We start from the raw sequence: 56,599 nt of genomic DNA on the forward strand, positions 1-56,599 counted from the left end.
GTAAACCCAACCAGGCGTCACGCGCGCTGACACACCCATCCCAAAGCTGACCGAATCAGCCGACTCAAATCAGCACGTCGAGAAACAAAACAGCTCAGTGCCTGCGACGCACTCGATCCAGCACGTGATGCGTAGCCAGCCAGTGGTGCATCATGCCTTCGCCGTTGTGCTCCCGCCGATAGACTCTCGACTCGAAGATCGACAGCCCAAGCAGCACCAGCAAACCGACAGCCAGCCCGATCAGACCCGCAATAGTTTCGGCATCCATGGCAGCCTCCTTGGGTTGCAGCCATTTCCTATCTTAGGACAGCACGCGGCAGGAAAAAATAGCTGTGTTGACGAGCCGCCAAATCGGCAAGGCAGGCGCTAGACTGTTGCGCGGCAACATTTCTTGAAGGAGTTTGTGCTGATGTCACGTGCCTGGCTGGCCATTGCGATGGCCGCATTGCTTTCCGCTTGCGCCGACGATACGACGAGCAAGCATCACGGGCCACCGCCTCATGATCCCGCCGACTATCACGGCGTGCCGACCGACGACCATCCGCCGATGATGATCGAGGCGCCGTCGCCCGCGCAGTAACCCGGGCTAACGCCCAGCAGCAAAAACAGGCGCCTTAGGGCGCCTGTTGCGTTTCAAGCGGGGCGATAGAGCCTGTGATCCGCCCAAGCAGTGGCATCAGTGTGAAACCGCGAGCCGCCATGAAGATCAGCAGTGCGGCCCAAAGACCGTGGTTGCCGAATGGCCCCACGAGCGCCCAGGAGGCGGCGAGGAAGATGGCCAGCGAGACGGCCATGGCCTGCATCAATTCGTGCGTACGCGTCGCGCCGATAAAGACACCGTCGAGCAGGAAACCCCACACGGAAATGAGCGGAGAGAGTGCAGCCCAGGGCAGGAATGCCAGCGCGGCGACGCGCACGGCAGGTTGGTCGGTGAGTTTGTCGATGATCCACGCTCCGGCAAACCAATAGACGAGCGAAAATCCGAGGGCACCCAGCGTCGACCAGAACAGATTAACTTTGACCGCCTGCCGGAACGCGTCGCGATCGCGCGCCCCGATGGCTGCACCTACAAGTGCTTCGGCGGCGTGTGCAAATCCATCGAGGCCAAAGGCCATGAAGGTCTGAAAGTTGAGCAGTAGCGCATTGGCGGCGAGGACCGCATCGCCCTGGCGTGCGCCCACATGCGCGAACCAGGCGAACGAGCCGAGCAGACACATGGTCCGCAGGAAGATGTCGCGGTTGATGACAACGAGTCGCTTGAGCGCCGCGGATTCGGCGATCGAGCGCCATGCGAACGGAGCGAGTCCACGCGGCCGCAGCCGCCACAACACCGCTGCGCCGAACACGAAACCGGCTGCATCGGCCGTCGCCGTTGCCGCACCGATCCCCGCGATGCCCCAGCCGAACCCGTAGACATATGCGAGCACGGCGATCACGTTCGCTGCGTTGATGAGCACCTGCGCAGCCAGCGCGATGCGCACGCGTTGCGTGCCGAGCAGATACCCAAGCACGACATAGTTCGCCAGCGCGAAGGGCGCCGAGCCGATGCGCGCCTGGCAATAAAGCTGCGCATTGCGCTGCACCTCGTCGCTGCCGCCGATGAGCCTGAGCGCGTAGTGGATCAGCGGCGACTGCACGAGCAGAATCAACGCGCCAATACCGAACGCCAGCAGCAACGCACGCACGACATTGGCGCGCAACGCGGCATGATCGCCCGCGCCATACGCTTGCGCCACAAGCCCCGTGGTGCCCATGCGCAGGAAGCCGAAGCCCCAGAACACAAAGCTGAAGAAGAGCCCACCGAGCGCGACGCCGCCGAGATCCGCAGCGCTACCCAGATGTCCGGCGACTGCCGTATCGACGGCGCCAAGAATCGGTTGCGTGAGATTCGCGAGAACGATCGGAAAGGCGAGCATCAGCACGCGCCGATGCCAGCCGCCCCGCGTCGGCAACGCGTGGGCGCCGCTCAACTGCGTTCCTGCACGCAGACCCAGGGCGAGACCACGACGGCCCAGAGTTCGGGCTTGCGTGCGGCATAGTCAGCGGCGGTTTCGGACTGCATGCGCTCCACGTGTCCGGCGGACAACCACTGCGTCACCTGCGTGCGGTCATCGTTGGCAATGGCTTCGGCCACGCTCACCAGATCGAGGTCGCGCGCCACGGACAGCAATTTGCCTTGGGCGAAGAATCGTTCGAGGTCTTGCCAGTCGATCTTGGCGGTTTCGCCGAGCAGCTTGGCGTAGAGGGAGTTGGGGGTAGCGTCGTCGGTGGTCATGATTCTGGGACTCAAGGTGCGGCCGATACTATAAACGATAGGTCGCGCAGGGGAAGGGCGATGCGCGTACGCTTCGACCCGCAGTTCGTATTATTGAAAAAGCGAAAGTCATCATCGACAAAATCCAAATGATCTGACGAATAATCGCGAAAAGAAAACAATCAAACAATCCAGTAAATCGCAAATGCAATCGCAATCGCGCACGCCAAATCGAGTGTTTCAAAAATCCCACTCGCGCGTCTAATTAGCGACTTGCGTGCGTTTGCCCACCAAATGGCGGAGCCCGTATGAACGGGCGAAAAGGCATATTGCAGCGCGGCAGAAAGCGCTGCCACAAGCCCCTTGTCAGCGTGTTTCAATCGTCCTGTAACGCCCGCCCAGCAAGCATTTGCGAGAGTTGTCAGTGATTGCGTGAAGTGCGCTGCAATGCGCATTTTCATGCGCCAATACAGCGTAGGTCGAACGGCAATTCGTCATCGGGAATTGTTACGGGCTATAAACCGTGCGCAGAGTCACATTTTCCGTTGAATTAAGTGATTGCGCCGGGATGGGGCCGTTGATAGATTGCCATTCGGCGCATGGTAAACCGGTCCTTTGCCGATATGCGCCAAACCCCCGTTAGCCCGGCGCCATGCCGGGCTTTTTTTCTTTCGAAGATCAAACGGCATTCGCTAGTGCGACATGCCGGTTCGAAGCAAGTCGATCAGCGCGGCGGCAAATCGCGGGCCGGGTCGATCGAGCGGCCCTGATAACGCAATTCGAAATGCAGCATCACGCGATCGTTGTCGCTGCTGCCCATCTCGGCGATCTTCTGACCTTGCGCGACGGCCTGGCCTTCCTTCACGAAGAGCGCCTGATTGTGCGCGTAGGCAGTGAGGTAATCGCCCTCATGCTTGATGATGAGCAAATTGCCGTAGCCGCGCAGGCCATTGCCCGCATAGACGACGGTGCCGGGCGCGGCGGCGACGATCGGCGAGCCGGCGCTGTTGACGATGTCGATGCCCTTCGAGTCGCGGCCGTCGAAGTTGCGGATCACCTGGCCGGCTGTCGGCCAGACGAGCGAGATAGGCGCAGCCGGCGCGGCCGACGCAGTCGCGTTATCGGCGGCGCTATCGCGCGGCGTCGACGCGGACGCAGCAGCCGAAGCAGACGAGCGCGGCGCTGTGCGTTGTGCACCCGCAGTCGACCCCGGGGGCGGCGAGACGCGCAGCACCTGATCGACTTCGATCGCATCCGGGTTCGCCAGATTGTTCCAGCGCACGATATTCGACACCGACTGCCGATTGCTGCGCGCGATCTTGCTGAGCGTGTCGCCGCGTTCCACGCGATAGAAACCGGGACCGACCGGCGCCGATCCACATGCGGCGAGCAGTGCGACGAGCGCTGCACAGGCGAAACGTCGGAATCCTTGTCCGAATCGTGCCGTGGATCCCGCTGTCAATCCTTCAGTTAGTCCCTGAGTGAGTCCTTTTGCCAACGTTGAACCTCGCTAGACGCTGCCGGCGGCAAGCCCGACGAGGGGCGCCGCGACGGCAAAACGTCCGATTTTAGCGGGTTTGCGGCCACGCTTGCGCTTTCACCCGACGAATTGGCTGACCCGACGCAGGGTATTGGCACCTGCGCGGCGCCGGCCCGCGAGCGCCTCAGCCGAGCGCCTCGACGCGCAACTGGAGCGTGGCGGACTCGGTCGCGCCCGGCGCCAGCCAGCGCAGACCGAGTCCGTTGTGGATCGCATCGGGCAGGCCGAGCCACGGCTCGATGCAATAGAAGTCGGAGTCGGCCGCCTCGGTCCAGGTCGTCACGGCGTACCACGGCAGCGAATCCGGGCGATCGAGATCGATCGTCACGGCGCGCTTGAGCCCCGGCGTGACGAGTCGCACGGGCATCGTCGATGGCGTCCCCTCCAGCACGTGGAAGCGATCGATGATGCCCGCATCGTCGAGACGGTACTGCGTCACGCCGGGCTCAGGTGCGCTGATCGAACCATCGGGCAACTGATGGCGGCGTTGCGCGGGCGGCATCTCGAGCGTGCTCTGCGCGCGCTGAGCGTGCGGCAGCTCGAAATAGAAGTGATGACCCGCGTACCACGGCAGCGGGACATCGCCGGTATTGGTGGCCGTCAGCGTGACGTCGAGCGCATGATCGCCAGCGAGCCGGTAAGTCGCCTCGAAACGGAACGCAAACGGATAGCCCGCACGCGTGGCCGGCGAATCGGTGAGCGTCATGCGCACACCGCGCCCATCCGCATCGACCTCGGTGGCGAAGGGGAGATCGCGCGCGAAACCGTGCATCGATAGTTCGCGAACCACGCCTTGCGCGTCACGCCAGCGGCCAATCTGGCCATCGACGAAATGACGCCCGAGAAACGGGAAGAGCAGCGGATTGCCGCCGCGCACGCGCGCTGGCTGATCCCAGTTCGCATTCTCGGGCCAGCGGATCACTGGCTCGCCCCCCACATGCCACGAGAGCAAACGGCCGCCGGCCCACGGCGCAAAACGCAGCGTCGAAGCGCCGCTGCTGAGTTCGAGGATGTCGTGCGGAGGACGTGATTCCATGTCGAGGCGTCAGGAAAAAGTTGAGGGAAACGTGCGCTGGAGCGCTTGCGGATTGTGCGCCGCTTTCTAATGCGTGAAAACCCTCGTCGGGAAATCGTGGGGTATTGCGGCAAAGACGGAGCGCCCATAATCCATAACGACTGTGCGATTGCGCACAAAGATTTCGCACCAGGAAGTGACGAAGTAACGTTGCAATGAAGAAGGAGGGCGCAAGAATGGATCTCGCAATGGCTATGGGAATGGGGCTTTTCAGCCTGTTCATTGGAAGTAGCGCGTACTTCTTCTACAAAATGGCGCGCTAGCGGCGCGTGGCTTTCCCGGCCGGCGCCATGCGGGCCATTTAGCTTTCTACAGGCTTTCGCCGGTATTCACACCGGTTTCCTTCCGATCTCCCCCTGCTTCCGAAAAGGGCCGCCAGAGCGCGGCCGTCCGCATTTTTCCTTGCGTTCATCACTACACCCGTCTCGCTTATCGCAGCCTTATTTTGTTGCGATGCGGTAACTTTTCCGACAAATGCGGCTCGGCGCTTGGCGCTGCTATTCGGGCCAGGCATAATCGGGGCGCTTTGCCGCGCCGTCCGCGCGATGGTCCGGCGTCCTGTCCAACCCTTCCGAGGATCCCCCGCGTGAGTCTCTCGTTCCTGTTGTTTCTGAGCGTGCTGCAAGGCGTCACAGAACTCTTTCCCGTCAGCAGTCTCGGCCACACGCTGCTCGTGCCCGCGCTCTTCGGCATGCATATCGACAAGCATGCGCCGCAACTGCTGCCGTTCCTCGTCGCGCTGCACCTTGGCACCGCCGTCGCGCTGCTCTGGTATTTCCGCGCGCGCTGGGTCGCGCTGATCAGCGGCTTCTTCGCCTCGCTCGGTGGACGCAAGAACGACGACGGTCACATGATGTGGGCGCTCATCATCGGCACGATCCCGACGGGCATTGTTGGCCTCGTGCTCGAAAAGCGCATCGAAGCGATTTTTCACGACCTGCGTATCGTGGCGGCCGCGCTGATGGTCAATGGCGTGCTGCTGTGGTTCGGCGACCGCCTGCAACAGGCGCGCGTGCATCGTGGTCCCGAGAAGCTCTCGTTCCGCCAGGCGTTTCTCGTCGGTCTTGCGCAGATCGGCGCGCTGATTCCGGGCTTCTCGCGTAGCGGCCTGACGATGATCGCGGGCAATGCCGCGGGTCTCACGACGGAAAAAGCCGCCGAGTTTTCGTTCCTGCTCGGCACGCCGATCATCTTCGCGGCGGGCGTGCTCGAACTGCCGAAGCTGTTCCATGCGCGCGATCAACTCACGACGGCGCTCGTCGGTGGCGTGCTGACTGGCATCGCGGCGTGGCTCAGCGTGAAGTTCCTGATGCGCTATTTCGAGGGCCGTGGCCGTCTGGCTTCGTTCGGTCTGTATTGCGTGATCGCGGGCGCGATCTTCCTCGGCTGGTTCGTGATGCATCCGCAACCGGTTTGAGCCCGTTGACGCTCGCGTGTGGGACCGCCCACGGCGCAGGGACGATCGCGGTATAATCCACGCCCGTCGTTGCCCGCGCACCTCGCGCGGCGCCCAACACGCAGATTTTCCACGCGACAGTAGCTCAGCTGGATAGAGCATCGGCCTTCTAAGCCGAGGGTCGGGGGTTCGAGCCCCTCCTGTCGCGCCAATGAATTCAAGCGCTTAGCCCGGTTTTTAAAACCGGGCTTTTTGCTTTCTGGAGTCCGTGTAGGTGTGGTGTAGGTTATTCCGATCAACGTGGAGCCATGCGGCAGCACGCTCACCCAGCCTTTTTGGTAGTGCTCTTGCCAGCCTCTCGGTTAGCTGTTCGATTGCGTGAAAGAGGCTAGCGGAGCGTTTCAAGGCCACGCAGCCGTGGAGCAGTTCGTCTTTTGCGTGGCCGGTGGCGTTCTCAACACGGCCGACCTCCGCGCGGGTGATTGCGGCAAGACGGCGCAACGCGTCCTTTGGTAGGCCGTCGCGTTTAAACGACTCAACCGGCGTAGCTTTCGGAGTCGGACCGGGTGAGGGTGCCCCGCCGCGACGGAGGTCCGCCAGCGCGTTCATTCCTTAACATCATCTTTAACATCCAGAGCGCGCAAAGCCTAGCCGGGTGTGGCTTTCAGCCTTAGCGTGCCCCCATTTTCTGATTAACAGAATTCCAGAAAGGGGATTATTTTCTGCGCGTGCGGGATCGGTCGGTCCTCTGCGCTTAGGGCCGAAAACTTTTGACGCCCCCCCACCCCGGGCGCGGATGCCCTTCGAGCGTGGTGATCGCCTTGCAATGCCGTTCACCGCGCCTCGCGAATGGGTGTCGTGCGCTCGCTTCGCCATCTTCTCTAATCGTGTTTCTTCGGGGCGCACCTTTTTCTTCGCCTGAACCATCATGACGACATCATTCATGGGGCGAAGCAGCGTACGACTGTCTGTCCTGGGCCTCCTCTCCGCTGTCGGCGTCCATCGGGAAGTTGGAATGTTTATGCCAGTCGCATGCACCACAACTGAGAAGGCAACCGCCGTCTGGCGAAATGTCGATGTCGAAGTAGGTTCGAAAGTTTCTTAAACGACAGGAAACCCTCGTTCCTGACGGGAAATGGAAACTCACCGCGCGTACTTCCTCCAAACATTTTTCCCTCTTCGACCCGGCCGTCCGGCAGATCGACAAGGTACACTGGATGTCGCCTGATATTTTTCAGTGCGCGCACATTTCAATGGATTTGATCGTCAATCTTGCGCTGACAAATGATTTTTAGATTGCAAACAGTGACATCCGTCGAAAATAAAAACTATGGCTAACGAATCATACGCAGTACACAAGTTGTCCGAAGATAGTGGTCGAGATTTTCTTAGAGGCCTTCTGCTCACTGGTCGTTGCATTCCTTTTCTCGGTGCTGGTTTCACGATGGGAGAAAGGGCGTACAAAGGCGCTGTGCCGAGCGGAAAGGATTTCGAAGTGATGATGCGAAATGCAATTTCGACTGCGCCTATTTCAGACAAACCGAGTGAAGACTCGTTAAAAAAATACGATTTTCAGCAACTTGCGGATGAGTATTTTAGGGAGCCAATTGTTGATATTGATGGAATAAAAACAACACTCCGCAATCACTTCACCAATGTTTCAATCTCAAGTGAGGCAAAGAAAGCGTTTCTAAAATGGGATTGGGAATACTTTTACACGCTTAACATCGATGACGCGATCGAGCGAGAAATCAGCGCTATAAAAGTACTTCCGTTCAACGATTTTTCCCAACACAAGACCACTCAATTTGTATATAAATTGCACGGTGATGCTGCGGACGCGGTGACTGCGGCCTCACGCGAAGCATTTCGCTTGGTCTTCGGTAGCGTTGATTATATAAAAAGCTTGATTACGAATCATGCGTTATTAAGCGCCTTGACGAACGATTTGGCGGAACGTCATCTGCTATTCGTGGGTTGTAGTCTCAGCGATGAGCTAGATATTCTATTCTCTCTCAGCGGGCATCAAATCGCTAACAATGGCTTGCCGGCTACAAGTCGCGTCTATGTTACAGGATCGGAACCCATTGATTACGAAGATAGGAAAAAGCTGAGGCGCTATGGAATCACAGACGTACTTGTTGTAGATTACGCCGACTTCTATGCATTTGTTGGAAGCGTTCAAAACCCTAGCTCCCTTTCTAAATCTCCGCTCAGCACATACGCTTATTCTGAGAGTACCCGCAAGGTGGCTGGAAATAAGGAATTTTTACAATATCTGCTGCAAATCTCGTGGCGAGCTCACAATGATCCGGGGACGAATGCTATCCCCCGAGAGAACCTAACGAAAATCGAGCCTCTTCTCTCCGAGCCGATTGTTGTTCTTTATGGACGTCGCTTCTCCGGGCGCACCAGCATGCTGTTTTCGATTTTGAGAGCGCATACCAATAGGCGACGCTTTGCTGTTCTTTCTAGCGCCGCAGCCTCGGACGCTGTCATGAACGACATCGTCCGTACTAAAGATGCTCTTATTGCTATTGATTCGGATGCCGTCTCCTATCAGCAGCTACAAATGTTGGTAAGAAAACTAGATCAAGTTCGAGACAATAATACAACCTTACTTGTTGCCATGAATCGTGGCTGGCTGACTGCGCTTGGACCTCAAATAGCACAATTGGCCATCGAAGTGGAGGAGAAAATGTCATTCGCAGAGGCGAATAAAATTAATGCACGCCTTGATGAATTCGGATTTAGCAAAAGTTGGGAAAAATCCGAAAAACATTTAGATAACATATTTTCGCTGTCCGAATCGCCGGTGGTGAGGAAGCTATTCAAGGAGAGGTCGCGCCTTCACGAAAATATTGAGAGACTTCAGCGGCAATGGTCTCAAACAAATGTAGGGCATTTAGAGTTTTCGTTGTTGTTTTATCTCGGAACTCGGCAAAGAATATATTCGCGTTACTTTCGAGAGCTCGCCAAGGATATGGGTCTTTCGCATCTTTCGAATACCCATTTCGAAGACTTTGCTCGCCAGTGGCAGCCATTCGTTGAACTGGAAGATTCGGACGCTAGTTCGATGCGGTCAGAGAGATCGGCAAACGTCATTGTTGCCAACGCAAGCGCGTGGATTCACTATGCGCTACATCTAATTGCGAAAAAGCTTGGCCCAACCGAAACGGCCGCTCAGATTGTCCGAACGTTCAGGGTAATGAACAACATCGAAGAAAAGGCTTTTGAGTTGCTCTTGTTTGATAACTTAAATTTGATATTTGAGGAAGATTTATCTTTCAGGAGCGCCGCTATCCGGGAAATTTACGAAAGCCTCGCCACGTATTTGGCGAATGATCCGGATTACTGGCTTCAGCGCGCGAAAAGCATATATTATTTGTCAAATAATGTTGACGATCTTCTCGTTGGTGCAGAATACTGCGAAAAATCGATTGTCAAAAAAGCCGTGAAAACCAACACGAATGCAAAATTGACCAAGGCAAATTTGCTCGGGAAAATATGCAAAGTCAAAAAAGAGCCTGAAGATTCCGATATAATCGCCGCAATTGATGCTTACATTACGGCGATCGAAAGCCGGGCGGAAAATCCCGTCTATATCGATGATTTGCTGAGGAAGAGTAAAACTGGGAAGGGGTATATGAGTTTAGTCTGTCGATTGGCAAGAAAGCGGGCATCACTTTTGCCGCAGAAGCATGACATCGTATTGATTGAAACCTACGTTTCCGGTCGTTATTGATTGCGTGTTGTTTACGTGGGCACAGGTGATATAAAGGTGACGTCCTCCAATGTCATAAAAAATTGCACATAATTAGTCAGGAGTCGCGTGGAATGCGGTGCCAAGCAGCCGATTAGTTGCCATGGGCTGCGGTTAGCGACTCCTGATGGCCGAACTGAGCCCGGCAATCTGACATCGTCTAACCAATCGAGTCCAACTTTCTACAGCCTACGTCAAGAGCTAATCGCTTCGCGGGCGGCCGCCAACTTGTGCGGCGCCACTGTCGCTCCGCGCTCATGCGCTGCGATGATACGGTGCGCCCAGTCACGCGTGCCTCCCGTCGCCATGGCGTGCAGCAGGCTTGGGCCGACTTTCAGTGCAGCGAGCTGTTGACGGCCATGCTCGCGCGTCGACTCAGATTTGCCAGGTGCCGTAAGCGCTGGGGCACGGGGCGGGACTGGCAGCACCTCGCCGTCTTCGAGCACCTTCGCGAGCGCTGAAGCAAAGCGCGGTTTGAGCTGCGCGTGTGGCAATGAGAGCAGGTCGAACTCGCCAACCTTCACTGCCGCCCAGTAGACTTCCGGGCGCGACCACTTGTCGGTGCCGCGCTGGCGGGCCGTCATCTGATTGACTGCCTCGCGCAGTGCCTCGTCAATGTCGAGATGCGGCATACAAAGTTCGAGGAACTCGCCCCAGCTCGGCGGCCACTTCAGACGTTCTGCGCCAGCGAGGCCGCGTCGCACGTCGGAAAACTTCAACCCGTTGGAGCGAATCTTGTCGGCCCATACGCGCTTCATGTTTTCGATGCCGCTGTCGCGACCATCAACCACATGTCCGCTGCGAAAACCGTCGAGCAGGCGGTTGCCGAACATGCCGTGCAGTTGGCCAAAGAGCCACTCCATCGGGTCAGGCAATGCGCTTGAATTCAGTGTCGACGGTGAAGGGTTCATTGTCATAGCTAGTGACTCCAAGGCCGATAGATGCCGCTGCAGCGGCGCGGGATGCCTCGCGATGGTTAACCGGGCCAAAGCCCGGCGAATGGTTGGCTTTCGGCGCGTTGCGCGATTGCTCGCGTACAAAGGTCTCGCGGAAAGCCACCCGGCCGCGCTCGGTGGCCATTTCGACAGCTTGCGCGAAAGACAGTCCGGCCTTTTCAGCCTCGCGTTTGATGCCATTCCACGCGGTGGGTGTGAGCGGTGACTTTTTCGCCTTGCGGATCATTAGCCAATCGGTTGCGTGTTCGCGGTCGACGCCTTCGTCAACGAGTTGCTCAATGGTCACGAGTCGGTTGCGAGAACCTCCACCTTTGGGCGACTGCGCGCTATCTGATGGTTCTTTGGTGGATCTCTGATGGTTCATGGTGGTTAGGCTTGCACCCATGCCACCCGTCTCGCGCATCGGTGCTACCCGTCCGGCGCACCCTTGCGACCCGTCTCGCGCAACGGTGCTAGGGGTGGCATCGGCGCTAGGGGTGGCATCCATGCGACCCGTCGTGTGCTCCAGTTGACATGAGTTTGTGCTTACACGCGCGCCCTTCCGGCGCGAGTTGTTGCGCTCGTAATGCTGAAAAATTTTGGGGAGAACGGGGAGAGCGCGAAGCTTGTCGACGTTCAGTTGGTAGTTTCTCGACATGCCTGGTGCGCCGCCGAATTCGTTTCCGACAACAGCCACATAGCCGCCGTCAATCAGGCCGTGAAGGACGCGGCGCGCCTGACTTTCGCTGACGCGCATCTTGGCCGCAAGAAATGAGATGCTCGGGTACAAGCTGCCGCCATCGTCGTTTCCCCAATCGGCGAGAAAGAGCATCGCCATGAGTTCGCTTCCGCCGCCCGGGAAGCGGTCGCCAACCAGCGTCAATACGCGACTGCTCATTTGGCCTCCAGATGGTCAAAAAGGCCCGGCTGGCGGTACTCGCTCAGTTCGTACAAGGCGACGCCGTTATGCGTATATCCGTCCGAATCTACTGCGCTCACGCGCGAGGAAGTGATCGCGTGACCGAGCGCGATGAGTTCCTTGACCCGCATCGCGGGATGGGAGATGCCGCGCGCACGCAATGCGTAGGTGCTCATCGGGCCTACGCGCAGCGCTTCGATAACGCGGATGCGCTGCGCTGCCGCGCTCATGTTCGAGGCCGCCATTACAGCACCTCGCCATTCAGCAGCGATTGGAGGTCGGCCACGCGCCACGCAAGGCGTCCATTGATTCGAATGGGGCGGATGGGGCCGTTTTCGAGGCAGGCCCACTTGCGCAGGGTTTGAGGCTTGCGGTTGATTGCTGCTGCGGCCTCATCGGTCGGCAGGACTTCGGGCAGGCCAGTGCGCGCCAGCAGGGAACTGATTGCTTGCATTATCAACGCTCAATTTGGCCTCGCATGGCGGGTCACTGGGCGTCGATAACGTGCTGAGGGATTCGTTACCAACGCTGAGTGATTCCGCCACGCTCGGCTTTGTTTCTCAGCGTTGACATTGTTGAGTGGGGTGATAGTGGGGGCGCAACAGTGGGGAAGTAGGGTATTTTTCCCCTACCTACCTGCGTAGGTATCGTGATTCGCTGTGCGGATTCTGGCGTCTGCAACCCCTTTGCTCCATGCGTCTAGGAATGGGTCATTCCCTACCCCGAATAGGTCTGGATAGCTCGCCTTGCACTTCTCCTGGATAGCCTTCTTGCCTCCCTTCGGAATGGACAGGCGCGGGTAGCCCAACCTGTCCGCCGCTGCCTCTATCGCTCGAATCTGTCTCTCGCGCTTCGATAGGCCAGCATCGTCCGCCGCCGCGCGCTTGGGCTCATCCGCACTAAATGTAGGCGTAACGTGAACACCCGCCAGCGGCGGGCTATCGGTTTGAGGCTCGCGAAGTTGCTCCAATGCAGTTTCCACCGCAACTGGGCGCACGAGCATTCGCGAAATGGAACGCTCCAGCGCCTCACTGAGCCGCCGCTCGTCTTCCAGCTCCTGGTGCTTGGCTTCTAACGCTTCGCGCGCCTGCATCGCAATAGTCAGACGTCCGACGTGAGCAAGGCACGTCTCCATGTCACCACTTTTGTGAAGTTCCCGAATCCGATTGAGTCTATCGCGACTCATTTTCGCCGCAGGGGCGTCGCGACGTTCTAAGTCTTCGACAAATTGGTCTATATTCGGCAGATTCGTACCTTCGGATAACGGGTCTGCGGCTCCCCATAAGAGAAGCTTGATGGCAAGCGTTTGGTTGACTGGGTCTCGGTATAGGAAACCGTCTTCTGTTTTGCGGCGTTCCGCCGTCCGGTGGCCTCTCCACTGCGGCTCTTTTTCCACTGCTCGCGCCCTTCGTGCGTCGCCTTCAATTCAGATGCCCCCGTCAGGCCGGTGAAGGTGTCCGGCTTTTCGCTCCGTCGAGCTAGACGGCGACAAAACATCGCGGCCACGCGCACGCATCACGCGCCGCCGCTGGAATTCGTCAGTTCGCCGCCCGCAATCCCGGCTGGCTGGCGGTGGCGTCAAACTCAATTCCCGCTTGAGCGAGCATCCACGCCTCGATTTTGTCATGCCACATGCGCAGCAGGTCGAGCGGACGGCGGCGGTAATGCTTCTCCGCTAGCGCGCTCGGCTTGTGGCCTTGAATCTGCGCCACGACGCCCACCGGACACTCCACCCACTCGGACAGCGTGCCGAATGAGCGCCGCAGGCCGTGGAGGCTTACATGGGGCAACCCGGCCATCTGCTGTGCCTTGGTGTGCGCGATGCGCGGCTCCGCCAGCTTGCCATCTGCCGCCGTCTTACTGGAGAAAACCCAATCAGACGGTTTCCATGCGTTGCCCTCGGCCTCCATGCGTGCCATCGTGCGCACGTTCGGCGGCGTGTGGTTCAGGCGCTTCAATTCGCGCAGCAGGGACGCGAGGTAGGGCGTAAGCGGGATAACGCGCCCCGTCTCAGTCTCCACCTTGTCGGAGACGTGGAGGCTGCGCCACTGGAAGTCCACGTCATCCCAGCGAAGCCCGGCCAGTTCCTCGCGGCGCGCGCCCGTAATCAGCAGGCCTTGGAGGTACGCGCTGATTACTGGATTGCCAATCCGTCGCATGGCGGCGAACCATGTTGCAAGCTGCTCACGCTGGAGGCAGTCATCTTTCGCTTTCGGGCGTGGTACGGCATCGCGCACGGCGCGCGCTGCGTATGCGCCTTCTGGCACAAGGCCGCGATAGTCCGGGCGCTCACTGCACCAGCGGATGAACGCGCGCAGTTTGCGATAGCTCTGCTCCGCGTTCGTGGGGCGGCTCGCCGCCTCATCGTGTAGCCATGAGGCGACGCGCTCGGCGTCTAGGTCGGACAGCCTGAGCGACATGAGTGGGGCGAGAGGCCCGGCGACGGTCACGCCGGAACCGCGCTTCTTTTCCTGTCCGCCAGCCTGAGCAAGACGCTCGTGGTCGAGCATGTGGCGTTCACTCCACTTCGAGCGGTGAGCGTCCAGATAGTCGAACCACGCTTCGCGCACGGTCGCATCCTTGCGGCGTGCTTCCAGCTTGCGCGCCTCATGGGCGGCGCGCTGCTCGGCCTTTTCCTCTCGCGGGTCAATGTCCCGGTCCATCAACGCCTTGAGGCGTGCAGCCTCTTGCCGGGCTCCAACGCGCTCAATTTTCTCGCCGGTTTCGCGGTCTGTCGTCACGTACCGTTCAAGGGGCCATGCTTCTGGCGCACCGATGGTAATGCGCACCGTCTTGCCGAACAGACGCCCCTCGAACACATACGCCTTGCCGCCAGATGCGGTCACACGCAGTCCGAGGCCCTGCTGTTTCTTGTCCCAGTAGATGCTCTGCTGGCGGCCCGGCTCGCAGGCATAACCAGCGACGCGCTCGGGCGTGAAGTTCTCTTTTTTCACAGGTGGCTCCCACACAATTTGCCTACACGGAATTTCGTGTAGGCACTGTGTAGGCAAATTCAATGAAAAATGGTCAATCTTGGTCAACAGAAATGGCCGAAGGTTTGAGGCAAAAATCACCGTAGGATGGGCATTTGCGGCGACTACATGAAGATCCATCAACACTAAGAATTACGTACTTGTTCGGCCTTCTAAGCCGAGGGTCTGGGGTTCGAGCCCCTCCTGTCGCGCCAAACGAAAAAAGCCCGCATTTCGCGGGCTTTTTGCCATCTATCGCGCGACAAACGCACGCCTAACCCCAGCATCTCACGCAGCCATCTTCATCTGCAAAACCCACGCATCGCGCAACCGCGCGAGTCGCTCGCGGAACGTAAATGGCTGCTCGATCCCAACGAACCGCAGAGCGGGTGCACCCCCGCGCCCGATCACCAGCGTCCCGTAATCGAAGAGCCCGCCCAGCGGCCCTTGGCGCACATGCACGCGTCGCACGTCGCCAAGATCGAACGTCACACTACGCGGGCTGAAAATCCCGAACGTGGCGATTAGCCGTCTGCGCGTCAACGCCAACTGCGTCGTCAACAAGAGCGCGATGACGATGCCAAACATCAGCAACCCGCCGCCAAACAGCAACAAGGCCGACAGGGCGGCATCGCCAAGGCAGCCCACGAGCACGCCCGACACCATCAGCACGATGCCGAGCGTGAGCCACGGCCCCATCGCCCACATGCTCAAATGGCCCTCATAAACGACCCGCTCGCCGGGTGGCAGTGTCGATTCCACGCGCCTCATACTTGACCTCCATCAAATATTGCTTAGTCAACTAAATTAAGCGTAGGTGATGATCGAGGTCAACGTGTGTGGTCAAACGTCACGTTCGAGGCCGACTTCAAACACAGCCGTGCCAAAAAATAGGGCAGCACGAAGGCTGCCCAAGAAGGGGGCTGGACGGAACTCCATCCAGCCGTCGATGGCCGTGTCGGCTTACAGCTTCACGTCGAGTGCGTTGGTCAGATCGCCCATCGCCTGGCCGCCGTTGCTCTTGAGCGCGGCGTCACGTGCGGTGAGACCCGACAGCGTCGGCAGCGCGAAGCGGCGCGTGATCAGGCGCAGGATCGAGGTCGTGTCGTACTGGGTGTGGTCGACGTAGCCCTTCTTCGCGAACGGCGAAATCACGAGCGCCGGAATGCGTGAGCCCGGACCCCAGCGGTCGCCCTTGGGCGGTGCGACGTGATCCCAGAAGCCGCCGTTTTCGTCGTACGTCACGACGACCACCATGTTGTTCCACTGCGGGCTCTTTTGCAGATGCGAGATGACGTCCGCGATGTGCTGGTCGCCGCTCGCCACATCCGTGTAGCCCGCGTGTTCGTTCAGATTGCCTTGCGGCTTGTAGAACGACACCGCCGGCAGCGTGCCCGCGTCGATCGCCTTGATGAATTCGCTGCCGTCCATGCCGCCGTCGAGCAGGTGAGCCGTGCGCGCGGCCGTGCCCGGCGCGTAGTTCGTGAAGTAGTTGAACGGCTGATGATGCGGCTGGAAGTTCGGCGCTGTCATGTTCGCGCCGTAGATCACATTCGTCGTGCTGTTCTGCACCGCGCTCACGGCCGCGCCCCATGCGCCGCCATACCAGGCCCACGTGACGCCCGCGTTCGACAGCAGGTCGCCGATGTTCTGCGTCGTCTGCGCCGGCAGCGTGGTTGCGGCGCTCGGGTCGGCGAGGGTCTGGTCGCCGCCGGAAACCGGCGCGTTGCCGCTCGGCTGGTACGGCGGCTGCATCGTGTTGACGGCGTAGAAGTCGGGCGTGAGGTTGCCCGACTTCACGAACTTCGGCACGCCGGTGAGAGCGGAAGCCGGCGAGTTCGAGGCGAGCGTGAGCGAGACGCCATCGCTGTTGACCGACGAGATCGAGCCCGAAGCCACGCTCTTGTCCGCGTTCGCATAGAACGGCGTGCACGCGCAGATCAGCCACTGGTGATTCAGGAACGAGCCGCCGAAGGCGCCCATGAAGAAGTTGTCGGCGAGCGTGTATTGCTGGGCGATCTTCCAGAGCGGCAGTTTGTCGGCGCTGGTCGTGTAGTGGCCCATCACAAGGCCGCCCGAATCGCCGTAGGCGGCGAACATGTCGTTCTTGCCGCCGTGGATCTGCATCTGGTTCTCGTAGAAACGGTGATACAGGTCGCGCGTCGTCGTCGAGAGGGGCACGTTATAGCCCTTCGGATCGTCGATCGCGAACGGCGCGTTGGCCATGTTCGCGGTCATCGCGGCCGTGACGGCGGGCGTGATGCCCGTCTGCGTCAGGCCGTTCCAGACCGTGGGCAGCGTGGCGAGCACCGAGCCGTCGCGGTCGAGCTGCTGGGCGCTCGCGGTCGTCACGTTTTGCAGGCCGTTGGCGCCGGGGAAGCTGCCGTAGAGGTTATCGAAGCTGCGGTTCTCGGCGTAGATCACGACGATATTTTTCACCGACGACAGGCCGGGTTTGTTGTCGCTGCCGCCGCATGCCGCGACGGCCAGGGCTGCCGCCGCGGCGGCGATCGGCGTCGCATAGAACCATTTTTTGTTGAACATTTTTTCTCTCTCGCGTTGGGGTCCCCGGGACCGGCGCGGGAGCGGCGCCGGCCGTTTGGGCGACGCGCAGTGTCTCAACGCAATTTGACAGCCATGTGTAATTAATTACATTTAGCTTTTTATATCCCTGTGATTGCATGACGACGTGATTACGATGCGTCATCTGTTCGTCACGTCCTTGACATACGCTTTCGCGACTTCGATGCGTGAAAGGCGCGCATCGGCAATTGCGGCGAGAGGGCGTGTTGTCATGCCCGCGAGTGCGCGCCGCCATGTTCCGGGGATCTTCATGTTGCGTAGATTGGCGCGTCGTTCGACGCGGATGCAGGCAAACGCGCGTTCGGCGCGGCGGATGTTGGCGGCGGTCATGCTCGCGGCGCTGGCGGCGTGCGATGGCGGCACGTCTGCGTCTCACACAGACGGAGCAAGCGGTGCGAGCCGGCACGACGCCAATGCGAACAGCAGCAACGGCGCGAAGCTGATGAAGATCTCGACGAACGCTGGCGTTGCGACGCCTGGCGTAGCGACGCCCGGCGTATCGACGCCCGGCGGTCAATCTCGCGCCGAGGTCTACGCGCAGGTGCGCCGCATGACGGCGCTCGGCAAGCAGATGTTCTTCGATCCCTCGCTCTCGGGCTTGGGCAAGATGTCGTGCGCGAGCTGCCACAGTCCCGATCGCGCCTTCACGCCCACCAATGCGCTCGACGTGCAGATCGGCGGCGCCGATATGCGTCGTCAGGGTATGCGTGCGGTGCCCACGCTCAAATATCTGCAAGCGGTCCCGGCGTTCTCGGAGCACTATCACGACTCCGACGACGAAGGCGACGAGAGCATCGATGCCGGTCCGACCGGCGGCCTCACCTGGGACGGTCGTGTCGATCACGGTGCCGACCAGGCGCGCATTCCGTTGCTATCGTCGTTCGAGATGGCGAGCACGCCGCGCAAGGTGACGGACGCGGTGCGCGCCGCGCCCTATGCGAACGCATTCCGCGCGGCCTTCGGCGAGCAGATCTTCGACGACGAGGACGCGACCTTCAAGGCGGTATTGCAGTCGCTGGAAACGTTCGAGCAGGCGCCCGACGTGTTCTATCCGTATTCGAGCAAGTACGACGCGTATCTCGCGGGCAAGGCCACGCTGACGGCGGCGGAATTGCGCGGCCTGCAGCTTTTCAACGACGAGAAGAAGGGCAATTGCGCGAGCTGTCACATCAGCCAGCGCGCGAAGGATGGTTCGCCGCCGCAGTTCAGCGACTTCGGCCTGATTGCCGTGGGTGTGCCGCGTAATCGCGCACTGGCCGTGAACCACGACCCGCGTTTCTTCGATCTGGGTGCGTGTGGGCCGGAGCGCACCGACCTCGGCCATCGCGACGAGTTCTGCGGGCTCTTCCGCACGCCGACGCTGCGCAACGTCGCGCTCAAGAAGACCTTCTTTCACAACGGCATCTACCACTCGCTGGAAGACGTGATGCACTTCTACGCGCGTCGCGATACGAATCCGGGAGAGTTCTATCCGGTGGTGAAGGGCCGGGTGAAGAAGTTCGACGATCTGCCACGCCAGTACTGGACGAATCTGAATACGGATGCACCGTTCGATCGCAAGCCGGGCGATGCGCCGGTGTACACCGAAGCCGAAATCAAGGATGTGATCGTATTCCTCGGCACGCTCACCGATGGCTGGCAGCCCTCGGTGCATTGAATCCCGTTGAATTGGCCAGCGCGCGTCCACGCGCGTGCCGGTTCAATTGCCCGCGATCAGCAGACACGTAGCGGTAAGGAGCACGAACGAAATGAGCAGGCACAGCGTGCCGCCGCGCATGACGGTCTCGGGCCAGCCCGGGGTATTGTCGATGCGGATCGAGAGTTGCGGGGCCGACGATTCGGCTTGGGGCGTGTGCGTATGATGAGCGATCAGCGACATCAGGCCGATGCAGAGCAGGGCCAGCATGACAGCGAAAACTCTGAGGGCAATAGCGTAGGTCATGGCGGAAAATTCCGATAAGCACGTAAGCTGACGACAGGGAAACTTTATGATTTCGCTGTCAGGCGCTCCATCGGACCAGTCCTAAAAGCCCACGGCCCTGGCTGGGAGCGAGCGCCGCCGCGCCGGGCAGATGCCCAAGGAAAAAATAGGGCGCGTGCTATTCTTTTCGCCTGGCTTTGTGAGATAGCAGGCCATAGCCCACCAAGGAGAACGTTCGATGTCGAAATTGCCCCGTGTTCTGTCAGGCCTTGCGGCCCTGTGCGTGCTTTCGGTCGGGCCGGCTGCCCACGCCGCCAATCTGGGCTTTCTCACCGACACGCCGGCTGCGTGGATGAAGCAGGCCGACTACAACTCGCTCGGCCACGCGGTGCGCGATGCCGTCGCCACCAAACAGGACGGCGAGACCGTCAACTGGAACAACGACGGGTTGCGCAATAGCGTGAAGATCGACGCCACCATCACGCTCACCAAAACCGAGAAGGACGGCGACAAGACCTGCCGCGACTCGAACGTCGTGGTCAACGCCAAGGGCCAGTCGATGACGGTGCGCCCGCAGTTCTGCCGTGTCGGCGATGGCGAGTGGGTCTATCAAAAGAAGCATTGAGGTCGCGGTGAACGGCAAGATCGTTTCGTGCGGCATCGTGCTGCTCGATGAGGAGGGCCGTGTGCTGCTCGCGCATGCGACCGGCACCGGCCACTGGGACATTCCGAAGGGGCAGGGCGAGCCCGGCGAGACCGAAGCACAGAGCGCGCTGCGTGAGATGGTCGAAGAGACGGGTATCGCCATCGACGCGGCGCGCCTCGTCGATCTCGGGCGTTTCGCGTATCGGCGCGACAAGGACCTGCATCTGTTCGCCACGCGCGCGCTCGACAGCGAACGCGATCTGTCGCGTTGCGTGTGCGTGTCGATGTTTCCGCGCCGCTACGACGGCGTGATGATTCCCGAAATGGACGCGTGGCGCTGGACCGCGCCCGCCGATGTCGATCAGTACGCAAGCCGCAGCCTTGCGCGCCTGTTCGCCACCACGCTTTCGCTGGCGGCCCTGCACGAGCGCGTCTAGCCCTTCTTCCAGTTAGCCCCGCGCGACGCGCATAAAAAAGCCCGCACTCGAAAGCGCGGGCTTTTTTGCTGCTGAAACCAGTTGGGAGCTTACTTGCCCCAGCTGTCGCGCAGACCGACGATGCGGTTGAACACCGGTGCGCCCGGCTTCGAGTCGTAGCGGTCGGCGACGAAATAGCCATGACGCTCGAACTGATAGCGGTCTTCCGGCGCTGCGTTGCGCGCGCCCGGTTCGACATACGCCTGGACGACGCGCTTCGAGTTCGGGTTCAGCGCTTCGAGGAAGTCGCGACCGCCCGCGTCGGGTTGCTCTTCGCGGAACAGGCGATCGTAGAGACGCACTTCGGCAGGCACGGCGTTGTCCGCGCTGACATAGTGAATCGTGCCCTTGACCTTGTAGTTGCTCGCGCCTTCGGTGCCCGACTTGCTGTCCGGGAAGTAGTTGCAATGCACGGCGACGATGTTGCCGTCGGCGTCCTTCTCCGCGCCCGTGCATTCGACGACAAAGCCGTACTTCAGGCGCACCTTGTTACCCGGGAACAGGCGGAAATAGCCCTTCGGCGGCGTTTCCTGGAAGTCTTCGCGTTCGATCCACAGTTCGCGCGAGAACGTGAATTCGCGATTGCCGCGTTCCGGATGATGCGGATGCACCGGTGCGCTGCACACTTCCGACTGGCCTTCCGGATAGTTGTCGATGATGAGCTTGAGCGGATCGAGCACGGCGGTCGCGCGCGGCGCCTTGTCGTCGAGATCGTCGCGCAGCGCGCCTTCGAACACGCTCATGTCGATCCACGAATCGACCTTGGTCACGCCGATGCGCTCGCAGAAGAGCTGGATCGCTTCGGGCGTGAAGCCGCGGCGGCGCACGCCGACGATCGTGGGCATGCGCGGATCGTCCCAGCCGTCCACGTGGTTTTCGGTCACGAGTTGCAGCAGCTTGCGCTTGCTGGTGATCGCGTACGTGAGGTTCAGGCGCGAGAATTCGATCTGTTGCGGCAGCGGACGCGCGAACACGCCAGCGTCAGCCAGTTCGTTGAGCACCCAGTCGTACAGCGGGCGATGGTCTTCGAACTCCAGCGTGCACAGCGAGTGCGTGATGCCTTCGAGCGCGTCCGAGATGCAGTGCGTGTAGTCGTACATCGGATACACGCACCACTTGTCGCCCGTGCGGTAGTGATGGGCGAAGCGGATGCGGTAGATGACCGGGTCGCGCAGATTGAAGTTCGGCGCGGCCATGTCGATCTTCGCGCGCAGCACGTGCGCGCCTTCCTCGAACTCGCCCGCCTTCATGCGGCGGAACAGATCGAGGTTTTCTTCGACCGAACGATCGCGGAACGGCGAATTCTTGCCCGCTTCCGTGGCCGAGCCGCGGTTCGCGCGCATCTCTTCCGGCGACTGGCTGTCCACATACGCCTTGCCGCGCTGGATCAGCAGTTCGGCGAATTCATAGAGCTTGTCGTAGTAGTCGCTCGCGAAGAAGAGATATTCCTTCTCTTCTTTCTTCCATTCGAAGCCGAGCCAGGTGACCGCGTCGATGATCGAATTGACGTACTCGACGCTTTCCTTTTCCGGATTCGTGTCGTCGAAGCGCAGATGGCAGACGCCGTCGTAGCGCTGCGCAACGCCGAAGTTCAGGCAGATGCTCTTTGCGTGGCCGATGTGCAGATAGCCGTTCGGCTCTGGCGGGAAGCGCGTTTCCACGCGCTGCGCCCACTTGCCCGAGCGGTTGTCGTCGTCGATGATGTTGCGGATGAAATTGGATGCCGCAGGCGCGTCCGTGCGGTCGGCGTCTTTACGTTCGGTATTCATGCGAAAAGGGAAGTCGTTCGAGGGCGCGGTGCAAGTGGCCAACCTGTCGGAAGTGTTGAGTTTTCAACGCTGCCGAAGCCCAACCGCGCGCCGGTGGTGTCTTCCATTCTACCTGACGCGACCTTTCCCGCCATTCCTGGCGCGGCGGCGTTGCGTCAACCACACTCCGTACGAGGAAAAATAACGATGAGCGAGCCGCGCGTGCTGGTCCTGCCGGGCTATATGAACTCGGGGCCGGGACACTGGCAGACCCACTGGGAGGCCGCGCACGCGGGCTTCGAACGGGTGGAGATGCCCGACTGGATGCAGCCGGATTGCGACGCCTGGTGCGCCGCGCTGGACGCGGCGCTGGCGTCGCAGCCGGCCGATGAGGCCAGCGTCCTGCTGGCGGCGCACAGCCTTGGCTGCCTGACGGTGGCGCACTGGGCCGCACGCCACGCGAGCGCTGCGACGCGCGCGAAAGTGGCGGGCGCGCTGCTGGTGGCGCTGCCTGATCCGCACGGACCCGAATTTCCGTGCGACGCGCACGGCTTCGATCCGGTGCCGCTCGCCGCGCTGCCGTTCGCGAGCATCGTCGTAGCAAGCATCGACGATCCGTACGGCGGCGTGGCGTTCTCGCAGCGTTGCGCGCAGGCGTGGGGCAGTCGCTGGATGGAGATCGGCGCGCGCGGGCACATCAACGCGCAAAGCGGCCTCGGAAACTGGCCGCAGGGCTTCGAGTGGCTGATGTCGATGGAAAAGGGCGCCGCAGTCTGAGCGCGCACCAAACTTCACACCTCAGACCACGCCCTTATCGCGCAATGCCGCCACGCGCTCGCCGTCATAACCGAGCACGTCGCGCAGTACGGCCTCCGTATGCTCGCCGAGCGTCGGCGGATGGCCGGCCACGGCGGGCGGCGTCTCGCTCATGCGGATGGGGTTGCGCACGAGGCGCGCCGTGCCGCCCGACGGATGCGGCACATCCACCTGCAACCCGCGCGCGATCACCTGCTCGTTCTCGAACACCTCGGCGAGATTGTTGATCGGCCCGCACGGCACGCCCGCGCCTTCCAGCGCGCTGATCCAGTCGGCCTTGCTGCGCGCGCGGATGAGGTCGGCCACGATCGGCACCAGCGTATCGCGATGGCGCACGCGCTCGGGATTGCTCGCGAAACGCACGTCGGCGGCCAGTTCCGGACGGCCCGCCACTTCGACGAACTTGCGGAACTGCCCGTCGTTGCCCACCGCGAGGATGATCCAGCTGTCGCTCGTCTGGAACGCCTGATAGGGCACGATGTTCGGGTGGGCGTTGCCCCAGCGCGCGGGCGGCGTGCCGCTCGCGAGGTAATTCGAATTCATGTTGGCGAGCATGGCCACCTGGACGTCGAGCAGCGCCATGTCGATGTACTGGCCCGCTCCCGTGCGGTCGCGATGCGCGAGCGCCGTGAGCACGGCGATGGTCGCGTACATCCCGGTCATCAGGTCGGCGATCGCCACGCCCGCCTTTTGCGGGCCGCCGCCGGGCAGGGCGTCGCGCTCGCCCGTGATGCTCATGAAGCCGCCCATACCCTGCACGATGAAGTCGTAGCCCGCGCGCGACGCATACGGTCCGGTCTGACCGAAGCCCGTCACCGAGCAATAGACGATGTCGGGCTTGACCTCGCGCAGCGACGCGTAATCGAGCCCGTATTTCTTGAGCTGCCCCGCCTTGTAGTTCTCCAGCACGACGTCGCTCTGCGCGGCCAGCTCGCGCACGATGCGCTGCCCCTCGGGCGTGGCGATATCGACGGTCACCGAACGCTTGTTGCGGTTCGCGGCGAGGTAGTACGCGGCTTCGGCCGTATCTTCGCCGTCGGGCGTCTTCAGGTACGGCGGCCCCCAGTGGCGCGTGTCGTCGCCGGCGCCGGGGCGCTCGATCTTGATCACGTCGGCGCCGAAGTCGGAGAGAGTCTGTGCGCACCAGGGTCCGGCGAGGACGCGGGTGAGATCGAGTACGCGAATATGGCTCAGAGCGCCCATGCGGTGTCTTCCTATGTCGTTCTAGTCAAGGCGCGCCGACGCGGCCGTTCAGGGCATCTTAAGCCATCCAGAATGAGGTGTGTCAAATTTCGGTACAAGGTTTCGCATAGCGGAACATGAGGCAAGGCCTCACCGATGCCGATCGTCTCGCACCGCGGTTGTCGCAAGCATGCAAACCACGCCGAGCGGGCCGCCGCGAGCGAGCGTCGATCCCGTATAATCGGTCGATTCAGCATCACAGAAACCGCGCGTTTCCGTGATCAAACAAGATTCAGCACAGACGCCCCGAAGGTAAATACAGCACGCCATGAAAGCCTCCGAAATCCGCGAGAAATTCCTCAAGTTCTTCGAATCGAAGGGCCACACGATCGTGCGCTCGTCGAGCCTCGTGCCGGGCAACGACCCGACCTTGCTCTTTACCAACTCGGGCATGGTGCAGTTCAAGGACGTGTTCCTCGGCGCCGAATCGCGCCCGTACTCGCGCGCGACCACGGCGCAGCGCAGCGTGCGCGCGGGCGGCAAGCACAACGACCTCGAAAACGTCGGCTACACTGCGCGTCACCACACGTTCTTCGAGATGCTCGGCAACTTCTCGTTCGGCGACTACTTCAAGCGCGACGCGATCCACTATTGCTGGGAACTGCTGACCAAGGTCTACGCGCTGCCGGCGGAAAAGCTCACGGTCACGGTCTACCAGGAAGACGACGAAGCCTTCGACATCTGGGCGAAGGAAATCGGCGTGCCGGTCGAGCGCATCATCCGCATCGGCGACAACAAGGGCGCGCGCTACGCGTCGGACAACTTCTGGCAGATGGCCGACACCGGCCCCTGCGGCCCGTGCTCGGAAGTGTTCTACGATCACGGCCCGGAAATCTGGGGCGGCCCCCCGGGATCGCCTGAAGAAGACGGCGACCGCTTCATCGAGATCTGGAATCTCGTGTTCATGCAGTTCAACCGCGACGCCCAGGGCAACATGACGCCGCTGCCCAAGCAGTGCGTCGACACCGGCATGGGTCTCGAGCGCCTCGCCGCCGTGCTCCAGCACGTGCACAGCAACTACGAGATCGACCTGTTCCAGAACCTGATCAAGGCCGCCGCGCGCGAAACCGGCATCACGGATCTCGGCAACAACTCGCTGAAGGTGATCGCCGACCACATCCGCGCCTGCTCGTTCCTGATCGTCGACGGCGTGATCCCGGGCAACGAAGGCCGCGGCTACGTGCTGCGCCGTATCGTGCGCCGCGCGATCCGCCACGGCTACAAGCTCGGCAAGAAGGGTGCGTTCTTCAACAAGCTGGTGAACGATCTGGTCGCGGAAATGGGCGTGGCCTATCCGGAACTGGCCGAAGCGCAACAACGCGTGACCGACGTGCTGCGTCAGGAAGAAGAGCGCTTCTTCGAGACCATCGAGCACGGCATGTCGATCCTCGACGGCGCGCTGGCCGATCTGGACGCCAAGGGCGGCAAGACGCTCGACGGCGAACTCGCGTTCAAGCTGCACGACACCTACGGCTTCCCGCTCGACCTGACGGCTGACGTCTGCCGCGAGCGCAACGTCACGGTCGACGAAGCGGCCTTCGACGAAGCGATGGCGCGCCAGCGCGAACAGGCTCGCGCAGCGGGCAAGTTCAAGATGACGCAGGGCCTCGAATACTCGGGCGCGAAGACCACGTTCCACGGCTACGAAGAGATCGTCTTCGACGACGCCAAGGTGGTCGCGCTCTACGTCGACGGCGCCTCGGTCAATGAAGTGAAGACGGGCCAGGACGCCGTGGTCGTGCTCGACCACACGCCGTTCTACGCAGAGTCGGGCGGTCAGGCCGGCGACCAGGGCGTGATCGCGAACGCAAGCATCCGCTTCGCCGTCGCCGACACGCTCAAGGTCCAGGCCGACGTGTTCGGCCACCACGGCACGCTGGAGCAAGGCACGCTGAAGGTCGGCGACGTCGTGAAGGCGGAAATCGACGCGATTCGCCGCGCCCGCACGGCGCGCAATCACTCGGCCACCCACCTGATGCACAAGGCGCTGCGTGAAGTGCTGGGCGGCCACGTGCAGCAGAAGGGCTCGCTCGTCGATGCGGACAAGACCCGCTTCGACTTCGCCCACAACGCGCCGATGACGGACGATGAAATCCGCCGCGTCGAGCAGATCGTCAACGCGGAAGTGCTCGCGAACGCGCCCGGCGTCGTGCAGGTGATGTCGTACGACGACGCGGTGAAGGGCGGCGCGATGGCGCTGTTCGGCGAGAAGTACGGCGACGAAGTGCGCGTGATGGACCTCGGTTTCTCGCGCGAACTCTGCGGCGGCACGCACGTGCATCGCAGCGGCGACATCGGCCTCTTCAAGATCGTGATGGAGGGCGGCGTGGCCGCAGGCATCCGTCGCGTGGAAGCGATCACGGGCGACAACGCCGTGCGCTTCGTGCAGGACCTCGACGCGCGCGTGAATGCAGCGGCGGCGGCGCTCAAGGCGCAGCCGTCGGAACTGACCCAGCGCATCGTGCAGGTGCAGGACCAGGTGAAGGCGCTGGAGAAGGAACTGGGCGCGCTCAAGTCGAAGCTGGCATCGAGCCAGGGCGATGAGCTCGCGGGTCAGGCCATCGAAGTCAACGGCGTGCACGTGCTTGCCGCCACGCTCGAAGGCGCGGATTCCAAGACGCTGCGCGAAACCGTCGACAAGCTCAAGGACAAGCTCAAGAGCGCGGCGATCGTGCTGGCGGCCGTCGAAGGCGGCAAGGTCAGCCTGATCGCGGGTGTGACCGCCGAGGCCAGCAAGAAGGTCAAGGCCGGCGAACTCGTGAACTTCGTCGCCCAGCAGGTGGGCGGCAAGGGCGGTGGCCGTCCGGACATGGCGCAGGCAGGCGGCACGGAACCGGCGAACCTGCCGGCCGCGCTCGCAGGCGTGAAGGGCTGGGTCGAAGCGAAGCTGTAAATCCAGCGGTCGAACGACCGTTGAGATGAAGAAGGGCTGCCTGTGAGGGCGGCCCTTTTTTTGCGCCTGCGTTAGACGTGTGCGGCCTTGGTGGCTTCGATCTGCGCAGGCGTTTCGCCGCGCGCATGGTCGAGCAACGCCGATTTGAGCGCGTCGAGCGCGGGCGAAAAATGTCCACGCCGCCACACGAGCAGCGTGTCGATACGGCCGAGCGCGCCGAGCGAATGAATCGTGATGTCGTCGGCGCTGCGTTGCAGATCGAGCACCGAGCGCGGCGCGACCGCCACGCCCGCGCCCGCCGCCACGCAGGCAACGATCGCGTGATACGAGCCCAGCTCCAGCACGCGCGTGGGCCGGATGCCGTGCTCCAGATACCACGCCTCCACGTAACTGCGGTACGCGCATCCACGCTCGAACGCCACCAGCGTCGAGAGCGCGACATCGCCTGGCTGGCGGATCGGCCGGTGCCCGCGTGGCGTGATCATCACCAGTTCTTCCCGGTAGACGGGCACGCATTCGAATACTTCCGGGTCGGGTTGCCCGGCGAGCGGCGTCGCGATCAATGCGGCGTCGACTTCGAATTCGCGCAGGCGCTCGACGAGGCAGCCGGTCGTGCCCGTCTCCAGCTCCAGCGTGACGTCGGGCCAGTTCTGGTGATAGCGCGCGAGCACGCCGGGAAGGCGGCTCGCGGCGACGCTTTCCATCGTACCCAGCCGTAATCGCCCAGATGGACGCCCGGCCTTGAGCGCGTGGCGCGCCTCATCGGCGAGCGCGAGCAGGCGTTCGGCATAGGGCAGCAGCGTCTCACCGGCGGGCGTGAGCACGAGGCGGCGGCCATCGCGCGTGAACAGCGGCGTGCCAAGCTGTTCTTCGAGTTGCTTGATGCGCGTGGTGACGTTCGACTGCACGCGGTTGAGCTTGGCGGCGGCCCGCGTCACGCCGTTTTCGCGGACCACGGCCCGAAAGATCGCCAGCGCGGCCAGATCCATGATTCTCTCCTTGGGATGGATTCATTCATGATAATTCATTTTTCGTGAACGTTTGTGGCGCCTAAGATGATCGCAACGGTGTCGTGCGCGATGCCGATTCTGAGGTTTTCTGGGGTTTGGCCCCGCATCAGCCCGCCGATCATGAACGACATCGCTTCGACTCCTGACGCTGCCCATCCATCGCATGCGCAGCCCATCCATCGTCCCCACGAGGCGCGCCGCGCCGCGCTCGCCTGCATGCTCACGCTGGCGGCGGCGCTCGGCATCGGGCGCTTCGCTTTCACGCCACTGCTGCCCTTGATGCTGCACGGCGGCGGCCTCGACCTGCGCCACGGCAGTTGGCTCGCGTCGCTCAACTACGCGGGTTACTTCGCGGGCGCGATGGGCTGCGCGGCGTTGCGTTTCGCCCCTGCGCGCATCGTGCGCGCCGGGCTGGCCGCGACCGCGCTCCTGACCATCGTGATGGGTCTCACGCAGACCTTCTGGCTCTGGGCGATCGTGCGCTTCGTGGCGGGCGCGGTGAGTGCAGCGACCTTCGTGTTCGCCTCGCAATGGGGCCTTCGACGCCTCACGCAACTCGGCGCGCACGCATGGAGCGGCGTGATCTACACGGGGCCGGGTGTCGGTATTGTCGCGACAGGGCTGCTGGTGAGCGCGGCGGGCGGCTTCGGTGCGCGGGTAGGGTGGATCGGCTTCGGACTGGTGTGCGCCGTGATCGCGTTGATCGTGTGGCCGGTGTTCGTGGAATCACCGCCTGTCGCTCATGCGGCAAACGCCGCGCCGACCGCGCATGCATCAGCCGCGCAAAGCGCGGGCTCAGCCAGTCGGGCCGACGCCTTCTGGCTCGTCCTGCTCTATGGCGTGCCGGGCTTCGGCTACATCATCACGGCGACCTTCCTGCCGGTCATCGCGCGCCACGCGCTGCCGGGTTCGATCTGGCCCGACCTGTTCTGGCCGATGTTCGGCGCGGCGCTGATCGTCGGTGCGCTTGGCGCGGCGCGATTGCCGCTGCATTGGGACAACCGCTTGCTGCTCGCTGCCTGCTATGTGCTTCAGGCGCTCGGCATCGCCTCGGGGATCGTTTGGCCGAATGCCGCCGGTTTCTCGCTGGGCAGTGTGTTGATCGGCCTGCCGTTCACGGCGATCACGTTATTCGCGATGCGCGAGGCGCGCATCCTGCGCGGCGATCACGCGGCCGCGTTGATGGGCTACGCGACGGGCGCTTATGGGATCGGGCAGATTCTCGGGCCGCTGGTGGCGGCGCCACTCGCGGCTTCGAGTGGGTCTTTCTCGCCGTCGTTATGGCTTGCGGCGCTGTCGCTGGTTGTGGGCGCGCTGGGACTCGTGTGGCGCACGCTGCGCGGCGGCAAATGAGCGTTCCAGACAAGCCGTCCTCAGCGGGACGGCTTGCAAGCGCAACGCCGGATGCGATCAGCGGAAGTAGTAATGCATGCCGACCGTGAAGCTGTTGTTGTTCCAGCTCGATTTCAGCGAATTGGAGTGATCGCCGGTCCACTCCGCCGCCACGCCGAGATTGCGCGTGACGGCATATTCCACACCCAGGCCCCAATGCGGGCGCGTGGAGGGCCAATCGACCGTGAAGCCCACGCGTGCGTACGGCATGAGCTGACCGATCGGCATGCCGATTTTCGCGTCGACGCCGCCGTCCTTGAACGTGGCGGAGCCGTGATGCAGATCGGCGAATGCTTCGGCGCCGATCATCAGCGAACCGACATCGAAACCGTAGCCGAGCGTGAAGCCCGGGAACACGGTCGTGTGCGTCGGTTTGTTATAGGCGCCCGAAGCATTCGAGATGTTCGCGCCCACCTTGAAGCCGCCATAGAGCCCTGAAAACAGGCTGCCGCTGGAGAGCGAGACAGGCGCGGCCACGGGAGCCGGCGTATCGAGGGTATCGGCGTGTGCGAGCGATGCGCCAGCCGACAGGGAAATAATAAGAAGACCTAACAGTTTTTTCGAAAGCATTCTGCGATAACCTAAACAAACAAATACAGGCGAAATTTGCCTCGCTCGATAACGCTAGATATTGCCCATCGGTGCACATTCGAGACGTCAACAAGTGTCAGGTCGCAACGGGCCATGACATGACGCCGTCTTTCGCATCCCGCCCCCTATCCATGCGCTCCTGCACGCCATCGCCGATAGCGCACTAAAATAGCCGCTTCGCGCCTTCCAGCGACTTCCCACGATCCATGAGCGACTATCAGTTTTGCCCGCGCTGCGCCTCGCGTCTCGTCGAGCGCGCCGACCCCGCCCACGAGGGCGCCCGTGTGCGTCTGGCGTGCCCCGACACCGACTGCGCGTACGTGCACTGGAACAACCCGCTGCCGGTGGTAGCGGCGATCGTCGAATACGAGGGGCGCATCCTGCTCGCGCGCAATGCGGCGTGGCCCGAGGGCATGTTCGCGCTCATCACCGGGTTCCTCGAAAACGGCGAGACGCCGGAAGAGGGCATCGCCCGCGAGGTGCTGGAAGAGACCTCGCTGCATGCGCAGAGCGTGGAGCTGATCGGCGTCTATGAATTCATCCGCAAGAACGAGCTGATCATCGCGTACCACGTGAAGGCGACGGGTACCGTCGCGCTCTCGCCCGAACTGCTCGAATACCGTCTCATCGAGCCCGCGAAGCTGCGCCCCTGGCGCGCGGGCACCGGCCAGGCGCTCGGCGAATGGATGCGCCGTCGCGGTCTGCCGTTCGAATTCGTCGAGCGCCCCGGCGATTGAGCGCGCCTGCGCCGGTTTTTACCTTGCCCCTGTTCTGAACCTCGCTACCCCGATCCGATGAACCGACCCGTCGCCATTGCCCGCCCCGATTACCGCCACTTCCTCGCCATCACCACGCGCTGGATGGACAACGACGTGTACGGCCACGTCAACAACGTCGTCTACTACAGCTACTTCGACACCGTGGTGAACGAGTATCTGATCCGCGCCGGCGCGCTCGATGTCGAGCAGGGCGAGACGATCGGCCTCGTGGTCGAGACGCAGTGCAATTACTTCGCGCCGCTCGTGTTTCCCGAGCGCGTCGAGGCAGGGCTGCGGGTGGCGCGTCTCGGCTCGTCGAGCGTGCGCTACGAGGTGGGTCTCTTTCGCGAAGGCGAGAGCACGCCCGCGGCGCAAGGGCATTTCGTGCACGTCTACGTCGATCGCGCGACGCGCCGCCCTGTGAGCGCGCTGCCCGAAGCGTTGCGCGCGGCGCTCGCGCCGCTCGTCGTCGAAAGCTGACGCGTTTCGCTGTAGCGGCCGTGCAGGCTCTCGTCATCGACACGCTCAACGGCGCGAGCTACGGCCTGCTGCTGTTCATGCTGTCCGCTGGTCTCACGCTGATCTTCAGCATGCTCGGCGTGCTCAACTTCGCGCATGCGAGCTTCTACATGGTCGGCGCGTATCTGGGCGTGACGCTCGCGGGCACGCTCGGCTTCGGCTGGGCGCTGGTGCTTGCGCCGCTGTCGGCCGGCTGCGCGGGCGCGGTATTCGAGACGACCTTGTTGCGCCGCGCCCGCCCGGGTGGTCCGCTCAATGCGCTCCTGCTGACCTTCGGCGCGGCGTGGGCGATCGGCGAACTCGTGAAGCTCGCCTGGGGACTCCAGCCGCTTTCCGCGCCCGTGCCGGTGTGGCTCGATGGCGCGCTCTTCACCTATGGCGGGGCGGCGTTCTCTCGCTATCGCGCGTTCGCGATGGGCGTTGCGGTGGCGATGTTCGCGCTGATCCATGTGGCGCTGCGGCTCTCGCGCACGGGCCTGATCGTGCGCGCGGCGCTCACGCATGCGCAGGCCGTCGAGGCGCTCGGTCACAACGTGCCGCGCGTGCAGACACTGGTTTTTGCGCTCGGCACGGCGCTCGCCGCGCTGGCGGGCGCCGTGGCTGCGCCGCTCTTCGTGGTCGAGCCGGCGATGGCCGAATCGGTCGGTTCGATCGTTTTCGTGGTGGTGGTGACGGGCGGACTCGGTTCGCTGGGCGGCGCACTCGTCGCCTCGCTCGCGGTGGGCTGGTTGCAGACCTTCGCGGTGGCGAGCGACGTCTCCTTCGGCGCGCTGGCCGAGCGGCTTGGTGTGACGCTCGCGCCGGCATGGGGTGCGCTCACGCTCGCGCAGATCGCGCCGCTGCTGCCGTATTTGTTGCTGGTCGCGATCCTCGCAGTGCGCCCGCAGGGGCTCTTCGGCCAACGCGGCGAGGACGCCTGACGCGCCATGACCGTCGACCGATCGACCCGGGATTCGACTTCAGCCGAGCGCGCGCGCACGTCGTGGAGGCTTGCGCCCTGGCTCGCGCTGGCGGCGCTGCTTGCCATCCCGCCGCTCGCATCGGCATGGCTTGCGCCTTCGGGTATCCCGCAGGGCTGGCTGCTCGCCTGTCTCGCGCAGGCCGCCACGATGATCGTTTTTGCGCTTTCCTACAACCTGCTGCTCGGCGAGACCGGGCTGCTCTCGTTTGGCCACGCCGCGCCCGCGGGACTCGGCGCACTCGCGGCGGCCCAGGTCTTCAATCACGGTGCGCTGCCGTTGCCGCTCCTGCCGTTCGTGGGCGGCGCGGCGGGCGCGGCCGTCGGCGTGCTGACCGCCCTGGTCGCCGCGCGCCGCTCGGGCACCGCGTTCGCGATGATCACGCTGGGCCTGGGCGAACTGGTCGCTGCGGCCGCGTGGGCCTTGCCCGACTGGTTCGGCGGGGAGGCGGGCGTCGCCATCGATCGCGCGAGCGGCCCGGTCGTGGCGGGCTGGACCTTCGGGCCGGATCGTCAGGCCTACTGCGTGATCGCGCTCTGGTGCCTCGTGGCGAGCGCCGCGATCTACGCGCTCTCGCGTGCGCCCTACGTGCGGCTAGCCAACGCCGTGCGCGACAACCCGGTGCGCGCCGCCGCGCTCGGCGCTACGCCCGCGCGTGTGCGGGCCGCGATGATCGTGCTGGGCGCGGCGTTCGCGGGCGTGGCGGGCACGCTCGCGCTCATCAACGTGGAGCTGGCCGCCGCCGAGAGCGTGGGCATGACGCGCTCGGCCGCCGTGCTGATCGCGACGGTGACGGGCGGGGCGTCGTCGTTCTTCGGCCCGGTGCTCGGGGCGCTCGTGTGGGTGGCGTTCAGCGTCGGCGTGGCGAGCGTGTCGCGCGCGTGGATGCTCTATGTCGGGATCTTCTTCATCGCGGTCGTGCTGGCGGCGCCCGACGGACTGGCGGGTCTCATGGCGCATCAACGCAGGGCGTTGGCGCGGCATGGCTGGCGGCGCTGCCGCGCGTACTGGACGATGGCGGCGCTCGCAATGGCATGCGGCACCTGCGCGCTCGTGCTGGCGGTGCAGTGGGCCTACGCGTTGCGCTTTGGCGCCGACGATGACAACGCGTGGCCCACCATGTTGTCGCCGGGCGCGAAGGCGGGGCTCGCCGCGTTGATCGTGGTACTCGCGATCGCCGCGGCCTGGCTCACGCAACGTGCACGGCAGGCGGCGCGTTCGCTTGAAGACGCCCGCAAGGAGCGCGCATGACGACGCCCGCGCTCCGCTTGAGCGGCATCGAGAAGCGCTTTGGCGCGACGCAAATCCTGCGCGGCGTCGATCTCGACGTCCACGCGGGCGAGCGTCACGCACTGATCGGCCCGAACGGCGCAGGCAAGTCCACGCTCTTCAGCCTGATCGCCGGCGAGCGCCGCGCAAGCGCAGGTCGTATCGCCTTGCGCGGCGAGGACGTGACGCGTCTTGCGCCCGCTGCGCTCGCGCGCCGCGGCTTGGCGCGCAGCTTCCAGACGACGAGCGTGTTCGCGGGCCTCACCGTGCGCGACAACCTGCGTTGCGCGGTGCTGGCGTCGATGAGCGGTGGTGCGGGCGTCGTCGCGCGCTGGTTCGGCTCGGCGCGCGCCGACCGGCGCGCGGCCGAACTGCTCGACGCGCTGGATCTCGCTCACGCGGCCGATCATCTCGCCTCGACATTGAGCTACGCGCAGCAACGCGCGCTCGACCTTGGTCTCGCGCTCGCGGGCGGCGCGCATACGCTCTTGCTCGACGAGCCCACGGCGGGCATGAACCGCGCCGAGGCCGCGCGCGCCATCGACTTGATCCGCGCGATGACGGCGGGCAAGACCGTGCTGCTGATCGAACACGATATGGACGCGGTGTTCGGCCTTGCGGATCGCGTTTCCGTGCTGGCGCAAGGGCGCGTAATCGCGACGGGCACGCCCGAGGCAATCCGCGCCGATGCCGTCGTGCGCGAGGCGTATTTCGGCGTGCAGCCTGGTCCTTCACATGATTGAGTCCCGCACGATGGCGCCGCTCCTCGAAGTCGCGAACCTGCGCGCATGGTACGGCGCGAGCCAGGCGCTGCACGGCGTCGATCTGCGCATCGGCGCTGGCGAAGTGGTGGCGCTTGCGGGCCGCAACGGCTCGGGGCGCTCGACCTTCGCCAGGGCGCTGATGTCGATGGTCGCCGCCGAGGGCGAGCGGCGCTTCGCGGGAACCGATCTCGCGCCGCTGCGCACCTTCGAAATCGCGCGACTCGGCCTGGGCTATGTAGCCGAGCAGCGCGACATCTTCCCGACCTTGAGCGTCGACGACAACCTGCGTCTGGGCATGACGAAGCGCGTCGAAGGGGCGCGTTTCACGCTCGACGACGCCCGCACGCTATTTCCGATCCTGCATGAACGCCGTACTGCGCGCGCGGGTGTGCTCTCGGGCGGCGAGCAGCAAATGCTCGCGCTCGCCCGCGCGCTGCTGGGCGCGCCCACGCTTCTGATCGTCGACGAGCCCGTCGAGGGGCTTTCCGCGCCGATGGCCGAGCGCGTGGCGGCGTGCCTGCGCATGTTGCGCGAGCGCGGCGTGGCGGTGCTGCTGATCGAGCAGCGTCTTGCGCTTGCGCCGCAGCTCGCCGATCGCATCGCGGTGATGGGACACGGGCGCATCGTGTTCGACGGCACGCCAGCGGCGCTCGCGCAGCGCGAAGACATCGTGCGCGACTGGTTGGGCGTGGGCTGAACGCGTCGTTTAACAGCGCGGCCTCGCGACCCGCGTCAACGCGGTCATCGGCCCGATGCGCGCGAGGGTGTCGAGCTGATGGGCGTCGCGCACGAACAGCGAACCGGCGAAGCCCAGCGCATTGAGCGAGATGCCTTCGACGCGCTCCGCCGTGCGCGGCACCACCAGCATCCAGCGGCGCGTGACGAGCAGGTTGTAGGGGGCGCCTTGATGCGCGACACCGTCCACGTCGATTGCGCCGATGCCTGCCGCGTGCAGCAGCCTGCGATACGTTTGCAGCAGGGCGGGCGCCGCATCGCCCGTGGTGAGATCGAGTGGTGCGAACGCATGCGCGAACGGCAGCCCGCGCACGCAACCGACACCATCCTGTACGTGCACTGCGCCGAACAGCGCTTCGACGGGCGCGGCTGGCCCCGTTGCATCGAGCGGCAAGGGTACGGCCTGGAGATGTTTGTGCGGTTGACTCGCGCCCGCTTCCTCGCCGCCGTTATAAAACCCCAGCGCACCGCCGCTGCCCTGCGCACCCAACGCAACGAGCAGCGCCTCGAAGTCGGCCTGATCGAGCAACGCGGTTTGTGGCACGAAGCGGCGCGTCACGATCAGCAGATGATCCTCGATCACGTTGTACTTGTTGAGCAGCGCCACATGCGTCGGCGAGAGTTCGCCCACGCAGAGATCCGGCTCGTACGGCAGGAAGGGATTGCTGCGCGCAGCGTTCGATCCACCCGATCCGCTGGCCGTGGGCGCATCGGTGCGTCGCGCCGCTTCCTTGCGCGCGAGGCTCGACACCTGGCGTACTGCGAAGCGCACGCCGCTTTCGTGCAGATGCGAAAGCGCGGTCTCGATGGGTTGCAACGCGCCGCACTGCAAGGCATAGCGCGTCTGCGCACGCAGCGCGGGCCAGAGCGTCTGAGCGGTCAGGAACGCCATCGGCATCAGGCCTTGTAGCCGATCGCGCGCAGCAGATCGCGGCGCCAGCTCACGTCGTCCGGGGTCTCGACGCCAAGCGGCGGTTGCCCGTCCACCACGCCGACGATGCCGCGCCCCTGGTCGGTTTCCGCGATCAGCACCTGGGTCGGGTTGGCCGTCGCGCAGAAAATGCGGCAGACCTCGGGCACGGCCTTCACGGCATTGAGCACATTGACGGGGAAAAAGCCGTCACCGAGAAAGACGATGAAGCTATGGCCCGCCGCAATGCGCAGGGCGTTGTCCGTGGCCATTTCGACGAGCGCGTCCTGGGTGCCCGAGCGCCGCACGAGCCGCTTGCCCGATGCCTCGCAGAACGCGAGACCGAAGGCGAGACCCGGCACGGCGCCGAACAGCGCCTCGTGCAGATCCTCGACGGTTTTGATGAAGTGCGACTGGCCGAGAATGAAGTTGGTGTTCTCGGGCTTGACGATCTCTACCGTGGACAGTTGCATGGCGGACCTCGTACTGACGTCTCGAAGGCTGCCGCGCGAACGCGCGCGGCGGCGTGGTTCAAGACTAGTACGAAGCGACGAGGGGTCCAAGGCGCGGCTGCGGCGCCATGCAAAACGGCCGGCGCCCCTGGAGGCAGCCGGCCGTTCGTGCAGCAAACATCAGGTCGAAATCAGACCGCTCAGGCCGCTTTCTTCGCGCGCTTGCCCTCGACATCGGGCAGCAGCACGGTGAGGATGCCGATCAACGGCAGGAACGAGCAAACCTTGTAGACGAAGCCGATGCTGGTGGCATCCGCGAGCTGGCCGAGCACGGCCGCGCCAATCCCGCCCAGACCGAACGCGAAGCCGAAGAACAGGCCCGCGACCATGCCCACCTTGCCCGGAATCAGTTCCTGCGCATACACGAGGATCGCCGAGAACGCCGATGCCAGCACCACGCCGATGATCACGGTCAGCACGCCGGTCCAGAACAGGTTCGCATAGGGCAGCAGCAGCGTGAACGGCGCCACGCCCAGGATCGAGCCCCAGATCACGTACTTGCGGCCGATGCGGTCGCCGACCGGCCCGCCGATGATCGTGCCCGCCGCCACCGCAGCAAGGAACACGAACAGATGGACCTGCGCCGACTGCACGGACAGATGGAAGCGGTCGATCAGATAGAACGTGAAGTAGCTGTTGATGCTGGCGAGGTAGAAGTATTTCGAGAACACCAGCAGCACCAGGATGCCGATCGCCGTGATCACGCGGGTGCGCGAGAGCGTGGCGTGCGGAACGTCGGCGCGCTTTTTCTTCAGGTTCGGGTGCGCCTTGTACCAGCGGCCGATCTGCGTGAGCACGAACATCGCCACGAGCGCCGCCACCGAGAACCACGCGATGCTGCGCTGACCGTGCGGAATGATGATCGCGGCGGCGAGCAGCGGCCCGAGCGACGAACCCGCATTGCCGCCCACCTGAAAGAGCGACTGCGCAAGCCCATGCTTGCCGCCCGAGGCCATGCGCGCGACGCGCGAGGACTCCGGATGGAACACCGACGAGCCGCAGCCGACCAGCGCGGCGGCTACCAGCAGCACGCCGAAGCTCGGCGCCACCGACATCAGCAGCAGGCCGCAGAGCGTGAAGCCCATGCCCACGGGCAGCGAGTACGGCATCGGCTTCTTGTCGGTATAGATGCCGACCAGCGGTTGCAGCATCGACGCCGTGATCTGGTAGGTGAGCGTAATCAGGCCGATCTGCGTAAACGACAGCGCGAAGTTGTCCTTGAGCATCGGATAGATGGCCAGGATCAGCGACTGGATCATGTCGTTGAGCAGATGCGAGAAGCTGATCGCGCCGAGCACGGAGTACACGGTGCGCTGCGCGCCGGAAGCGGCAGGGGTAGCCGGCGCGGACGCGGGGGCGGCGCCGGGCACGGCGCGCTTGTCGAGACTGGTTTCCATGGTGTCGATAATCAGGAGAGCCTCACGCGGGCGTTGCGTCGCGTAACAACCGCGGCGCCGACGATGGCGTGAATTTGTCATGTATAGGAGTTATGAAGCGCAGTGTAATGTGTCTCACGCGAATCGTCAGGACAAGCTTTGTCGAGAATCGGACATCGATCGTGACGTGATCTGAGCGTTTTGGCGCGACGCCTTGTCGCAGCGGCGGGTTGGGCGTTTTTGCGCCGGTTCGCGCGATTTCACAGGCTTTCGTTGCGAAAGCGCCGAGCTTTTTTGACCGGGAATTTTGGCCGGGTATAAATCGGACCATGCGCGCGCGAGGTGATGACCCTGCGCGCGTCGAAGCTACGGGGCCGGAAGATGGACAGCGCCAGCGCGCCGCTAAAGATTGCGCGACGCCGTGCCGTTGACCGGAGTTGAGGCGCTACGCATGGCGCATCGATCACCATCGGATCGATGAGGGCGTGGCGTCATACAACAAGCAGCGCTTTGCATGGGACCGGAGGCCGCGCCACAAGCGCCAACGCCGGTCACCAGGAGACCGACAAACGATGAGAGCAATGAAAGAGGCCAGCCCGCGCGCGAATTTCGTGCCGGCAGTGGAAGGTGGTGCAGGTGGCGTTGGCACGGCACCGGGTGGCGCGCCGCGCGCGAGGCGGCGAGGCAAGTCAGCCGATAGCGGCAAGCTGTCGGTCAAGGCGATGCTGCGGATCGCCTTTGCGGTGGTGCTGATCGGCACGCTTGCGATGGGCGCGTTTTCGCTCGCGCAGATCAGCCGCTTGAACGATTCAACGCAGTCGATCTACGAACAGGGCCACGTTGCGAGCCGCGCTGCCGAGGAAGCGCGCGGCCACGTGCTGCGGGCGAGCCGCGCGCAGAAGATGTTGCTCACGGCCACCACGGCCAAAGAACGCGACGAACTCGGCGACGGCATCGACAAGGACCTCGCCGCACTCGGGACCGAGATGCAGGCGCTCGATCAGTACGCCGCGCAGTCGGGCGGCGATGCCCCGGCGCAGCAAAAGCAGTTCGCGGCGGCGGCGCAAACCTGGAGCGGCCATCTGCGCGACTTCGTCACGCTCGTGAAGGCGCAGCCGCTCGATCTCTCGCAGATGAGCTGGCAGGTCGGCACCCAGGACGTCTCGCTGCTCGTCGAGACCGGCAAGCTCGAAACCCTCGTCGACCAGATCGTCGCGCAGCGCGGCGCGGCCGCCAAGGCGACCATCGGGGCGTCGGCATTCATCTACAAGTCGTCGTTCGTGATGATCGCGGTGGCGACCGTTGCGCTCTTCGTGCTCGCGTTTGTCGTGAGCGAATGGGTCGTGCGACGCCTCGCGCATCAACTCGGCGGCGAGCCCGCGCATGCCAAGGCCATCGCCGCGCGCATCGCCTCGGGCGACCTTGCGCAACCCGTGACCGTGCATGCCCGCGACGCCTCCAGCATGCTCGGCGCGCTGCGCGACATGCAGAACGGCCTCTCGACCACGGTGTCGGAAATCGCCGCGAGCGCCGAGGCCATCGCCAGCGCATCGAGCCAGATCTCGACCGGCAATCTCGATCTCTCGCACCGCACCGAAGAGCAGGCTGTCGCGCTCGAACGCACCGCGAGCAGCATGGAGCAACTGACCTCGACGGTGCGCCTGAACGCGGAGAACGCGCAGCAGGCCAGCACGCTGGCGGACAACGCCTCGCAGATCGCCGAGAAGGGCGGCGCCGTGGTGGGCCGCGTGGTCGCGACGATGAACCAGATCAACGAAAGCGCGAAGAGCATCGCCGACATCATCGGCGTGATCGAGGGCATCGCGTTCCAGACCAATATTCTCGCGCTCAATGCGGCCGTCGAAGCGGCGCGCGCGGGTGAGGAAGGGCGCGGGTTCTCGGTGGTCGCGGGCGAAGTGCGCAATCTCGCGCAGCGTAGCGCGGCGGCGGCCAAGGAAATCAAGTCGCTGATCACGGCCTCGGTCGAGCGGGTGGAGAACGGCTCGACGCTCGCGACCGACGCGGGCCATACGATGGAAGAGGTCGTGAAGGCGGTGAAGCGCGTGAACGACATCATCGGCGAGATTTCGGCGGCATCGAGCGAGCAGCGCGCGGGCATCGAGGAAATCAGCCGCGCGGTCTCGCAGATGGACTCGGGCACGCAGCAGAATGCGGCGCTGGTGGAAGAGGCGACGGCCGCGGCGCAGTCGCTCGACGATCAGGCGAAGGTGCTTAAGCGGCTGGTGGGGAAGTTTCAGCTGGCTTGAGACACTGCGCGGCGTCAACATGGCATTGCGCAGTCGCTTGACCCTTCCGAGCCAAACGCAGTATTATCAGACTTCAAAACTACGTACGAGCGGGTGCGAAAAACGTAGCGCCGCCCGGGAAACTGGGTCCCACCTGGAGTGGGAGTTCTGCTGAAAGGCAGATAGAGAACCCCGCAAACGACGGCCACCGAAAGGTGGCCGTTGGTCTTTCTGGCACCTTATCCGCCAATCTTCCTGCCTTGGTACGTCGTGCGTAAAAGCGTATCGAATCTCACTTTTGCAGCAGTCGCTTGCCGTTTGGTCAGACCGCTATCCAGCAGATAGGCGGACTGTATGCGCAGGAACATGCGACGCTTGCGCTGCCTGTCCTTTTCGATCTCGAAGAAAACCGCATATTGGGAGAGGCTCCCGTCTGCATTCACCGTGTCGAGCGTGACGAAGTTCGGCTGCCTTCGATCGGCGATGGTTATCCGGCGTGTGTGCAGGCTTTGGGCGATGGCACGAAGAAATTGACGCGACAGTGCGTAACGCTGTGCGTCGAGAACGCGCTGCTCCCGGCCATCGTCGTAGATTTCGTGGCGCGGAATGTCGCAAAGCGCGCGCGTATCGCGTCGGATGCTGTGGGAAAAGCAATGGCAGGAGAACACAACCACCACCGTGAGGACAGTGCCGAGACCCGGATCAATTCTGAACGCAAAGGGATCAAGGTGGTTCAAGTCCCATGGCGTGCCGTGATAGGTAACGGGACCGAAGCAATGTGCAGACTCCGGTAGAGACTCCTCGACTTCTATTGCGAGCTGCGACATTTCTAGAGATGAATTGCAAAGCGGGGCTACTCATTCTAGGTTGACACCGCCGTGCAAATCGCAGATCGCTTTGATCTCGCTCGTACTCTTCGAATATTTCCTCCAGCCTTTGGACTTATAAAGAAACGCCGCTTTTTCAAGCGGCGTTTTTCATTTCAAAGCCCCATCGCAAGCACTACTTCGCATCCCGCTCGATGATCCACTCATGCGCGGGATCGTTATGGAAATGCCACTCGCGCGTGGGGCCGGCCATCACGTTCAGATAATACGAGTCATAGCCATACGGCACGACCACGGGGTGATAGCCGCGCGGTACCATCACGACATCGTGATCCTCCACGGCCATGGTTTCGTCCAGATCGCGCGCGTCGGTATAGACGCGCTGGAACGCGAAACCCTGCTGCGGATTGAGCCGATGGTAATAGGTCTCTTCGAGCGCGCTTTCCTGCGGCAGCCGATCGGCATCGTGCTTGTGCGGCGGATAGCTCGACGAATGCCCCGAGGGCGTACGCACCTCGACCACCAGCAACGATTCGGCCGGCTCGGTCTGCGGAAGAATATCGCAGACGTAGCGCGTATTCGCGCCCTTGCCGCGCGCGGAGCGCTTCATCTGCGCGGGGTCGATCACGCGCACCGGCAGCGTGCCTTGCGCGGGCGCGCTCGCCACGCCTACTTCGGCGTCGCGCAAGGCGCGCACGGTCGCCTTCACGCCGGGCGGCACATAAAGCGCATGGGGCGCGGCATCCTCGAACACGCTGTCGCGCGAGCCGAGGCTCGAATAACGCTCGCCGTTCACCTCGATATCCACCGCACCCGAAAGCACGACGATGCAGCTTTCGCGATTCGTCTCATAGATATGCACGACTTCGTCGGTGCCGAGCCGATACGCGGCGAAGCCGACATAACGCCAGCCCGCCGTGGAAGGCGTGACGCGCGCGATCGTCTGGCCTTCGCGCGAGGCTTTGACCAGCAGGCTCATGCTGCCTCCTTTGTTTCGGTGTCCGTTGCATCGACGAGCGTGCGCAGCGTGCGATAGCCCTTTTGCGCGTATTCGTAGGACGGCGCGATCACGGGGTCCTGTTCGGCTTCGACCACAAGCCAGCCGCGATAGCCGTGCCGCATGAGCCGCGCGATGATGGACGGAAAATCGACCGCGCCATCGCCAGGAACGGTGAAGGCGCCCGCGAGCACGGCGTCGAGAAAGCTCCAGTTGCGATTGCGCGCGAGCTTCACGACGGCGGGGCGCACGTCCTTGCAATGCACGTGACAGACGCGCGCGATGTGCTTGTCGAGTTCCTTGATGGGGTCGCCGCCCGCGAAGGTGATATGGCCCGCGTCGAACAGCAGGCCCACGGCGTCGCTCGTGCGCGCCATCAGTTTGTCGACGTCGGCGGGCGTTTCCACATACGCGCCCATGTGATGGTGATAGGCGAGACGCACGCCGCGCGACAACGTGTGCTGCGCAAAGCGCTCCACGCGCGCGGCGTACTCGTCCCACTGCTGGTCGCTAAAGAAACGCGGACGCTGATAGAGCGGGCGCGGCGCGCCCTGGATCGAATCGGCGACCTCGCCATAGACCATGACTGTCGCGCCGTTTTGCGCAAGCAGGTCGAGATGCGGCTCCACGGCGGCGATCTCTTCCTCGACGCTGCGTTTGGCGAGCATGCCCGAATACCAGCCCGACACCAGCGAGAGGTCGTATTGCGCGAGCAGTGCCTTGAGCGCCTGCGGCTCGCGCGGAAACTTGTTGCCGAGCTCGAACCCCTCATAGCCGATCTCGCGCCCTTCGGTGAGTGCGGTGGAAAGCGGCGTTTCGCCGCCGAGCGAGGGCAGGTCGTCGTTCATCCACGACAGCGGATTGATGCCAATACGTACGTCAAATGCGCTCATGTGCGTGCCTCGATCTGGGGATCGTGAATTGCGTCATGCGTTGAAAGTGGGATTGCCTTCGGCATCGTCTTGCCCGGCCTCGTTCTTTACGTCGACCTGCGGCGCACGCCCGCTGCGTTGCGCGAGCTTGTCGTCGTAGCGCTCGCGCGCCTCGCGCACGGCCGCGCGCGGCGAGACCTCGGGCACCGCCACTTCCCACCACCAGCCGCCGTCCTCGGTCGTGCGGGCCGGGTCGGTGTCGATGCTGATGAGGTAGGTGCGCGAAGCCGCGCGTGCGCGTTGCAGCGCCGCTTCGAGTTCCGCGACGTTGGCGACGTGCTCGGCCTGCGCGCCCAGCGAGCGGGCATGCGAGGCGAAGTCGATGCGCGGCGCGCCCAACGGACCTTGCGCGCAATCCTCGAACAGGTTGTTGAACGGAGCATTGCCGCAGGCCTGCTGCAATCGGTTGATGCAGCCATAACCGCGATTGTCGAGCACGACAATGATGAGCTTCGCGCCTAGCATCACGGACGTGGCGATCTCGCTGTTCATCATCAGATAGCTGCCGTCGCCGACCATCACGATCACTTCGCGTTCGGGCCGCGCGAGCTTGGCGCCGAGTCCCCCCGCGATCTCGTAGCCCATGCACGAGTAACCGTATTCGACGTGATACGCGCCGGGCTGGCCCGCGCGCCAGAGCTTGTGCAACTCGGCGGGCAGCGTGCCGGCTGCGCAGACGACGATATCTTCGGTGTACGAACGGCTGGAGGAGCGCTGCACGGCGCCGATCACATCGGCGTCGTAGGGCAGGCAGTTGCGTTCCTGCGGGGCGTGTGTAACCCGCTCGACGCTCGCGCGCCAGTCGCTGGCGAGTTGCAGCGCGTTGGCGCTCCAGTCGGCTTCGGCGCGCCAGTTCACCAGCGCTTCGTCCAGCGCGGCGAGCGCGAGTTTCGCGTCGGCCTGCACGGCCACGCTGTCGAGCTTGAGCGTGTCGAACCCGTTGGCATTGATGCTGACGACGCGCGCGTTCGCGAACAGCGAGTTCGAGCCGGTCGTGAAGTCTTGCAGGCGCGTGCCGACCGCGAGCACGCAGTCGGCGTCGCGCGCCAGGGCGTTGGCCGCGGGCGAACCCGTCACGCCGATCGCACCCGCGTTGAGCGGATCGTCCCAGGCGAGCGTGCCCTTGCCGGCCTGTGTTTCCGCGACTGGAATACCGTGCGCGGCGGCGAACGCCTGCAATTGGGGCGCTGCGCGCGAGTACAGCACGCCGCCGCCCGCGACGATCAGCGGACGTTTGGCGCGATGCAATTGCGCGATGGCCGCGTCGATTTCGCTCTGCACCGGGGCAGGCGCGTGGAAGGTGACGAGGCGCGGCGTAAAGAAGCTCGCCGGATAGTCCCACGCCATCGCCTGCACGTCCTGCGGCAGCGCGAGCGTGACCGGGCCACAGAGCGCCGCATCGGTCAGCACGCGCAGCGCGCGCGGCAGGGCGGTGAGCAACTGGGCGGGATGGACGATGCGGTCGAAGTAGCGCGAAACGGGCTTGAGCGTATCGTTGGCGGACAGTCCGCCATCCTGCAGATCTTCGATTTGCTGAAGCACCGGGTCCGGTTCGCGCGAGACGAAGATGTCGCCGGGCAGCAGCAGAACCGGCAGGCGGTTCACATGCGCGAGCGCGGCAGCGGTGACGAGATTGGTTGCGCCTGGGCCGATCGAAGTCGTGACCGCCATCATGCGCCGGCGAAAATGCGCCTTCGCATAAGCGATCGCGCTATGCGCCATCGCCTGCTCGTTGTGCGCGCGCAGCGTCGGCAACTCATGGCGATACTGATAGAGCGCTTCGCCAATACCCGCCACGTTGCCGTGCCCGAAGATCGCGAACACGCCGCCGAACAGCGGCTCGGTACGGCCCGAACCGTCCTCGCAGGCTACGCGCTGGGCCGCGAGATAGCGCACCAGCGCCTGGGCCGCGGTAAGACGCACGGTCGCGCCCTGTGCGCTTTGTCCATACGGCGCATGTTCCTGAGCCGCACCGGCGATGGGAGCAATGCGTTGATTCATGCCGCTTTCTCCTCATGCGCGATGGGCGCGTGCGACTGGCCTTGCGCATCGCCGCGCGCCGCGCGCCAGGCCGCGATCAGCGTCTCGAAGGCACGCCGCACGCGGGCGATCACTTCCTTGTCGTCGATCTCGCCCTTGAGCCAGGCGAGGCTCGGCTCGTAGAAGATCGTGCGGCCGACGGTAAAGCCACGGCAGGTTTCCGAAGCCGCCGCCGCCGCGAAGCCGCTCATGAGCTGGTCCATCGGCGCGGACAGGCCGAGCAGCACGACACCACGGCAATGCGGATCGCGCTCGGCGATCAGCGCGTCGATGGCGCGCCACTGCGCCGCGTCCGTCGGCTCGAGCTTCCACCATTCGGGGTAGAGGCCGATGTTGTAGAGCCGCTTGAGCGCGCGATAGACCGTGTCGGGCGCATTCGGCTTGCCGTCGAGTTTGGGCGGAATCACTTCGAGCAGCAGTTCGTGGCCGCTCGCCTGCACGGCGTCGTAGAGCGCGCGCAACTGCGCTTCCTGTTCGAGGCGCTGCTCGATGGGCTCGTCGGGATGGAACTGCACTAGGCACTTGACCGTATGCCCGATGGGCCAGGCGGCCAGCGTCGTGCCGATCGAGCGGCCATGATCGAACACGAGCGGCACGGAACCCGGCAACTCCACCGGGCGGCCGATCCACCAGTCGCGCCCGGTCGCGGCGTTGAGCGCGTCCTGGCCGTAGCGGTCGTCGATCAGCACGCCGATCTTGCCTTGCAGGCCGAGCGCGCTTTCCGTCTGCGCGACGGCTTCCACGAAGAGGTTCTTCAGATACGAGATGCGTGCCTCGCTCGCGCCCGTCTGCTGCGTGAGATCGAAGAACTGGTTGCGATGATCGAAAGCGAAGCCGAGCACTTCGTCGTACTGCTTGCGCGCGGGCGTGACGCGATGCAGGCGCGCGAGCGTTGCGTCGCGGTCGGGGCGGCGCATGCGCACGGGGTCCGCTTTCGCTTCGGCGAGGAAGTAATCGAGTTCGGCGGGCGTGGGCATGGCAGGCGCACAACCGTGGCGCGAGACCACCAGCGCGCCGCAGGCGTTGGCCGAGCGCGCACAGTCTTCGAGCGGCGCATCGCGCAGCCAGCCCGAGAGAAAGCCCGAGGCGAACGCGTCGCCCGCGCCCAGCACGTTGAGCACTTCGACTTCGACGCCGCGCTGCATCGGCAAGTCGTCGAGCGAGGCGGGCACCGCGCCTTCGACGATCTGGCAGCCAAGCGGCCCGCGCTTGACCAGCAGTGTCGCGGCCGTGACTTCGCGCACGCGTTCAAGCGCGGCGACAAGATCGTCCTTGCCGCCCGCGATGCGGAATTCTTCCTCCGTGCCGATCACGAGATCGAACTGCGGCAGGATGCGCTGCAAATGCTCGCTCACGCCGGCGCTGGCGACAAAGCGCGTCTCGCCGTCGGCCTTGCCCGTGAGGCCCCAGAGCACCGGGCGATAGTCGATGTCGAGCACGGTGCGCACGTTGTTGCGGCGCGCGTACTCCAGCGCTTGCAGGCTCGTGCGGTTGACCTGTTCGGTGGAGAAGTGCGTGCCGGTGATGAGCAGCGCCTTCGACGAGGCGATGAACGCTTCGTCGAAATCGGCCGGATCGACCGCCATGTCCGCGCAGTTCTCGCGATAGAAGATCAGCGGGAAGGTGTCGCGATCCTTGATGCCCAGCAGCACGAGCGCGGTGAGGCGTTCGTGATCGACGCGCACGTGGCTCGTGTCGCAGCCTTCTTTCGTGAGCGTTTCGACGAGAAAGCGGCCCATGTGGTCGTCGCCCACGCGCGTGAGCATGGCCGACTTCAGGCCCAGACGCGCGCAGCCGAACGCGATGTTCGCCGACGAGCCGCCCAGATACTTGGCAAACGTGGAGACGTCTTCGAGCCGCGCGCCGACCTGCTGCGCGTAGAGATCGACGCCGAGGCGCCCCAGACAGACGATGTCCCGGCTGCGCTCCGGCGCGAAGCGGCTCGGGGTGGTGCGGGTGATGGCCATGTGCATTCCTGATGTGTTCTGTTCGCGTTTGCGCGGGGGCTGCGGTGGCTCAGATGGTCGCGCCGTCGAGTTCGGCGATCATCTTCTGCATTTCCGCGCCGCCCGCCATCATGTCGAGGACCTCGTTCTTCGTGATCGTGTCCTTCGTGTAGGTGCCGAGCGAGCGGCCGCGATTGAGCAGCGTGAACGAATCGCCGATCGGGTAGGCGTGATGCACGTTGTGGGTGATGAAGATCACCGAGATGCCCTTGGCGCGCGCGGCGTGGATCAGCTTGAGCACGTTGAAGCTCTGCTTCACGCCCAGCGCGGCGGTAGGCTCGTCGAGAATCAGCACGCGCGCGCCGAAGTGAATGGCCCGTGCGATAGCGAGACACTGGCGCTCGCCGCCCGACATCGTGCCGATCGCCTGATGCGGATCGCGCACATGGATGCCCATTTCGGCCAGACGATCCTTGGCGATGGTTGCGCTCGAATCGAGATCCATCACGTTGATGAAACCGAACAGCTTCTTCTGCGGCTCGCGGCCCATGAAGAAGTTGCGCGCGACCGATAGCAGCGGCACCAGCGCGAGATCCTGATAGACGGTCGCGATGCCCAGATCGAGCGCGTCTTTGGGCGACTCGAAATGCACCGGCTTGCCATCCACGAAATACTGGCCGGTGGTGGGTGCATGGACGCCTGCGAGCGTCTTGATGAGCGTGGACTTGCCCGCGCCGTTGTCGCCGAGCAGGCAGTGCACCTCGCCGCGCTTGAGGCGCAGCGTGACGCCGTTGAGTGCGATGACCTTGCCGAAATGCTTGCTGACGTTGTCGAGCGCGAGAATGATGTCGTCGTTCGCGGTCGTATTCGCGGTCGTTTGAGTGGTGTCCGACATGGTGGCCTCCGTCTTACGATTGCGCGACGCGGCGGCGCACATAGTGGTTGAAGAGCACGGCGACCAGCAACATGCCGCCGAGGAACACGCGGAACCAGTCCGAATCGATGTTGGTGTACGTGATGCCGATCTGCACGACGCCGAAGATGAGCGCGCCGAACGCCGCGCCGATCACCGAACCGTAGCCGCCCGTGAGCAGCGAGCCGCCGATCACCGCGGCGATGATGGCCTCGAATTCCTTCTGCAAGCCGCGGTCGGCAGCCGCCGAGCCGATGTCGCAGACCTGCAGCACAGCAAAGAGGCACGAGCAGAACGCGGTCAGCATGAAGAGCGAAATCTTGACGCGCTTGACCGGCACGCCCACGTTCTTGGCGGCGTTGGCGTCGCCGCCCACGGCGAAGATCCAGTTGCCGTAGCGGGTTCTGGCGAGCGTGAAGGCGCCGATGATGACGAGCGCGATCCACCAGAGAATCACCTTCGGCACGCCCGGCACGAGTGGCTGGCCGCTATCGAGCATCTTGCCGATGCCAACGTGGGCGAGCGCCACGAACAGGCCCTTGAACGCCGTGCCGTGAAACAGCAGGTTGGTCAGGTAATCGGCTTTGGCGACGTCGCCTACGCCGGAGACGATGGTGCGGTCGGCGAACATGATCGAGAGCGCGAGCGTCAGGCCGCGCAGGATGAACAGAAACGCGAGCGTGACGATGAACGAGGGCAGCCGCGTGCGCACCACGAGGTAGCCGTTGAGCGCGCCGAGCGCGGTGCAGCCCGCGAACGCAAACAGGATCGAGAGCAGGATCGGCCAGTGGAAGTACATCGTCGGGATGGCGACCATCATGCCCGCGAAGCCGATCATCGAGCCGATGGAGAGGTCGAATTCGCCGGCGATCATCAACAGACACGCGCCAACGGCAAGGATGCCTAAATAAGCCGCGACTTGTGACCAGTTCATCACGCCGTCGAGGTCGAACATGCCGGAGCCGCCTGCGCCGATCGCGAAGACGGCGAACACGAGCACGGTTCCCGAAATCGCGGCGAACTCGGGACGGCCGAGCAGATGGCCGAACCACGATTCATGACGCACACGTTCGTCGCTCGCGGGCGCGGCGCTCGGCGGCTGCGGTGCGCCGCTGTCGTCCTGTGCGTGGGAGGGGAAGTGTTTGCCGGCTACACCCATGATGTCTCCTTAGTGGGTCGCGCATAGCGCTTGAGCGCCTCGCGCGATCCCATGCAAAGCTTGAATCGCGAGGCCAGTTATCGCGAGTGCGTGACTGGCTCGGTGAATTGACACGCGGCGGGGCAAGCGAAGGGCGAGGCAGATTCGCGTGATGCGTGCCGCCGCCGCGCGTGGCTGACGAAGCTACGGATGAAAGAGCGTACGAAACAGCGGGATCAGTGCAATCAGCGGTACTGACCCGCGTACTTCACGACCTTGTCCAGATTCTCCTTGGTGATGAAGCCCGGGCCCGAGCGGATATTCTTCGGGCCGTAGGACGGTTGCAGGCCATAGGTATCGAGGCGCTGCTTGAACTTGGGATTCGCTTCGAGGATCTGGCGAATCTTCGCGGGATCGGTGGTGTGATCCTTCTTCACGATCGCCAGCACGGCCACCGGAATGTAGCCCTGCAGGTAGGGTTGCTGATCGATGGCGAACTGGATCGTGCCCGCGCGAATCGCCTTGGCGATCTCATCCGAGAAGTCGAAGGTGCAGAAGTAGATCTTGTTCGCGAGGCCCATCTGCTGGACCGCCTTGAGCGTGGCCGCAGCCGGGACCGGGCCGAGCGTGAGGATCGCGCCCGTGTTCGGATGGTTGCGCAGGTAGGCGCTGACCTTCGACTGGATTTCCGTCGGGTCCTGGCCCGAGTCGATCGTCGAGGTCTTGTAGTCGACACCAATCGCATCGGCGAAACCGCGGCAGCGATCGAACGACACCGTGTTGGTGGCGATGTGGTTCACGCACAGGAACGACTTCACGCCCGCGGCCTTGGCCTTTTCGCCAGCGGCGTGGCCCGCCACGTATTCGGGCTGGCCCACGTGCATGATCGCGCCCAGTTGTTCGCTTTGCTCTTCGGTGCCGGAGTTGATCGTGACGAGCGGGATTTTCTTGGCCGTGACCTTGGAGATGGAGCTCTTGAGGACGTCGAAGTCGGCGATGGTGGTGATGACACCGTCGTAGTTGCGCGCGGCGGCTTGCTCGATCAGACGCGCCATGTCGGCGATGTCGCCGTTGGGCGGATTGCGGTAGTCGGTTTCGACGTTGAAGTCTTCGTCGGCCTGCTTGATGGCGTTCTTGATCACGTTCCACCACGAGTCCGAATCGGGCGCGTGGCTGATCAGCACGAAGTGCGCGTCGGCAGCCTGGGCGGTCTGCGCGCCCACTACGCTCAAGCCGGTCAAACCCGCTGCCAGCGTGAACGCCGCAGCCAGCTTTCGGAGCATGGTCTTGCCCTTGCGTTGCGTCATTGTCTCCACCTTTCTCGGTCTGTTCGTTCGTTTTTGAGATGAGCGTCGCGCTCCATTCCTGCGCCGCTCATCGACAAGATTAGGCGATCGTCCAGGCGCTTGCAACAGAAATTTCATTGCAAATAAAAATGGAAAATCTGTTCCATTCGATTGAAGCGGTGCCTATAATCGGCTCCGTTAGCCAGGCGCGGATCGCCCGCCCAGTAAGGGTTTGCGGCAGTGCGGCAATTGGCAGGGGAAAGTAGGGAAAACGATCATGGCGGATGAAACCAGCGACGCTGTAGCGGGCGTGGACGAATTGATGCAGCGCATCGCACACGAGTACGAGGCGCTGCCGCGTCAACTGAAAAGCATCGCGACGTATATCGAACAGAACCGCGCGAGCGTGATGATGGACCGCACGAGCGACATTGCCGCGAGCTGCGGCGTGCACCCGTCCGCGGTGGTGCGCTTTGCGCAGCGCTTTGGCTTTTCGGGCTTCTCGGATCTGCAGGCGGTGTTTCGCCAGGCGTACGCGGGGCAGGGTGTGTCGGCGACGAGTTACCAGCAGCGCATACGCCAGCTGATCGACGCGAAGGACGGCGAGGCCAGCCCGGCGCTGGGCGGCACGGTCGCGCGCGAATTCATCGGCGCGTGCCGCAGCGGCCTCGACGAACTGGAAGCGGGCCTCGACGACGCGCAGTTCGACGCCGCCGTGCAGATGCTCGAACACGCGGACAACATCTATGTGATCGGCGTGCGCCGCTCGTTTCCGGTGGCGAGCTACATCGTGTATGCGCTGCAACATACGCGCAAGCGCGTACATCTGGTCTCGGGTCTCGGCGGCATGTATCACGAGCAGATCCGCAGCGTGAAGAAGGGCGACGTGGTGGTCGCCATCAGCTTCGCGCCCTACGGCAAGGAGACGCAATACTGCCTGCGCACCGCGCAGCAACATCAGGCGAAGACGCTGGTGATCACCGACAGCCAGCTGTCGCCGCTCGCGCGTCACGCCGATGCGCAACTCTATGTGAAGGAGGGGAGCGCGTTCGCGTTCCGCTCGCTGACCAGCACGTTTTGCCTGTGCCAGGCGCTGTTCGTGGCGCTTGCGTACCGGCTCGAACTCAACGTAGAAGAATCGACCGACCCTGGAGGATACGATGACTGATGGAAAGACGCTGAACGTCGCGGTTTTCGGCGCGGGCCGCATTGGCCGCATCCACGCGGCGAATCTCGCGCGCCAGCCCGGCGTGCGTCTGAAGTACGTGATCGACGTGAACCGCGAGGCCGCCGCCGCGCTCGCCACGCAGCATGGCGCGCAGGTGAGCGATGTGGATAGCGCATTTGGCGATGCGCAGATCGACGCCACGGTGATCTGCTCCTCGACCGATACGCATTCCGAACTAATCCTGAAGTCGGCCGCGGCGGGCAAGCATATCTTCTGCGAGAAGCCCGTCGATCTCGCCATCGGCCGTGCGCGCGAGTGCGCCGAGGCCGTCGCGCGTGCGGGCGTGGTCGCCATGATCGGTTTTCAACGCCGCTACGATCCGACCTTCGCCGCGCTCAAGACGCGGCTGGACGCGGGCGAGATCGGCACGCCGGAAATGCTGATCGTGACGAGTCGCGATCCGGGCGCGCCGCCCGTCGAGTACATCAAGCACTCGGGCGGCATCTTCAAGGACATGCTGATTCACGACTTCGATATCTTCCGCTGGATTCTGGACGACGAAGCCGAGAGCGTGCATGCCACGGGCAGTTGCCTGTCCGATCCGGCGATCGCTGATGCGGGCGATATCGACTCGACGGCGGTGACGATCCGCACCAAGCGCGGTCGTCTTTGCCAGATCAACACGGCGCGGCGCGCGGCGTATGGCTACGACCAGCGCTTCGAGATTCTCGGCAGCGAAGGCATGCTGCAAGCCGGCAACATGAAGCCGACCGAGGTGGTGGCGTGGTCAAAGACCTCGGTGGCGCAGGACGTGCCGGAAGCGTTCTTCCTCGAACGTTATCGCGCGGCCTATGCGCGTGAAATGGCGCATTTTCACGAGGCCGTGACGCAGGGCGTGCCGGTGCGTACGAGTGTCGCGGATGGACTGAAGGCGCTCGAACTGGCCGAAGCGGCGGCACTGTCGTGGCGCGAAGGACGCGTGGTCAAGCTGGGCAGCTAAAAGGAACGCTGGCGTCGCTTCTCATGAAGCGGCGCTCGATCTATGTCAAGGATTCCGAATCAATATCGAAGGAGACGGACCATGCAAGCAAGCGATCGTGCCCGGCCATTGCGCGTGGGTGTGGCGGGACTGGGGCGGCTCGGACGGCGGCACGCGCAGAATCTCGCGTTTCGTGTGCCGGGCGCCACGCTGGCGGCGGCGTGCAGCCCGCTGGAAGACGACCTCACGTGGGCGCGCACCGCACTGCCTGACGCGCGTCTGTATAGCGACTACGCGCAACTGCTCGCCGACGACTCGCTCGACGCCGTGTGGCTCGTGACGCCCTCGGCGCTGCACGCACAGCAGATCGTCGACGCGTTGCGCGCGGGCAAGCACGTGTTCTGCGAAAAGCCGCTGTCGCTCGATGTGGCCGAATGCGAGCGCGTGGTCGAAGAGTCGCGGCGTTTTCCTGGGCAACAGGTGACCATCGGCTTCATGCGCCGTTTCGATCCGAGCTATCACGACGCCTTCGAAAGACTGCGCGCGGGCGCCATCGGCCGGCCTTTTCTCGTGCGTTCGCAGACCTGCGATCTCAACGATCCCGATGGCTTCTTCGTGCGCTTCGCGCCGGGCTCGGGCGGCATTTTCCTCGACTGCACCGTGCACGATATCGACGTCGCGCGCTGGCTGCTCGGCAAGCCGCGCGCCACGCGGGTCTACGCGGCGGGCGCGGTCGCGCTGCACGAAGGCCTGCGCGAATTCGGCGACGTCGATAACGGCGTGGCGATCTGCGAGTTCGAAGGCGGCAAGCTCGCAATGTTCTATGCGTCGCGCACCATGGCGCACGGCAACGATACGTCGAGCGAGGTGATCGGCACGGCCGGCGCGCTGGCGATTGGCCGCGTGCCGCGCAACAACCGCGTGGAGATCTACGACGCGCATGGCGCGCGCAGCGAATGCACGCCGACCTTTTTCGACCGTTTCGAGGAAGCGTTCCTGATCGAGGCGCAGGCCTTCGTCGCGGCGGTGCGTGCGCGCCTGAACGGGGCGGCCACCGACGCGGGCGAAGGCGCGACGCTGGAGGATGCGCTGGAGGCGACACGCATCGGCTACGCGCTGCGGCAATCGCTGCACACGGGGCAGGCGGTCACGCTCTGAGGCTGGGCGGGGTGAGGTGCCGGGCGTGACAGGGCGCGCCTGCGGTAAAATCGCTGTTATCTGACGCACCGAGCAGACGCACAGCGCCAACAACGTGACGGAAACTCACCTCACGCCAAGGCGCGCCACAGAAGGATCCCACCCCGATGCAGATTGAGGTTCACAAGGAAGTGGATGCGCGCGGGCTGAGCTGCCCGCTGCCCATCCTGCGCGCCAAGAAGGCGCTCGCCGACATGGAAAGCGGCCAGATTCTCAAGGTCCTCGCGACCGATCCCGGTTCGCAGCGCGATTTCGCCGCGTTCGCGAAGCAGACCGGCAACGAGATCGTGGAGAGCACGCAGCAGGAAAAGACGTTCGTGTTCCTGATGCGCCGCCGCTGAAAGCTGCCGCAACGCCCGCGCTCAGCGCATAAAAAAGCCCGCAATCTTGCGATTGCGGGCTTTTTCATTACTGACGGTGAAATGAAGGCGAAAACTTAGCCTTCGAGCACCGGGTTGCGCGTGCGCAGGTATTCGGCGAAGTCGTCGGCCACTTCCGGGTGACGCAGCGCGAATTCCACGGTCGCCTTCAGGTAACCGAGCTTGCTGCCGCAGTCGAAACGCGTGCCGTGATACTTGTACGCCAGCACCTGCTCGTCGGCGAGCAGAGACTGGATCGCGTCGGTGAGCTGGAGCTCGCCGCCCGCGCCCGGCTTGAGCGCGCGCAGATGGTCGAAAATACGCGGCTTGAGCACGTAGCGGCCCACCACGCCCAGGTTCGACGGCGCGACTTCGGGCGCCGGCTTTTCGACGATGCCCGAGAGCTTGACGATCGAGTCTTCCCACTCCTTGCCGTCGACGATGCCGTACGAGCGCGTTTCCGAGGGCGGAATCTCTTCCACGCCCAGCACCGAGCTATGGTAGTGGTCGAACACGTCGACCATCTGCTTCATCACCGGCGGCGTGCCGTACAGCAGGTCGTCCGCGAGGATCACGGCGAACGGGTTGTCGCCCACCAGCTTTTCGGCGCACAGCACGGCATGGCCCAGACCCAGCGCTTCCGGCTGGCGCACGTAGAAGCAGTCCACGTTGTTCGGCTTGATGCTGCGAACCAGCTCGAGCAGCTTGGCCTTGCCGCGTGCTTCGAGTTCCGCTTCGATCTCATACGACTTGTCGAAATGGTCCTCGATCGCGCGCTTGCTGCGGCCGGTCACGAAAATCATTTCCGTGATGCCCGCGGCGACGGCTTCTTCCACCGCGTACTGGATCAGCGGTTTGTCGACGACCGGCAGCATTTCCTTCGGGCTGGCTTTCGTCGCCGGAAGGAAGCGCGTGCCGAGGCCCGCCACCGGGAATACCGCTTTGGTAACTTTTAGCATGTCTGTTGTCCTGGTCCTGGGGTCCGGCGCCGCGCGCGCCGCCAGACCTCACCTTAGCCGATTCAGGCAGGCAGCCGCGCGAGTTGCGCAGTCAGCTTGCCCAGTGTTGCCTGGAATTCTGCCAGTCGTTTCTGCTCTTGTTCAACCACAGCAGGGGGCGCTTTTGCTACAAAACTGTCATTTCCCAGCTTGGCATTGCACTTCGTCACTTCATTGCTCAATCGTGCGATCTCTTTCGAGAGCCGTTCGCGTTCGGCTGCCACGTCGATCTCGACCTTCAGCACGAGCTTGTCCGTCCCTACGATAGCAACCGGCGCGCCTGCCGAGGCGGCGTCGAGCGTGGCTTCGTCGGCGATCACCTGGACTTCCGAGAGCTTCGCCAGCGCCTTGGCATAGGGCGCGAACGATGCGAGGCGCTCGGCGTTGCCCGTCACCAGCAGCGGCACCTTGGTTGCGGGCGAGAGGTTCATCTCGCCGCGCAGGTTGCGGCAGGCATCGATCACGGCCTTCAGATCCGTCGCCCATTGCTCGGCGGCTTCGTCGACTTTCTTCTGCTCGGCGACCGGGTACGGCTGCACCATGATCGACGCTTCGCCTTCGGCCTTGCCTCGCGGATACGCGTCGGTCAGCGGCGCCACCTTCTGCCACAGCGCTTCGGTGATGAACGGAATCACCGGATGCGCGAGGCGCAGGACGGTCTCCAGCACGCGCAGCAGCGTGCGGCGCGTGGCGCGCTGCTGCTCCGGCGTGCCGGTCTGGATCTGTACCTTCGCCAGTTCCAGATACCAGTCACAGTATTCATCCCAGACGAACTTGTAAATGGCATTGGCCACATTGTCGAAGCGATAGTCGGCGAAACCCTTGGCGACTTCGGCTTCCACGCGCTGGAGCAGCGACACGATCCAGCGGTCGGCCTGCGAGAAGTCGGTGTAGCCGCCCGGGCCGCAATCGCCCGGCTGGCAGTCACCCGGCTTCGAGAAGCCGCAGTCGTGGCCTTCGCAGTTCATCAGCACGAACCGGGTGGCGTTCCAGAGCTTGTTGCAGAAGTTGCGATAGCCCTCGCAGCGCGCCAGGTCGAAGTTGACGTTGCGCCCGAGCGTGGCCATCGACGCCATCGTGAAGCGCAGCGCGTCGGTGCCGAAGGCGGCGATGCCCTCCGGGAATTCCTTGCGCGTCTTCTTTTCGATGGTGGCGGCCTGCTTCGGGTTCATCAGGCCCGTGGTGCGCTTGCCGACCAGCGTTTCCAGGTCGATGCCGTCCACGATGTCGATCGGGTCGAGCGTGTTGCCCTTGCTCTTCGACATCTTCTGGCCTTCGGCGTCGCGCACGAGGCCGTGCACGTAGACCGTTTCGAACGGCACCTTGCCGGTGAAGTGCGTGGTCATCATGACCATGCGCGCCACCCAGAAGAAGATGATGTCGAAGCCCGTGACCAGCACGGAGGAGGGCAGGAACGCCTTCAGTTCCGGCGTCTCTTCAGGCCAGCCGAGCGACGAGAACGGCACGAGCGCCGACGAGAACCACGTGTCGAGCACGTCTTCGTCGCGCTTGAGCGCGCCGGTGTAGCCCTTTGCGTCGGCTTGCGCGCGCGCTTCTTCCTCGTTCTTCGCGACGAAGATCTCGCCGTTTTCGCCGTACC

General features: G+C 63.6%; 52 protein-coding genes and 1 tRNA gene (1 of these 53 cut by a window edge). 21 read left to right on the forward strand and 32 right to left on the reverse strand.

Annotated elements, in window-relative coordinates; genetic code table 11:
- Positions 1–94 precede the first annotated feature (94 nt).
- The gene (locus U5782_RS06930) at positions 95–268 is read right to left on the reverse strand and encodes a hypothetical protein (protein ID WP_322043098.1); all 174 of its coding nucleotides are present in this window, start codon (positions 266–268) and stop codon (positions 95–97) included.
- Between the two features lie 141 nt (positions 269–409).
- Between U5782_RS06930 and U5782_RS06935 the strand changes: the two genes are divergently transcribed.
- Complete coding sequence (locus U5782_RS06935) at positions 410–580, forward strand: hypothetical protein (RefSeq protein WP_322043099.1); 171 nt, start codon at positions 410–412, stop codon at positions 578–580.
- 34 nt (positions 581–614) lie between these two features.
- On the opposite strand, the gene U5782_RS06940 is transcribed toward U5782_RS06935, so the two are convergent.
- From U5782_RS06940 to U5782_RS06960, 5 genes are all read right to left on the reverse strand, one after another.
- Positions 615–1,916 (reverse strand): MATE family efflux transporter, encoded by a 1,302-nt coding sequence (locus tag U5782_RS06940; RefSeq protein WP_322043553.1) that lies wholly within the window; start codon positions 1,914–1,916, stop codon positions 615–617.
- Positions 1,917–1,966: 50 nt separating this feature from the next.
- Positions 1,967–2,275, reverse strand: a complete 309-nt coding sequence (locus U5782_RS06945; protein WP_322043100.1) for a DUF2288 domain-containing protein — start codon at positions 2,273–2,275, stop codon at positions 1,967–1,969.
- A gap of 161 nt (positions 2,276–2,436) precedes the next feature.
- Positions 2,437–2,715 (reverse strand): hypothetical protein, encoded by a 279-nt coding sequence (locus U5782_RS06950; protein WP_322043101.1) that lies wholly within the window; start codon positions 2,713–2,715, stop codon positions 2,437–2,439.
- A gap of 263 nt (positions 2,716–2,978) precedes the next feature.
- A complete protein-coding gene (locus tag U5782_RS06955; RefSeq protein WP_322043102.1) occupies positions 2,979–3,716 on the reverse strand; it encodes a peptidoglycan DD-metalloendopeptidase family protein in 738 nt (245 codons plus the stop codon).
- A gap of 202 nt (positions 3,717–3,918) precedes the next feature.
- Positions 3,919–4,830: an aldose epimerase gene (locus tag U5782_RS06960; protein WP_322043103.1), complete on the reverse strand. Its 912-nt coding sequence runs from the start codon at positions 4,828–4,830 to the stop codon at positions 3,919–3,921.
- A 625-nt stretch (positions 4,831–5,455) separates the two neighbouring features.
- On the opposite strand from U5782_RS06960, the gene U5782_RS06965 reads away from it, so the two are divergent.
- From U5782_RS06965 to U5782_RS06975, 3 genes are all read left to right on the forward strand, one after another.
- A complete protein-coding gene (locus tag U5782_RS06965; RefSeq protein WP_322043104.1) occupies positions 5,456–6,286 on the forward strand; it encodes an undecaprenyl-diphosphate phosphatase in 831 nt (276 codons plus the stop codon).
- A gap of 113 nt (positions 6,287–6,399) precedes the next feature.
- A tRNA-Arg gene (locus U5782_RS06970) sits at positions 6,400–6,476 on the forward strand.
- A gap of 1,119 nt (positions 6,477–7,595) precedes the next feature.
- Positions 7,596–10,010 (forward strand): SIR2 family protein, encoded by a 2,415-nt coding sequence (locus U5782_RS06975; RefSeq protein ID WP_322043105.1) that lies wholly within the window; start codon positions 7,596–7,598, stop codon positions 10,008–10,010.
- 212 nt (positions 10,011–10,222) lie between these two features.
- Here U5782_RS06975 and U5782_RS06980 read toward each other — a convergent pair whose 3' ends face one another.
- The 8 genes from U5782_RS06980 to U5782_RS07015 all read right to left on the reverse strand — a co-directional run bounded on the left by U5782_RS06980 (position 10,223) and on the right by U5782_RS07015 (position 17,398).
- Positions 10,223–10,945: a hypothetical protein gene (locus tag U5782_RS06980; protein ID WP_322043106.1), complete on the reverse strand. Its 723-nt coding sequence runs from the start codon at positions 10,943–10,945 to the stop codon at positions 10,223–10,225.
- Positions 10,896–11,861: a helix-turn-helix domain-containing protein gene (locus U5782_RS06985; protein ID WP_322043107.1), complete on the reverse strand. Its 966-nt coding sequence runs from the start codon at positions 11,859–11,861 to the stop codon at positions 10,896–10,898. Before U5782_RS06985 ends, U5782_RS06980 begins: the two co-directional genes overlap by 50 nt.
- Positions 11,858–12,127 (reverse strand): helix-turn-helix domain-containing protein, encoded by a 270-nt coding sequence (locus tag U5782_RS06990; RefSeq protein ID WP_322043108.1) that lies wholly within the window; start codon positions 12,125–12,127, stop codon positions 11,858–11,860. Before U5782_RS06990 ends, U5782_RS06985 begins: the two co-directional genes overlap by 4 nt.
- The gene (locus U5782_RS06995) at positions 12,127–12,336 is read right to left on the reverse strand and encodes a DNA-binding protein (RefSeq protein ID WP_322043109.1); all 210 of its coding nucleotides are present in this window, start codon (positions 12,334–12,336) and stop codon (positions 12,127–12,129) included. Before U5782_RS06995 ends, U5782_RS06990 begins: the two co-directional genes overlap by 1 nt.
- 174 nt (positions 12,337–12,510) lie before the next feature.
- Complete coding sequence (locus U5782_RS07000) at positions 12,511–13,278, reverse strand: hypothetical protein (RefSeq protein WP_322043110.1); 768 nt, start codon at positions 13,276–13,278, stop codon at positions 12,511–12,513.
- Positions 13,279–13,420: 142 nt separating this feature from the next.
- Positions 13,421–14,836, reverse strand: a complete 1,416-nt coding sequence (locus U5782_RS07005; protein WP_322043111.1) for an integrase family protein — start codon at positions 14,834–14,836, stop codon at positions 13,421–13,423.
- Positions 14,837–15,142: 306 nt separating this feature from the next.
- The gene (locus tag U5782_RS07010; RefSeq protein WP_322043112.1) at positions 15,143–15,625 is read right to left on the reverse strand and encodes a PH domain-containing protein; all 483 of its coding nucleotides are present in this window, start codon (positions 15,623–15,625) and stop codon (positions 15,143–15,145) included.
- A gap of 192 nt (positions 15,626–15,817) precedes the next feature.
- Positions 15,818–17,398, reverse strand: a complete 1,581-nt coding sequence (locus tag U5782_RS07015; protein WP_322043113.1) for an acid phosphatase — start codon at positions 17,396–17,398, stop codon at positions 15,818–15,820.
- Between the two features lie 289 nt (positions 17,399–17,687).
- Here U5782_RS07015 and U5782_RS07020 point away from each other — a divergent pair, with 289 nt between their 5' ends.
- Positions 17,688–19,094, forward strand: a complete 1,407-nt coding sequence (locus U5782_RS07020) for a cytochrome-c peroxidase (RefSeq protein ID WP_322043114.1) — start codon at positions 17,688–17,690, stop codon at positions 19,092–19,094.
- A 42-nt stretch (positions 19,095–19,136) separates the two neighbouring features.
- On the opposite strand, the gene U5782_RS07025 is transcribed toward U5782_RS07020, so the two are convergent.
- A complete protein-coding gene (locus U5782_RS07025; protein ID WP_322043115.1) occupies positions 19,137–19,379 on the reverse strand; it encodes a hypothetical protein in 243 nt (80 codons plus the stop codon).
- A gap of 217 nt (positions 19,380–19,596) precedes the next feature.
- On the opposite strand from U5782_RS07025, the gene U5782_RS07030 reads away from it, so the two are divergent.
- On the forward strand, positions 19,597–19,983 hold the full coding sequence (locus U5782_RS07030) for a hypothetical protein (protein WP_322043116.1): 387 nt from the start codon (positions 19,597–19,599) through the stop codon (positions 19,981–19,983).
- A gap of 7 nt (positions 19,984–19,990) precedes the next feature.
- Entirely contained in the window at positions 19,991–20,440 is a 450-nt protein-coding gene (locus U5782_RS07035; RefSeq protein ID WP_415914266.1) for an NUDIX hydrolase, read from the forward strand.
- A gap of 89 nt (positions 20,441–20,529) precedes the next feature.
- Here U5782_RS07035 and U5782_RS07040 read toward each other — a convergent pair whose 3' ends face one another.
- Positions 20,530–22,248, reverse strand: a complete 1,719-nt coding sequence (locus U5782_RS07040) for a glutamine--tRNA ligase/YqeY domain fusion protein (RefSeq protein ID WP_322043118.1) — start codon at positions 22,246–22,248, stop codon at positions 20,530–20,532.
- A gap of 186 nt (positions 22,249–22,434) precedes the next feature.
- Here U5782_RS07040 and U5782_RS07045 point away from each other — a divergent pair, with 186 nt between their 5' ends.
- Positions 22,435–23,004 carry an RBBP9/YdeN family alpha/beta hydrolase gene (locus U5782_RS07045; RefSeq protein ID WP_415914267.1) on the forward strand — a complete coding sequence of 190 codons (570 nt, stop codon included), beginning with the start codon at positions 22,435–22,437 and terminating at the stop codon, positions 23,002–23,004.
- A 21-nt stretch (positions 23,005–23,025) separates the two neighbouring features.
- Here U5782_RS07045 and U5782_RS07050 read toward each other — a convergent pair whose 3' ends face one another.
- Entirely contained in the window at positions 23,026–24,246 is a 1,221-nt protein-coding gene (locus tag U5782_RS07050; protein WP_322043119.1) for a CaiB/BaiF CoA-transferase family protein, read from the reverse strand.
- 307 nt (positions 24,247–24,553) lie between these two features.
- Between U5782_RS07050 and alaS the strand changes: the two genes are divergently transcribed.
- Entirely contained in the window at positions 24,554–27,178 is a 2,625-nt protein-coding gene (alaS, locus tag U5782_RS07055) for an alanine--tRNA ligase (RefSeq protein ID WP_322043120.1), read from the forward strand.
- Between the two features lie 71 nt (positions 27,179–27,249).
- On the opposite strand, the gene U5782_RS07060 is transcribed toward alaS, so the two are convergent.
- Positions 27,250–28,167 carry a LysR substrate-binding domain-containing protein gene (locus U5782_RS07060; protein ID WP_322043121.1) on the reverse strand — a complete coding sequence of 306 codons (918 nt, stop codon included), beginning with the start codon at positions 28,165–28,167 and terminating at the stop codon, positions 27,250–27,252.
- A 141-nt stretch (positions 28,168–28,308) separates the two neighbouring features.
- Here U5782_RS07060 and U5782_RS07065 point away from each other — a divergent pair, with 141 nt between their 5' ends.
- The gene (locus tag U5782_RS07065) at positions 28,309–29,541 is read left to right on the forward strand and encodes a YbfB/YjiJ family MFS transporter (RefSeq protein WP_322043122.1); all 1,233 of its coding nucleotides are present in this window, start codon (positions 28,309–28,311) and stop codon (positions 29,539–29,541) included.
- A gap of 57 nt (positions 29,542–29,598) precedes the next feature.
- On the opposite strand, the gene U5782_RS07070 is transcribed toward U5782_RS07065, so the two are convergent.
- Complete coding sequence (locus U5782_RS07070) at positions 29,599–30,150, reverse strand: outer membrane beta-barrel protein (protein WP_322043123.1); 552 nt, start codon at positions 30,148–30,150, stop codon at positions 29,599–29,601.
- A gap of 227 nt (positions 30,151–30,377) precedes the next feature.
- On the opposite strand from U5782_RS07070, the gene U5782_RS07075 reads away from it, so the two are divergent.
- From U5782_RS07075 to U5782_RS07100, 6 genes are read left to right on the forward strand one after another with little or no spacing between them, the layout of a single operon-like run.
- A complete protein-coding gene (locus tag U5782_RS07075; RefSeq protein ID WP_322043124.1) occupies positions 30,378–30,908 on the forward strand; it encodes an NUDIX domain-containing protein in 531 nt (176 codons plus the stop codon).
- Positions 30,909–30,965: 57 nt separating this feature from the next.
- Positions 30,966–31,409: a thioesterase family protein gene (locus tag U5782_RS07080; RefSeq protein ID WP_322043125.1), complete on the forward strand. Its 444-nt coding sequence runs from the start codon at positions 30,966–30,968 to the stop codon at positions 31,407–31,409.
- Positions 31,410–31,429: 20 nt separating this feature from the next.
- A complete protein-coding gene (locus U5782_RS07085; protein WP_322043126.1) occupies positions 31,430–32,368 on the forward strand; it encodes a branched-chain amino acid ABC transporter permease in 939 nt (312 codons plus the stop codon).
- Positions 32,369–32,374: 6 nt separating this feature from the next.
- On the forward strand, positions 32,375–33,658 hold the full coding sequence (locus tag U5782_RS07090; RefSeq protein ID WP_322043127.1) for a branched-chain amino acid ABC transporter permease: 1,284 nt from the start codon (positions 32,375–32,377) through the stop codon (positions 33,656–33,658).
- Positions 33,655–34,419 carry an ABC transporter ATP-binding protein gene (locus U5782_RS07095; RefSeq protein ID WP_322043128.1) on the forward strand — a complete coding sequence of 255 codons (765 nt, stop codon included), beginning with the start codon at positions 33,655–33,657 and terminating at the stop codon, positions 34,417–34,419. The genes U5782_RS07090 and U5782_RS07095 overlap by 4 nt, the downstream gene beginning before the upstream one ends.
- Before the next feature lie 10 nt (positions 34,420–34,429).
- Positions 34,430–35,137 (forward strand): ABC transporter ATP-binding protein, encoded by a 708-nt coding sequence (locus U5782_RS07100; RefSeq protein ID WP_322043555.1) that lies wholly within the window; start codon positions 34,430–34,432, stop codon positions 35,135–35,137.
- A gap of 9 nt (positions 35,138–35,146) precedes the next feature.
- Here U5782_RS07100 and U5782_RS07105 read toward each other — a convergent pair whose 3' ends face one another.
- The 3 genes from U5782_RS07105 to U5782_RS07115 all read right to left on the reverse strand — a co-directional run bounded on the left by U5782_RS07105 (position 35,147) and on the right by U5782_RS07115 (position 37,994).
- The gene (locus tag U5782_RS07105) at positions 35,147–36,067 is read right to left on the reverse strand and encodes a phosphorylase (RefSeq protein ID WP_322043129.1); all 921 of its coding nucleotides are present in this window, start codon (positions 36,065–36,067) and stop codon (positions 35,147–35,149) included.
- Between the two features lie 5 nt (positions 36,068–36,072).
- The gene (locus tag U5782_RS07110) at positions 36,073–36,558 is read right to left on the reverse strand and encodes an adenosine-specific kinase (protein WP_322043130.1); all 486 of its coding nucleotides are present in this window, start codon (positions 36,556–36,558) and stop codon (positions 36,073–36,075) included.
- Between the two features lie 179 nt (positions 36,559–36,737).
- On the reverse strand, positions 36,738–37,994 hold the full coding sequence (locus U5782_RS07115; RefSeq protein ID WP_322043131.1) for an MFS transporter: 1,257 nt from the start codon (positions 37,992–37,994) through the stop codon (positions 36,738–36,740).
- Positions 37,995–38,554: 560 nt separating this feature from the next.
- On the opposite strand from U5782_RS07115, the gene U5782_RS07120 reads away from it, so the two are divergent.
- Entirely contained in the window at positions 38,555–40,240 is a 1,686-nt protein-coding gene (locus U5782_RS07120; RefSeq protein WP_415914281.1) for a methyl-accepting chemotaxis protein, read from the forward strand.
- A gap of 218 nt (positions 40,241–40,458) precedes the next feature.
- On the opposite strand, the gene U5782_RS07125 is transcribed toward U5782_RS07120, so the two are convergent.
- The 8 genes from U5782_RS07125 to U5782_RS07160 all read right to left on the reverse strand — a co-directional run bounded on the left by U5782_RS07125 (position 40,459) and on the right by U5782_RS07160 (position 50,319).
- Positions 40,459–40,956 (reverse strand): hypothetical protein, encoded by a 498-nt coding sequence (locus U5782_RS07125; protein WP_322043133.1) that lies wholly within the window; start codon positions 40,954–40,956, stop codon positions 40,459–40,461.
- 265 nt (positions 40,957–41,221) lie between these two features.
- Positions 41,222–42,025, reverse strand: a complete 804-nt coding sequence (iolB, locus tag U5782_RS07130) for a 5-deoxy-glucuronate isomerase (protein ID WP_322043134.1) — start codon at positions 42,023–42,025, stop codon at positions 41,222–41,224.
- On the reverse strand, positions 42,022–42,936 hold the full coding sequence (gene iolE / locus U5782_RS07135; RefSeq protein ID WP_322043135.1) for a myo-inosose-2 dehydratase: 915 nt from the start codon (positions 42,934–42,936) through the stop codon (positions 42,022–42,024). The genes iolB and iolE overlap by 4 nt, the downstream gene beginning before the upstream one ends.
- Positions 42,937–42,969: 33 nt before the next feature.
- Positions 42,970–44,976 carry a 3D-(3,5/4)-trihydroxycyclohexane-1,2-dione acylhydrolase (decyclizing) gene (gene iolD / locus U5782_RS07140; RefSeq protein WP_322043136.1) on the reverse strand — a complete coding sequence of 669 codons (2,007 nt, stop codon included), beginning with the start codon at positions 44,974–44,976 and terminating at the stop codon, positions 42,970–42,972.
- Positions 44,973–46,982 (reverse strand): bifunctional 5-dehydro-2-deoxygluconokinase/5-dehydro-2-deoxyphosphogluconate aldolase, encoded by a 2,010-nt coding sequence (locus U5782_RS07145; RefSeq protein ID WP_322043137.1) that lies wholly within the window; start codon positions 46,980–46,982, stop codon positions 44,973–44,975. Before U5782_RS07145 ends, iolD begins: the two co-directional genes overlap by 4 nt.
- Before the next feature lie 49 nt (positions 46,983–47,031).
- Positions 47,032–47,856: an ATP-binding cassette domain-containing protein gene (locus tag U5782_RS07150; protein ID WP_322043138.1), complete on the reverse strand. Its 825-nt coding sequence runs from the start codon at positions 47,854–47,856 to the stop codon at positions 47,032–47,034.
- A 13-nt stretch (positions 47,857–47,869) separates the two neighbouring features.
- On the reverse strand, positions 47,870–49,033 hold the full coding sequence (locus U5782_RS07155; RefSeq protein WP_322043139.1) for an ABC transporter permease: 1,164 nt from the start codon (positions 49,031–49,033) through the stop codon (positions 47,870–47,872).
- A 224-nt stretch (positions 49,034–49,257) separates the two neighbouring features.
- Positions 49,258–50,319: a sugar ABC transporter substrate-binding protein gene (locus U5782_RS07160; RefSeq protein ID WP_322043140.1), complete on the reverse strand. Its 1,062-nt coding sequence runs from the start codon at positions 50,317–50,319 to the stop codon at positions 49,258–49,260.
- A 256-nt stretch (positions 50,320–50,575) separates the two neighbouring features.
- On the opposite strand from U5782_RS07160, the gene U5782_RS07165 reads away from it, so the two are divergent.
- The 4 genes from U5782_RS07165 to U5782_RS07180 all read left to right on the forward strand — a co-directional run bounded on the left by U5782_RS07165 (position 50,576) and on the right by U5782_RS07180 (position 53,983).
- Positions 50,576–51,466, forward strand: coding sequence for a MurR/RpiR family transcriptional regulator (locus U5782_RS07165; protein ID WP_322043141.1), 891 nt, complete (start codon positions 50,576–50,578; stop codon positions 51,464–51,466).
- Positions 51,459–52,466: an inositol 2-dehydrogenase gene (iolG, locus tag U5782_RS07170; RefSeq protein WP_322043142.1), complete on the forward strand. Its 1,008-nt coding sequence runs from the start codon at positions 51,459–51,461 to the stop codon at positions 52,464–52,466. Before U5782_RS07165 ends, iolG begins: the two co-directional genes overlap by 8 nt.
- 81 nt (positions 52,467–52,547) lie before the next feature.
- Positions 52,548–53,603 (forward strand): Gfo/Idh/MocA family oxidoreductase, encoded by a 1,056-nt coding sequence (locus U5782_RS07175; RefSeq protein ID WP_322043143.1) that lies wholly within the window; start codon positions 52,548–52,550, stop codon positions 53,601–53,603.
- Between the two features lie 152 nt (positions 53,604–53,755).
- Entirely contained in the window at positions 53,756–53,983 is a 228-nt protein-coding gene (locus U5782_RS07180) for a sulfurtransferase TusA family protein (RefSeq protein ID WP_322043556.1), read from the forward strand.
- Between the two features lie 95 nt (positions 53,984–54,078).
- Here the strand turns inward: U5782_RS07180 and galU are convergent, their stop codons facing one another.
- Both galU and U5782_RS07190 read right to left on the reverse strand, forming a co-directional pair.
- Positions 54,079–54,960, reverse strand: coding sequence for a UTP--glucose-1-phosphate uridylyltransferase GalU (galU, locus tag U5782_RS07185; RefSeq protein WP_322043144.1), 882 nt, complete (start codon positions 54,958–54,960; stop codon positions 54,079–54,081).
- A gap of 62 nt (positions 54,961–55,022) precedes the next feature.
- Positions 55,023–56,599: the 3' portion of a valine--tRNA ligase gene (locus U5782_RS07190; protein ID WP_322043145.1), read on the reverse strand. Its footprint extends 1,291 nt past the window's final position; the window shows 1,577 of its 2,868 coding nt (coding positions 1,292–2,868); the start codon falls outside the window, past its right edge — the gene reads right to left on this strand; the stop codon is at positions 55,023–55,025.

It is taken from the genome of Paraburkholderia sp. J67 (genome assembly GCF_905220265.1).
Lineage (GTDB): Bacteria > Pseudomonadota > Gammaproteobacteria > Burkholderiales > Burkholderiaceae > Paraburkholderia.

What these genes read in the sequence shown, in the direction of transcription:
- U5782_RS06930 (WP_322043098.1), bottom strand. Translation starts at nt 268, where the DNA reads ATGGATGCCGAAACTATTGCGGGTCTGATCGGGCTGGCTGTCGGTTTG.
- U5782_RS06935 (WP_322043099.1), top strand. Translation starts at nt 410, where the DNA reads ATGTCACGTGCCTGGCTGGCCATTGCGATGGCCGCATTGCTTTCCGCT.
- U5782_RS06940 (WP_322043553.1), bottom strand. Translation starts at nt 1,916, where the DNA reads ATGCTCGCCTTTCCGATCGTTCTCGCGAATCTCACGCAACCGATTCTT.
- U5782_RS06945 (WP_322043100.1), bottom strand. Translation starts at nt 2,275, where the DNA reads ATGACCACCGACGACGCTACCCCCAACTCCCTCTACGCCAAGCTGCTC.
- U5782_RS06950 (WP_322043101.1), bottom strand. Translation starts at nt 2,715, where the DNA reads ATGAAAATGCGCATTGCAGCGCACTTCACGCAATCACTGACAACTCTC.
- U5782_RS06960 (WP_322043103.1), bottom strand. Translation starts at nt 4,830, where the DNA reads ATGGAATCACGTCCTCCGCACGACATCCTCGAACTCAGCAGCGGCGCT.
- U5782_RS06975 (WP_322043105.1), top strand. Translation starts at nt 7,596, where the DNA reads ATGGCTAACGAATCATACGCAGTACACAAGTTGTCCGAAGATAGTGGT.
- U5782_RS06980 (WP_322043106.1), bottom strand. Translation starts at nt 10,945, where the DNA reads ATGACAATGAACCCTTCACCGTCGACACTGAATTCAAGCGCATTGCCT.
- U5782_RS06985 (WP_322043107.1), bottom strand. Translation starts at nt 11,861, where the DNA reads ATGAGCAGTCGCGTATTGACGCTGGTTGGCGACCGCTTCCCGGGCGGC.
- U5782_RS06990 (WP_322043108.1), bottom strand. Translation starts at nt 12,127, where the DNA reads ATGGCGGCCTCGAACATGAGCGCGGCAGCGCAGCGCATCCGCGTTATC.
- U5782_RS06995 (WP_322043109.1), bottom strand. Translation starts at nt 12,336, where the DNA reads ATGCAAGCAATCAGTTCCCTGCTGGCGCGCACTGGCCTGCCCGAAGTC.
- U5782_RS07010 (WP_322043112.1), bottom strand. Translation starts at nt 15,625, where the DNA reads ATGAGGCGCGTGGAATCGACACTGCCACCCGGCGAGCGGGTCGTTTAT.
- U5782_RS07015 (WP_322043113.1), bottom strand. Translation starts at nt 17,398, where the DNA reads ATGTTCAACAAAAAATGGTTCTATGCGACGCCGATCGCCGCCGCGGCG.
- U5782_RS07020 (WP_322043114.1), top strand. Translation starts at nt 17,688, where the DNA reads ATGTTGCGTAGATTGGCGCGTCGTTCGACGCGGATGCAGGCAAACGCG.
- U5782_RS07025 (WP_322043115.1), bottom strand. Translation starts at nt 19,379, where the DNA reads ATGACCTACGCTATTGCCCTCAGAGTTTTCGCTGTCATGCTGGCCCTG.
- U5782_RS07030 (WP_322043116.1), top strand. Translation starts at nt 19,597, where the DNA reads ATGTCGAAATTGCCCCGTGTTCTGTCAGGCCTTGCGGCCCTGTGCGTG.
- U5782_RS07040 (WP_322043118.1), bottom strand. Translation starts at nt 22,248, where the DNA reads ATGAATACCGAACGTAAAGACGCCGACCGCACGGACGCGCCTGCGGCA.
- U5782_RS07045 (WP_415914267.1), top strand. Translation starts at nt 22,435, where the DNA reads ATGAGCGAGCCGCGCGTGCTGGTCCTGCCGGGCTATATGAACTCGGGG.
- U5782_RS07050 (WP_322043119.1), bottom strand. Translation starts at nt 24,246, where the DNA reads ATGGGCGCTCTGAGCCATATTCGCGTACTCGATCTCACCCGCGTCCTC.
- alaS (WP_322043120.1), top strand. Translation starts at nt 24,554, where the DNA reads ATGAAAGCCTCCGAAATCCGCGAGAAATTCCTCAAGTTCTTCGAATCG.
- U5782_RS07060 (WP_322043121.1), bottom strand. Translation starts at nt 28,167, where the DNA reads ATGGATCTGGCCGCGCTGGCGATCTTTCGGGCCGTGGTCCGCGAAAAC.
- U5782_RS07065 (WP_322043122.1), top strand. Translation starts at nt 28,309, where the DNA reads ATGAACGACATCGCTTCGACTCCTGACGCTGCCCATCCATCGCATGCG.
- U5782_RS07070 (WP_322043123.1), bottom strand. Translation starts at nt 30,150, where the DNA reads ATGCTTTCGAAAAAACTGTTAGGTCTTCTTATTATTTCCCTGTCGGCT.
- U5782_RS07075 (WP_322043124.1), top strand. Translation starts at nt 30,378, where the DNA reads ATGAGCGACTATCAGTTTTGCCCGCGCTGCGCCTCGCGTCTCGTCGAG.
- U5782_RS07080 (WP_322043125.1), top strand. Translation starts at nt 30,966, where the DNA reads ATGAACCGACCCGTCGCCATTGCCCGCCCCGATTACCGCCACTTCCTC.
- U5782_RS07090 (WP_322043127.1), top strand. Translation starts at nt 32,375, where the DNA reads ATGACCGTCGACCGATCGACCCGGGATTCGACTTCAGCCGAGCGCGCG.
- U5782_RS07095 (WP_322043128.1), top strand. Translation starts at nt 33,655, where the DNA reads ATGACGACGCCCGCGCTCCGCTTGAGCGGCATCGAGAAGCGCTTTGGC.
- U5782_RS07100 (WP_322043555.1), top strand. Translation starts at nt 34,430, where the DNA reads ATGGCGCCGCTCCTCGAAGTCGCGAACCTGCGCGCATGGTACGGCGCG.
- U5782_RS07105 (WP_322043129.1), bottom strand. Translation starts at nt 36,067, where the DNA reads ATGGCGTTCCTGACCGCTCAGACGCTCTGGCCCGCGCTGCGTGCGCAG.
- U5782_RS07110 (WP_322043130.1), bottom strand. Translation starts at nt 36,558, where the DNA reads ATGCAACTGTCCACGGTAGAGATCGTCAAGCCCGAGAACACCAACTTC.
- U5782_RS07115 (WP_322043131.1), bottom strand. Translation starts at nt 37,994, where the DNA reads ATGGAAACCAGTCTCGACAAGCGCGCCGTGCCCGGCGCCGCCCCCGCG.
- U5782_RS07120 (WP_415914281.1), top strand. Translation starts at nt 38,555, where the DNA reads ATGAAAGAGGCCAGCCCGCGCGCGAATTTCGTGCCGGCAGTGGAAGGT.
- iolB (WP_322043134.1), bottom strand. Translation starts at nt 42,025, where the DNA reads ATGAGCCTGCTGGTCAAAGCCTCGCGCGAAGGCCAGACGATCGCGCGC.
- iolE (WP_322043135.1), bottom strand. Translation starts at nt 42,936, where the DNA reads ATGAGCGCATTTGACGTACGTATTGGCATCAATCCGCTGTCGTGGATG.
- iolD (WP_322043136.1), bottom strand. Translation starts at nt 44,976, where the DNA reads ATGAATCAACGCATTGCTCCCATCGCCGGTGCGGCTCAGGAACATGCG.
- U5782_RS07145 (WP_322043137.1), bottom strand. Translation starts at nt 46,982, where the DNA reads ATGGCCATCACCCGCACCACCCCGAGCCGCTTCGCGCCGGAGCGCAGC.
- U5782_RS07150 (WP_322043138.1), bottom strand. Translation starts at nt 47,856, where the DNA reads ATGTCGGACACCACTCAAACGACCGCGAATACGACCGCGAACGACGAC.
- U5782_RS07155 (WP_322043139.1), bottom strand. Translation starts at nt 49,033, where the DNA reads ATGGGTGTAGCCGGCAAACACTTCCCCTCCCACGCACAGGACGACAGC.
- U5782_RS07160 (WP_322043140.1), bottom strand. Translation starts at nt 50,319, where the DNA reads ATGACGCAACGCAAGGGCAAGACCATGCTCCGAAAGCTGGCTGCGGCG.
- U5782_RS07165 (WP_322043141.1), top strand. Translation starts at nt 50,576, where the DNA reads ATGGCGGATGAAACCAGCGACGCTGTAGCGGGCGTGGACGAATTGATG.
- iolG (WP_322043142.1), top strand. Translation starts at nt 51,459, where the DNA reads ATGACTGATGGAAAGACGCTGAACGTCGCGGTTTTCGGCGCGGGCCGC.
- U5782_RS07175 (WP_322043143.1), top strand. Translation starts at nt 52,548, where the DNA reads ATGCAAGCAAGCGATCGTGCCCGGCCATTGCGCGTGGGTGTGGCGGGA.
- galU (WP_322043144.1), bottom strand. Translation starts at nt 54,960, where the DNA reads ATGCTAAAAGTTACCAAAGCGGTATTCCCGGTGGCGGGCCTCGGCACG.